A 56,317-nucleotide genomic window follows, 5' to 3' on the forward strand; every position below is an offset into this window, starting at 1 on the left:
TCGACGCAGCGGCCGCCGTCATCGTGGTCGGAAACTCGGCGACGCGGATGCCCTGCTCGACGGCTTCGCCGACATGGGCCTCGGTGGCGTCGTCGTGGCTGGCAAGCACGATGCCGCGGTCGCGGCAGGCGGCGGCGATCGCCTCGCGCTGACGGCGCGAATTGCGCTGCGACTGCTCCATGCGTTTTTCGCAGAATGCGCGGAACGCCTCGTCGGACAGGTTGAGCTTGCGTTTGTAATAATTGGCGTAGGTCTCCAGGTCGACGAACTGGCGCTGGCCCGGCGCGTGGTCCATCAGCGACACCAGCCGCACGCGGTCGTCGCCGTCGTAAAGGCCGAAACTGTCGACGCAATCGTCGGAGGAGACCTCGCAGCGCAGATGGATGAAATGGTCGGCGCGCAACCGGTCGCCGCGCACGCCGTCCTCGATCGCGTCGGCCAGCTTTCGCATGTCCTTGGCGGCGATGTCGGAATCCTCGTCGAGACCGATCCGCAACGCATCGAAGACCGTGGTGATGCCGGAGGTCGCAACCTGGGCGTCATGCGCCAGCACGGCGGCGAGCGGGTTCCAGCGCACCTTCGGCCGCGGCGCGTAGTGGCCCTCGAGATGGTCGGTGTGAAGCTCGACCAGCCCGGGGATGAGATAATCGCCGCCAAAATCCTCGCCATGCGTCGCGCCGCCGGCGCGGATGTCGGCGATCTTGCCGTCGCGGATCGCCACCGCGCCGTGGACGATCTCGTCGGCCAGAACGATGCGGGCATTGGACAGAATGGTTTCGGCACTCATCTCAGGCGGTCTTTCTTTGGTCGTGGCGGCCTATGGGGTGGAAGGCGCGCACGGTGAAGGGCGCGCCGGGCTCGGGCTCGACAAACAGCGCAATCGAGGCGATTTCGAGGGGCGCGGACAAAAACGGCGCAAAATGGTCGTCGATCGCCGATGCCAGGCGCTCGGCCTCGCGTCCCGTGGCCCGGCCGGTCAGCGTCATGTGGAAGCGAAATTCCTCGAACACATAGGGATATCCCCATTGGTGCAGGTTCTTGACCTGGGCCGGCGTCATGGCGGCCGGATTGCGCCTGGCGATATCCCCGTCGGCCAAGGGCGCGCGGAACGGCTCGAAGGCGCGCACGACGGCGCCGGCCAGCGCGTCGAGCGGCGGGTGACGTTCGGCCGGCACGAGGGCGAAGAACCCGTCGAGCTGGCGCGCGACCAGACGCGGCAACCGCACCGGCGCGCATTCGCCGGCAAAGGCGGCAGCGGCGTCGACAAGTTCGGCCTCGGTTTTGCCGGGAGCGAGCACGAACGGCGCCTTCAGCGTTGCATGGAAACCGTAACGCCGCGCCGAGGCGGTGTGAAAGGCGAGTTCGGCCGCCGACAGCGCGCCGGCACGCGCCGGGGCGACCGGCGCGCCGGAAAAGGCGTCACGTCCGAGCCAGGACGACGCCGCGCGGGTCAGCGCCGCGTCCTGCGGCGGCGTGAAATAAACAGCGTAACGCATGCATCAATCCTTGCCAGGCGCGATCCATTAGGTGATTTGCGTGACAGTTTGACGAAAATTCGCCCCCGGCGACAGCGGCCAGCGCGCCGGTCTCGATTGGCGCTGCGCGGCCCTGCCCCGATCATCGAATACTATCAGCCTGGCCCAGGCCCCGAAACAGGCCGTTTCGGCGCAGGGGCTCCGGAACCGGCCGGCGCGCATGTCAGCGGGCGCCCGCCGGCTGGATGAGGCGCTGGCGCAGGAAGCTCGAGATCGCGTCGAACACAAACACCACGATCAGGATCAGCAGCACCATATAGGCGACGTTTTCCCAGTCCTGATTGGTGCGCATCGCTTCCCACAGCTTCAGGCCGATGCCGCCGGCGCCGACCGCGCCGATGATGGTGGCCGAACGGGTGTTCGATTCCCAGAAATAGAGCGACTGGCTCAGAAACACCGGCAGGACCTGCGGCACCACGCCGAAACGCTGGACCAGCGCCGGGGCGGCCCCGACCGACCGCACGCCCTCGCGCTGCTTGTCGTCGATGTTCTCCAGCGCCTCGGAGTAGAGTTTGCCGAAGGTGCCGGTGTCGGTGAAGAAGATGGCCGACATGCCCGCCAGCGGCCCCGGTCCGAAGGCGCGGGTGAAAAACAGGGCCCAGATCAGCATATCGACCGAACGCAGGAAATCGAACAGGCGCTTGAGCAGCTGATTGACGAGCCGGTTCGAGGTGATGTTGCGGGCGGCCATGAAGGCAAGCGGAAAGGCAAGCAGCGACGCGAATACCGTGCCGACAAAGGCCATGACGATGGTCTGGAGCAGTTTCAGCCAGACGTCGCCATGCTGCCATTCGGCGTTATGCAAGAAATCGGTCCAGGCCCGCGCCGCGTTCGACATTTGTGGGTCGACGCGCTCGCCGGAAACCAGCAAGGCCGCCACCGCGCCGAAGGATTTGCCCCAGAAGGGCGAACGCGTGTCGAAAAAGAAGTTTTCCCATCCCCAGAAGCGATGCCTTATCTTGACCTCGTCGTTCTCGATCTCGACGCGGCCGGGAAAGCCAAGCGAAACCACGATCTTGTCGCCGGGGCCGCGCTGGCTGGCCCAGCCCGGCAGGGCGCCGCGAACGGTGACGGCCCGATCCGGCTCGATGTCGGCGATCAGCATGTCGGCGCCGCGCGCGACGACGACCTTTCCAGGCGCGATGTCGATGCGCGCGCCGCCGATCCTCACCAGCGCGCGCACCGCCGCTTCCTCGCGCACGATCTCGGCGGGGACGACGTCGCGCGCCGCGCCGCCGGTCACGGTATCGCCGGTCGGCGCCGGTTTGCCGCCGACCGTGCCGAGAAAGCTGCCGGACGAACTCTTCACACCGCCGCCTGACGCGCCGGTTGTGCCGGCGAGCCTTTTGTCCACCACGGCCTCTTCGATCTCGACCCAGTCGGGGTCCGGGTTCGCACCCAGCGGTGAAAACCGCGGATAGGAGATCTCGAGATGGTTTTGCGAAAACGCGATGTTCGGCCTGACCTCGTAGGAGACCCAGTCGGCGAGATAGCTGCCGGCGATCGACCAGTTGCCGTTGGCGACGACCGCGCCGATCGAAAACAGCCACCAGGCGAAGACGAGATAGGCCATTGTGCCGGCGGCGACCAGCCAGCCGGTCAGGCGCCCGGCAAGCGAGCGGGAGAAAACCGCCGGGTGGCGGGCGACAACGGCGTTGATCGCGGCGGTGTCGAGTACGCTCATCGATCTAGCCTCCCCGTCCGAATTCAAACGCCTGCGCGCCGACGAGCCGCTTGCGCAGCCAGGCGGAAAGCTGGTCGACGGCAACGATGGTGGTAAAAAGGAGAAGAATGATCGCCAGCGTCTTGGCCTCGTGCCCGCGGCTGATCGACAGCCGCAACGCCTCGCCGATGCCGCCGCCGCCGACCGCGCCGATAATGGTGGAGGCGCGCACATTGATCTCGAAGCGCAGCAGGGCGTAGCTCAGGAAGTTGGGCATGACCTGCGGCACGATCGCGAACCAGACCCGTTCGATCCAATTGCCGCCGGAGGCGCGCAAGCCTTCCTCGGGGCGCATGTCGGCGTTTTCGACGACTTCGAAGAACATCTTGCCGAGCGCGCCGATAGTGTGGATGGAAACGGCGATGATGGCAGGAACCACGCCGAGCGAAAAAATGGCCAGGAAGAAGCCGGCGATCACGATTTCGGGGAACGCGCGCAAAATCTCCATGAAGCGGCGCACGAAGAATCGCAGCCAGCGATTCGCCGTCAGATTGCGCGCGGCCAGAAAACACAGAACGAAACCGAGACCGAAGCCGATCAACGTCGCCACGAGCGCGATGTTCAGCGTCTCGATCATCTTGTAGACATATTCCGGCATGTAGAGCGTCTCGGTCAGATAGACGCGTCCCTCAGCATAGTTGAACTTCAGGCTGCCGTCGTCATAGGGCGAAGGCAGGTCGAACAGCGCGCGCCAGACTTCCCAGCCGTCGCGCGGAATCAGCATGCCGACGAAATCGAAGAAATGAGGCAGCCGGTCGAAGAACTTGCCGGCGTTGGTCTCGTTGGCGAACCAGAGCGAACCGGCCATGGCGGCAAGAAGCAGGCCCAGACCGAGGACGGTATGGAGGCGCCGCCGCGAGGCGAGCTCGCGCCAGTGGCGCTCGACGGAAAGCCCGCGTTCCGACAGCCGCGTATCCAGCTCGGTGGTACTCATCAAACCGCCCGTGAACAGAGGCAGCCATGCGGCGCGCAAATCGACGCGCCGCATGGCGGGACAAAAATGGCCTACGAGCCGATCTTGGCCCTGCGCGCCGCGATGATGGCTTCGTAGAAGGCCGGCGTCACTTCGGTGAAACTTTTGTATTCCCCGCCCTGGATGGCCGAGAAACATTCGGCGTCGGTTTCGGGCAGCGCCATCATGAAGTCCTTGAACTTGGTCTTCATGTCGGCGTCCATCGAGGACCGCACGACGATCGGACCGTTCGGGATCAGCGGCGATTTCCACAATTCGACCAGGTCGTCCATGTCGAGGATGCCCTTGTCGACCATCTTGCGCAGATTGCCGGAGCTGTAGCCGTCGGAGAAATCGCCGACGCCCGAGGCCCAGGTCGTGCCGGCGTCGAAGGTGCCCTTGACCACTTCGAGAACCAGGTTCTCGTGGCCGCCGCCGAAACCGGTTTCGGCGAAGAATTCGCCGACGGACATGCCGATATCGGCCGGCAGCGTCACGGAGGGCACCAGAAAACCGGACGTGGAATCGGGATCGGCGAAACCGAGCTTCTTGCCCTTCATCTCGTCCAGCTTGGTGATGCCGGAATCCTTGCGGGCGACCATCACCGCGTAATACCCCGTCGATCCGTCGGTCTGGACCGTGGTCAGGATCGGCTCGACCGCGTTCTCGTCTTCCAGAAACACCTTGGCATAACCCGAGGCGCCCAGCTCGGCATAGTCGAGCGTGCCGCCGAGCAGGCCCTGGATCACGCCGTCATAGTCGGCGGCGGGAAACAGCGACACTTTTTCCACGCCGAGCAACTCGGGAAGCGCGTCGGCCAGACACTGGAAATTGCGTAGGCGATCGGCCTCGTTCTCGCCTCCAATGATGCCGATGCGGAATTCCTTGAGGTCTTCGGCCTGGGCCTGGCCGCCCATCAGGGCGCCGAGCGCGACCGCGCCCAATAGAGCCTTCTTGAACATGAATGCCTCCTGTTCGTTGCAGTGTGGTTGGGTCTTGTTGACTGACTTGCGAGCGCCCGTGACGCCGGGCGCGACGATCCCGTCCATCAGCCCGCGAAGGCGGGTGCAATGGCGCTGGCGGATTCGGTGATCTTGACGCGGTGCGGCGTGAGGCTGGTCGAGGTGATGTCCTCGGAAAATTCGGCGTCGTCGCTTTCGGCGCCGTATATGGCGCGCACTGTCGAGGCCGTCAGCGCGTCAGCCGGGCCGTCGAACACGACCCGGCCGGCGGCCATTCCGATCACCCGCGCGCAATAGTTCCGGGCAGTATCGAGCGTGTGCAGATTGGTGATGACGGTAATGCCTTCGCGGGCGTTGATGTCGGCGAGCGCGTCCATGACGATCTTGGCGTTCAGCGGATCCAGCGAGGCGATCGGCTCGTCGGCCAGGATCACCCTGGGTTCCTGCATCAAGGCGCGTGCGATCGCGACGCGCTGCTGCTGGCCTCCCGACAGCGTCCCGGCGCGCTGCAGCGCCGTTTCCGCGATGCCGAGACGTTCGAGCGCCATGATGGCGCGCACGCGCTCCTGGCGCGAAAAGGAGCCGGCCAGGTTGAGCAGCGTGGACCGGTGATTGAGCCGGCCGAGCAGCACGTTGGTCAGCACGTCGAGCCTGGGCACGAGATTGAACTGCTGGAAGATCATCGCGCAGTCGCGCTGCCAGGTGCGCAAGGCGGCCCCGCGCAGGGCGGAGACCTGGCGATCGGCGAATGAGATCGTCCCCTCGGATGGGTCGATCAGCCGATTGATCATGCGCAGCAAGGTCGACTTTCCCGCCCCGGAGCGACCGATGATGCCGACCATCTGACCGTCGGCGATCTCCACGTCGACATTGTCGACTGCGGTCTTTTCGCCGAAGCGTCGCGTGACCTTCTGGATTTTCAGCATGCTCGTTTTCCCGCGGGGCGGCGTTCGCCTGTCCTGGGAACTGCGCTACCGAAGCCGCGTGAAAGTGGAATGTCAGGAGGATGACAGTTCTGTAACGCCGCACCGCGACATGACGGACCCGCCGCGCCAATCGCTTGGCGGCCGGTTGGCCATGCAGGGGCTGGCGGTCCGGCGTCGTCATCGTCGCAGCGTGAAGACATGCGCGCGCGATCGGCCGCCCTTGCGGTGAGGCGGCCTCGCGCGGCTGGCGGGTCGACGCGGAGAAATTCCGTCCGGCCCGCGCGCGCCGCGCGGGGGCAAACGGGCCCGGGCAGGCTTCGGATCAGGCCCCGTGTTTTTCGAGGAAGGCGGCGGCGTCGAGCGTGCGAAAATCGTCGAGCGCGCCGCGCAGGCGCCGGTGATCCCAGTCCCACCAGGCCAGATCCTGAAACCGCGCCGCGGTGGCGCGGTCGAAACGCTCGCGGATCGGTTTGGCCGGAACACCGCCGACGATCGTGTAGGGCGCGACATCCTTGGACACCACCGCGCCGGCCCCGATGACGGCGCCGTCGCCGATGCTGACCCCGGGCAGGACGGTCGAGCCGTGGCCGAACCAGGTGTCGTGACCGATGGTGACCTTGTTCTGGCGGCGCCAGTCGAAAAACGCCTCCTCGTGCTCGGCATCCTCCCAATAGTCGGACGCGCGATAGGTGAAATGGTGCAGCGTCGGCCGCCAGGTCGGATGGTTGGTGGCGTTGATGCGCACGGCGGCCGCGATATTGGCGAACTTGCCGATATCGGCGCACCACACGCCGCAATCCTGCATAACGTAGGAATAGTCGCCCAGGACCGAATCCTGGAAGCGGGTCCGCTCGGCGATTTCGGTATAGCGGCCGAGCGTCGAGCCACTGACCTCGGCGGTCGGGTGGACGAACGGGTTTTCTGAAAGTTTCGGCATCAGGCGGCCTTTGCGGGGGCGAAATCGGTCACGTCGACGATCTGGTCGGCGACGGCCTCGCGCACGTCCTGATCGTGAAAAATGCCGAGCAGGGCGACGCCGGCCGCCTTTTTCTCGGCGATCATGTCGATCACCACGGCGCGGTTGGTGGCGTCGAGCGAGGCGGTCGGCTCGTCGAGCAAGAGGATCGGATGGCGGGTGATGAAACCGCGCGCGATGTTGACGCGCTGCTGCTCGCCGCCGGAGAAGGTCGCCGGCGGCAGGTCCCACAATCTTTCCGGCAAATTGAGCCGGCTCAACAGATCGCGGCTGCGCGCCAGAGCCTCCGCCCTGTCGCGGCCGCGCGCCAGAAGCGGCTCGGCGACGATGTCGAGCGCCGACACGCGCGGCACCACGCGCAGGAACTGGCTGACATAACCGAGCGTGTCGCGACGGATCGCCAGCACGTCGCGGGGGCTGGCGGCGGCCATGTCGGTCAGCGTGCCGTGATGATCGATGATGATCTGGCCGGAATCGACGGCGTAGTTGCCGTAGAGCATTTTCAGGATCGAGCTCTTGCCGGCACCGGACGGCCCGCCGAGCACGGCGCATTCGCCGGCCTGGAGCGCAAAGCGCGCCTTGTCGACCACCGGCAGGCGGATACCGTCGCGCAGATGCATGGTGAAGCTTTTGCAGAGCTCGGAAACGACAAGCGGCGTTGCCATTCGGTTTTCTCCCTTTCGCACGGTCGTGCCCGGATCTTGGCCCGCTCGGTTCGCGTTCATGTCCTCACACCTGCAGGATCGAGGAGACGAGAAGCTGGGTGTAGGGCGCCTGCGGGTCGTCGAGCACCCGGTCGGTCAGGCCGTGCTCGACGACGTGGCCGTCCTTCATCACCATCATGCGATGCGACAGCAGCCGGGCGACGGCGAGGTCGTGCGTGACCACGATCGCGGCCAGGCCGAGCTCGCTGACCAGGCCGCGCACAAGGTCGAGCAGGCGCGCCTGCACCGACACGTCGAGCCCGCCGGTCGGTTCGTCCATGAAGATCAGCCGCGGATGGGTGACGAGGTTGCGGGCGATCTGCAGGCGCTGGCGCATGCCGCCGGAAAAGGCGCGCGGCTGGTCGTCGACGCGGTCCTCGGCGATTTCGACGCGGCCCAGCCAGTCGACGGCGGTGGCGCGGATATTGCCGTAGTGGCGGTCGCCGATCGCCATCAGGCGTTCTCCGACATTGGCGCCGGCCGAGACCGTCATCCTCAGCCCGTCGGCCGGGTTCTGGTGGACGAAACCCCAATCGGTGCGCATCAGGAAGCGGCGCTCGGCCTCGCCCATGCGATAGAGCTCGCGCCAGCTGTCGTCGCGCATGCGATAGCTGACCGCGCCGGAAGTCGGCAAAAGCCGGGTCGATACGCAGTTGAGCAACGTGGTCTTGCCCGAGCCCGATTCGCCGACCACGGCCAGAACCTCGCCCGGCCACAGATCGAACGAGACGTCGTCGCAGCCGACGCGCGCGCCATAGGATTTGGACAGGCCCGCGACACGCAGCAGGGGCTCGTCGGACACGCTCTGGCCGGTCATGGCTTCACCTTTCGCAACGGAATACGGGCGGGTCATTCGGCGGCCTCGGTCATTTCGCCGACATGGCCGGCCGCGCGCCGCTTTTCGCAAAAATCGGTGTCGGAGCAGACGAACATGTGGCCGCCGCGATCGTCCAGGATCACCTCGTCGAGATAGACGTTTTCGGCCGCGCACAGCGCACAGGGCTTGTCGAACTCCTGCACCTTGAAGGGATGATCCTCGAAATCGAGGCTGACCACGTCGCAATAGGGCGGAATGGCGTAGATGCGCTTCTCGCGCCCGGCGCCGAACAATTGCAGGGCCGGCGAGCGGTGCATCTTCGGATTGTCGAATTTCGGTGTCGGCGAGGGGTCCATCACGTAGCGTCCCTCGACCTTGACCGGATAGGCGTAGGTGGTGGCGATATGGCCGTGCCGGGCGATGTCCTCGTAGAGCTTGACATGCATGAGGCCGTATTCCTCGAGCGCGTGCATCTTGCGGGTCTCGGTCTCGCGCGGCTCGAGAAAGCGCAACGGCTCGGGGATCGGTACCTGGTAGACCAGCACCTGGCCCTCGGCCAGCGGATGCTCGGGAATGCGGTGGCGGGTCTGGATGATGGTCGCGCGTGCCGTTTCCGTCGTCACCGCGACGCGCGCCACCTTCTGGAAGAAGGCGCGGATCGACACCGCATTGGTGGTGTCGTCGGCACCCTGGTCGATGACCTTCAAAACGTCGTCGGGACCGATCACCGACGCCGTCACCTGCACGCCGCCCGTGCCCCAGCCATACGGCATCGGCATCTCGCGGCTGGCGAACGGCACCTGGTAGCCGGGAATGGCGATGCCCTTGAGGATCGCGCGCCGGATCATGCGCTTGGTCTGCTCGTCCAGATAGGCGAAATTGTAGGACGGCGCTTCGGCAAGCGACGCTGCAACATTATCGGACATGAGGCGTTTCCTTCGAAAGGAGACCGACATGGACCTTCTCATCCTGCCGATCATTCTGGCGCTGGTGCTGACCGCCTATCTGATTTATCGCGGCTACCGGGCGCGCGCGCTGGGCCGCAGGACGCCCGACCAGGACAACTAGCCGGCTCATTCGGCTGCCTTTCCCGTCGCCTCGTCGGTGACGGCCATTCGCGCCTCGGCTTCGGCGCGCATACGCCGAACCAGGTCGAGATCGGCCTGGAAGTCGACATAATGCGGCAACTTCAGATGCTCGACGAAACCGGTCGCCTGGACGTTGTCGGCATGGGCGAGCACGAATTCCTCGTCCTGGGCCGGGGCGGTAACGTCTTCGCCGAACTCGCCGGCGCGCAACGCCCGGTCGCACAGCGCCATCGCCATCGCCTTGCGCTCCGACTGGCCGTAGACCAGGCCGTAGCCGCGGGTGAATTGCGGCGGCACCTTGGCCGAGCCCTTGAACTGGTTGACCATCTGGCATTCGGTGATCTGGATGCGGCCGAGCGGCACCGGAAACGGAAGCTCGGGCACGTCGAGCTCGATGTCGAGCGCGCCGATCCTGATCTCGCCGACGAAGGGATGCGAGCGGGCATAACCGCGCTGGGTCGAATAGGCGAGCGCCAGCAGGAAACCCTCGTCGCCGCGCGCCAGCGACTGCAGGCGCAGATCGCGCTCCATCGGAAATTCCGGCGGCTCGCGGGTGATGTCGCCGGGCTCGCGGTCGTCGGCCAGCGCGCCGTCACCCTCGATCAATCCCTCGCGGGCAAGGATTTCCGACACGCGCGGCATGGCCTGCGAGTCCGCCTCGCGCGTCGCCGGCGCGGCGACCGGCGCGTCGCCGGCCAGTTCGGGATCGAGCAAGCGGTGGGTGTAATCGAAGGTCGGGCCGAGAAGCTGGCCGCCGGGCAGGTCCTTGTAGGTGGCCGACACCCGGCGCTCGATCAGCATCGCGCCGGTATCGGCCGGCCTTGCATAACCGAACCGCGGTAACGTGGTGCGGTAGGCGCGCACCAGAAAGATCGCCTCGATCATGTCGCCGCGCGCCTGACGGATGGCGAGCGCGGCGAGTTCCCGGTCGTAAAGCGAGCCTTCGGCCATCACCCGGTCGACGGCGAGCGCGAGCTGTTCGACGATCTGGTCGAGGCCGAGCGCCGGCACGTCGCGGTCGCCGCGGCGCCGGTCGGCGAGCAGGCGGTGCGCGTTGTCGATGGCGGCCTCGCCGCCCTTCACGGCAACATACATGGCTTCTAGCCCTCCGTTTCGACGATGCGGGTGGTGCGCGGCAGGCAGGCGAGCGCGCCGGGCGCGGTCAGGACGAGGTCGACGCCGCGCGGGAAACGCCCGTTGTTTTGCCGCCATTGCGTCGCCAGATGGCGCGGCAGCGGCGCCGGCGCCAGCCGCGCGCGGGTCTCGATGCCCGGCCCTTCCAGCATCAGCGGCGCGCCCGCCGCAAGCGTGTCGAGCTGCAGGATTATCGTCGCCGAGCGGTCCGGATAGTCCTGCGAGCCCTGGGTGAAATTTTCCAGCGCGATCAGCTCGCCGGGGCGTGAGACGAGGGCGAAATGGGCCTCCGCCGGCGTGAACGCGAACGGCGCGCCGGTGTGGAAGCCGATCCAGTCGCGGATTTCGGCCGAGCCCTGCAGTTCGGGGTCGAGCCAGACCGGCGTGTCGTGATCGCACAAGGTCAACGCGACGGCGCCGGCCGCGGCCGTCAGCGGCGCGGGCGGGGCGGCCAGCGGCGGCAGGGCGTGGACGGTGCCCGGCCGGGCCATGGCCTCCATCAGGGCGCGGAACACGCCTTGCGCGGCGATCACCGGCTCGGCGAAACCGCCATCAATCGAACGAGTGGAAAATTCCATCAATCCTCTCCGCGCACCATGGTGAAAAAGTCGACCTTGGTGGCCGCCGTCTCGCGCCGGCGCTCGTCGTCGGCGGCCGCGCCGGCCGCACGCAGCGGCGCGACAATCCTGTCTTCGACCCGGTCGCGGCTTTGCGGACGCTGCCACAGCGCGTCGACCGTGGCCGCGATCCGCACCTTGTCGCGATCGCGACCGAGCGCGTAGGCATGGCCGACCTCGCCGGTCGCCAGCCGCACGGTGGCGCGCGTCACCGTCGCCTCGCCGAGATTGAAGGCCGCGCCGCCGCCGCCCATGCGCCCGCGCAGCATCACCAGCCCGGTTTCGGGGCCACGCACCAGTTCGGCCAGCTCCTCGAAGCCGGCTTCGGCCCACAGCCGCCGCAGCGCATCGCCGTCGGCGCGCGCGATCACGGCCATGGCGTCGCGACGCGCTGGTTGGCTTGCCTCGTCCTGCCTGTCTTGCGTTTTCATCCGATCCGACCATTGCTGTGAATATTCGTCTATTGATATAGACAATCATACAAATTATACCGTGTTCTAGCGTGTGTCCATGACGTTGGCGTGACAGGGCGAAACGGCGATGAAAAACCCCGACAGGACGATGGAACGACGCAGCGGCATTTCGCTGTGGCGGCAGATCGCCGATCAGATCCGGCGCGACCTCGTCCAGGGCAGGCTCGGCGCAAACGGGCGACTGCCGCCGGAAACAGCCCTCTCTGCGCATTTCGGCGTCAACCGCCACACTGTGCGCGGCGCGATCGCCGCGCTGGTCGAAGAAGGCGTTTTGCGGGCCGAGCAGGGGCGTGGCACCTTCGTCGAGCAGCGCCGGCGCCTGACCTATCCGATCGGCGCCCGCACCCGGTTTTCCGAAGGGTTGCGCGACCAGGCCCGCGACAGGCGCGGCCACCTGCTCGACCATCGCGAGGAGGCCGCCGACCAGCGCACGGCCGAGGCGCTCGCTCTGGCGCCCGCCGCGCCGGTGGTTCGCATGGACACGGTTTCGGAAGCCGACGGCCGCCCGGTCTCGCGCGCGACGAGCTGGTTCGACGCCGACCGCTTCGCCGGGTTCGCGGAGACCTATCGCGAACTCGGCTCGGTCACGCTGGCGTTCCAGCGCTACGGCGTCGCCGACTATTTCCGCAGATCGACGCTGGTGTCGGCCCGCCACGCCGACGACGGCGACCTCGACGATCTGCGCCTGTCGCCGGGCGCGATCGTTCTGGTCGCGATCGCCGTCAATGTCGACACCGAGGGCCGGCCGATCCAGTTCGCCGAGACGCGTTTCGCCGCCGACAGGGTGGAATTGTCGGTGATGGCCTGAGGGGGCGGTCTTATTTGCCGGCAATGCCCGCCCACACCGGGTCGGGTGGCTACTCGCCTTCCCCGCGCCGCTCGCCCGAAGCGACAGGTTCCTCCGCCGGCGAAGTCCAGGCAATCAGCAGGCTCCAGGCCCCGTAGACGGTAGCCGCGGTGGCAAGCAGCGCCCACGCGGTCTGGCCGTTCATCCATTCCAGCACCGTCCAGCCGGCGCAAACGGCGATGATCGCCAGCCGCCGCCACAAGGGATCGAATACGGAGGCGGACTGCCCGCTCATGCCGCCCACTCCGGCTGGATGAAAACGTTCCGTGATATTCGAGCCATCGCCTGTCTCCCGTTTCGCGATCAAGATGCAGCATCCCGGCCGGGGATCAAGCCCGGCGCACGCCACTCGACGGTGCCGGGCTCAGCCCGCGCCGGTTCGCTCGCGCCGCATCAGATAGAGCGAGGCCGCAACGATCAGCGCCGCGCCCGGCCAGAAGCCCGGCGTCGGCGCGGCGCCGAACACCAGCCAGCCGGCGACGATGTTGAAAGGCAGCTTCAAATCGTCGAACGGTTGCAGATAGGCGGCATCGGCGCTGGCATAGGCCCAGGCCAATAGATATTGCGCGAGCCCGGTCAGGGCGCCGGCGGCAAGCAACGCGCCCCAGGCGGCCTGTGGCGGGATCTCGAAACCCGAGCCGAGCCAGATCGCGGCATTGATCGGCGTCAACAGCAAAAGCAGATAGACGGTGATGCCGGCGGTCGGCTCCAGCCGTGTCAGATATTTGGTGATCAGCGACGTGCCGGCCCAGCACGCCGCCGCCAGCACCGGCAGGACGGCGTGATAGCTAAAGCGCTCCGACCAGGGCGCGATGATGATCATGGCGCCGGCGAAGCCGGCCACCGTGGCGGCGATGCGGGCGAAATCGACCCGCTCGCGCAGAACCAGGCCCGCGCCCGCCATGACGAAGAACGGCGAGGTCATGGCAAGCGCGATCGCCTGCCAGATCGGCACGACGGACAGGCCGTAGACCCAGAGCTGGACGCCTGCCGCGGCCAGAAGCACCCGCGCCAGATGCAGGAGAACGTGGCGGGTGTGCAGGATATGCACGCCGCCGCGCCAGACCAGGGGCGCGGCGAGCGCAAGCGCGATGGCGTATTGCCAGAACGCGATCGCCGGCGCGGTGGCGCCGGCGGTGACGCTCGCCCATTGCACGGCGACATTGAGGCCGGCAAAGGCGAGGCCGGCCGCCACCATGATCGCGGCACCGCGCAGCGCGGCCGGGGTGGTTTCGATCGAGGCAGTCTGGCTCATTCGGTCCGATCCTTTCGCATTGACCCAGAAACCTCAGGGATGCGGGATCGGACACTGCGCGCGGCCTTGGGCGACGAGCCAAAGGACGCGTTCGGTTATCTGACCCGTTCTCTTCCATCCGGACTGTGACCGTCGGCTTCGGATTCGCACCGAATCTGCTGACCCGGACCGGCCTGTGACCGCTCCGGCGCTCGCGGGCTTGGGGGAGACCCCCTTACCGCCGGTGGGGACTTTCACCCCGCCCTGAGAACGTCGACGGCGTTTTTACGCCGCCGACGAAAAACTAGGCGTCCGCGGCGCCGGGATCAAGCCGGCTGATGACGCGCTGCCAGCCGCGCGCGCCCAGGCCGTCTCCTTTGCGCATTGCCAGCGCGATGCCGGCGCTGATATGCCGACCCGGCCCGGTCCAAACGTATCGGTTGAACCCGCCATGACCCTGCCCGACCTTCCCGTCACCCGGATCCTGCCCGACCTGCGCGCCGCGCTCGCGGGACCGGGACACGCCGTCCTGGTCGCGCCGCCGGGCGCCGGCAAGACCACGCTGGTGCCGCTCGCGCTTCTGGGCGAGGACTGGCGCGGCGACGGCACGATCCTGCTTTTGGAACCACGCCGGCTGGCCGCGCGCGCCGCCGCGCGGCGCATGGCCGCCCTCCTCAACGAGGCGGTCGGCGCCACGGTCGGCTACGCCATGCGCATGGACAGGCAGGTCTCGGCGGCCACCCGCATTCTCGTCGTCACCGAAGGCGTGCTGGCGCGCATGATCCTCGACGATCCGGAACTTGCCGGTATTGCGTGTGTCGTTTTCGACGAGTTCCACGAGCGCTCGCTCGACGGCGATTTCGGCCTGGCGCTGGCGCTCGACGTCAAGCAGGGGCTGCGGCCGGATCTGCGGCTGGTGGTGATGTCGGCAACCCTCGACGGCGCGCGGGTCGCCCGCCTGCTTGGCGACGCGCCGGTGATCGAAAGCCACGGCCGAAGCTTTCCGGTCGACATCCGCCACCGCGAGCGCCCCGGCGGCGAAACGCTCGAGGACGCCGTGGCGGCTGCCGTGCGCGCGGCGCTTGCCGAGGAGGACGGCGGCATCCTCGCCTTCCTGCCGGGCCAGCGCGAAATCGAGCGCACCGCCGAACGGCTTGCCGGCCGGCTGCCGGCGAATGCGGAGCTGATCGCGCTTTTCGGCGCCATGGACGGCAAGGCCCAGGACGCGGCGATCCGCCCGGCGCCCGATGGCCGCCGCAAGATCGTGCTGGCCACCGCGATCGCGGAAACCTCGATCACCATCGACGGCGTTCGGGTGGTGATCGATTCAGGCTATCAGCGCCTGCCGAAGTTCGAGCCGGCGACAGGGCTGACCCGGCTCGAAACCGTGCGCGTGTCGCGCGCCTCGGCCGAGCAGCGCGCCGGGCGCGCAGGACGCACGGCGCCGGGCGTCGCGGTCCGGCTGTGGCGCGCCGAACAGACCGCGTCGCTGCCCGCCTTCACGCCGCCGGAAATCGCGGCGGCGGACCTCGCCGGTCTGGTGCTCGACTGCGCCGCCTTCGGGGTCGTCGACCCGACACGCCTCGCCTTCCTCGATCCGCCGCCCGCCGCCGCGCTCGCCGCGGCGCGCGCGCTATTGCGCGACCTCGACGCCATCGACGAAACCGGCCGCCTGACCGCCGACGGTGTGGCGATGCGGCGTCTCGCCCTGCCGGCGCGCCTCGCCCACATGGTCGCCAGGGCGGCGCGGGACGGGGCGGCCGTCCAGGCCGCGGAACTGGCCGTGCTTTTGACCGAACGCGGCCTTGGCGGCCAGCAGATCGACCTCGACGCCCGGCTCGCGCGGTTTCGCCGCGATCGCGGCGCCCGGGCCGGCAACGCGCGAGCGCTGGCCAAGCGGCTCGCCACGGCGGCGGGCGCCGGTCTTCGCACGGGCGCGAACGCAGCAGCAACCGGCGCGGGCAGACTGCTGTTGCATGCCTGGCCCGACCGGGTGGCGATGGCGCGCGGCGGACCGGGCCGTTACGTCCTGGCCAATGGGCGGGGTGGCGAGATCGACCCGGCCGATCCGCTGGCCGGACATGATTTTCTGGTCGTCGCCGACCTGCAGGGAAAGGCGCGCAACGCCCGCATCGTCGCCGCCGCGGCGGTCGAGGAGGATGAACTGCGTGCCGTGCTTGCCGGCCGTATCGAAACCGGAACGGAAACCGGATTCGACAGCGACAGCGGCACCGTGCGGGCGCGCGAAAAAAGCCGCCTGGGGGCGATCACGCTGGCCGAGCGCCCGCTGCCGCCGCCAACCGGTGTCGACGCCGACCGTGCGATCCTCGACGCCGTCAGCGCCCACGGCGTCGCCATCCTGCGCTGGGGCAAAAAGGCCGCCGGCCTCAGGCGCAGGCTCGCCTGGCTGCGGCGCGGGCTCGGCGAGCCATGGCCGGCGATGGACGATGCGGCGCTGCGCGATACGGCCGGCGACTGGCTGGCGCCGTTTCTGACCGGCAGCGCGGCGATCGCAGACATATCCGACCACATGCTGGCCGAGGCCCTGCTGGCGCGGGTCGGCCATGACGACCAGAGGCGGGTGGCGGCGCTGGCGCCGACCCATTTCGACGCGCCGTCCGGCAACCATATCCCGATCGACTATCGCGACGACGCGCCGGTACTTGCGGTGCGCGTGCAGGAACTGTTCGGCCTCGACCGTCATCCCGCCATCGCGGCGGGCACCGTGTCGCTGACGCTCGAATTGCTGTCGCCGGCGCAGCGCCCGATCCAGACCACGCGCGATCTGCCCGGCTTCTGGCGCGGCTCGTGGGCCGAGGTGCGCGCGGCCATGCGCGGGCGCTATCCCAAACATCCCTGGCCGGAGGAGCCGCTGCGGGCCACGCCGACGGCGCGCGCCAAGCCGCGCGGCCGCTGAACCGGCATGGCCGCGCCGGATTGCGGCGGGCAGGAAAATGGCGTCCGGCCAGACGACAGATTCCCTTTGGCGCGCCCGGCCGTCCGGCCTATAGGAAGGCGATGCTGCAGGATCTTCGCGCGCCCGACCACCAGCAAAGCCGGCAATTGCGGCTCAACACGCTCATTCGCCTGCGCTGGCTCGCCATCATCGGCCAGAGCGCGGCCGTGCTGGTCGTGGCCTACTGGTTCATGTTTCCGCTGCCGGTCGGGCTTTGCTTCGCGCTGATCGCCTGTTCGGCCTGGGTGAATCTGTTTCTGGCCTTCCGGTACCCCGCCACCCACAGGCTGAAGCCGGCCGCCGCCTTCGGCGTGTTGTTCCTCGACGTCCTGCAACTCGCCGGATTGCTCTACCTGACCGGCGGCCTGACCAACCCGTTCGCGATCCTGATGGCGGTTCCGGTGATCGTGTCGGCGACCTCGCTGCCGCTGGTGCTGACCGCCGTGCTCGGCCTGGTGGTGGCGGCCGCCGCCTCGATTTTGGTGAGTTTCCACCTGCCGCTGCCCTGGTATGGCGGCAGCAATCTGGCGATGCCGTTCCTCTATGTGATCGGCATGTGGATGGCGATCCTGTCGACGACCGCCTTTACCGCGATCTATGCCTGGCGGGTGGCCGAGGAGGCGCGCCAGCTCGCCACCGCGCTCGCCGCCACCGAGCTGGTCTTGCAGCGCGAGCAGCATCTGTCGGCCCTCGACGGTCTGGCGGCAGCCGCCGCGCACGAGCTCGGCACACCGCTTGCCACCATCGCCCTGGTGGCGCGCGAAATGGAGCGGGCCCTGGAGAGCGACCCGCGCTTTCGCGAGGACGTCACGCTGCTCAGGTCGCAGAGCGAGCGGTGCAAGGAGATCCTGCGGCGATTGACCAGCCTGTCCTCGCAGGGCGAGGAACATATGGCGCGGATGACGCTGACGGCGATGGTCGAGGACGTGATCGCCCCGCATCGCGATTTCGGCATCGACATCCGCCTCGAACCGGGCACGCTCGAGGGCCGCGAGCCGGCGGGGCGGCGCAATCCCGGCGTCATTTACGGGCTCGGCAATCTGGTCGAAAACGCCGTCGACTTCGCGCGCGAAAGCGTCACCGTGCGCTGGAGCTGGGACACGGCCCAGGTCTCGATCGAGGTCACCGACGACGGGCCGGGATTTCCTCCCGAAGTGATCGACCGTATCGGCGAACCCTACATGACCACGCGCTCGGGCCGACAGGACGAGGGCGGCGGCGGATTAGGGCTTGGTCTGTTCATCGCCAAAACCCTGCTCGAGCGCTCCGGCGCCACGGTTTCCTTCGGCAATGCCACGGGCCCCGGGCAGGGCGCCATCGCCCGGGTGAGCTGGCCGCGCGAGCTGTTCCTGCGCGATCCGGTCAGCGAACATGCGATCGGCTGAGCCGACGAAATTGGACTTGGCGGCTTTTTTGAATAAATAGGGGCCAGACAGCGTTCGGAATCGAATTCATGACCACCGAAAATCAAGACACGCTCGGCGAGGATCGCTCGCTGCTCATCGTCGACGACGACCGCCCGTTCCTGACCCGCCTGGCGCGGGCCATGGAATTGCGGGGTTTCATCGTCGAGACGGCGGAAAGCGTCGAGGAAGCGCTGGCCAAGGCCAGGGCGGCGCCGCCTGCCTATGCGGTGGTCGACATGCGGCTCGGCGACGGCAACGGCCTCGACGTGGTATCGGCGATCCGTGAAAAACGCGCGGAGGCGCGCGCCGTCATTCTCACCGGCTATGGCAACATCGCCACCGCGGTGACGGCGGTCAAGCTTGGTGCCATCGACTATCTCGCCAAGCCGGCCGACGCAGACGACGTCTATGCGGCCCTGACGAGCACGACGGGTGAAAAAGTCGCCCCGCCGGAAAATCCGATGTCGGCCGACCGGGTGCGCTGGGAACATATCCAGCGGGTCTACGAGATGTGCGACCGCAATGTCTCCGAAACCGCGCGCCGGCTCAACATGCACCGCCGCACCTTGCAGCGCATTCTGGCCAAGCGCGCGCCGCGCTAGCGCCGCCCGCTTCCGCAGCCGTCCAACGCGGCAGACGCCGGGCCGCGCTAGCGGCGCCCGGCATGCCGGGTTCCGTGCGCGGCCGCGCCATGCGGCGGGCCGGTGGCGGGATCGCGCGCAATCTCCGACGAATAAGTCTTTGATCGTCCGCTTGCGGGAACAAGTGCGGACATGCCGCGTTTAATGCCTGTCGAGCGGCCGCGCCCCTGCCTCTCTGCCACGATCGGAAAGGGCGCGGCCGTGCATACGAATGATGCACAAGGAGGTTTTATCATGATCCGCAAGCTTATGGCGACATCCGCGCTTGCCTTGCTGGTATCGAGCGGCGCAATCGCCCAGACCAGCACCACCGTCCCCGCGGACCCGGCCGCGCAGACCGCCGAGGTTCCCATGGTCGTCAAGGCAGACGGCCAGCTCGCCAGCAACATTATCGGCGAGTCGGTCTATAACGGCGCCGGCGACGACGCCGAGAATATCGGCGACGTGAACGACATCGTCTTCGACGCAGACGGCAATATCCAGGCCGTGGTGATCGGCGTCGGCGGCTTTCTCGGCCTGGGCGAAAAGCACGTGGCGATCGAATACGACCTCGTGAAATGGGCCGAGCGCGATGGCGATCGCTGGCTGGTGGTCGACACGACCGCCGAGGCGCTGAAAGCGCAGCCCGAATTCGACCGGATGGCCTATCAGCCGGTTCCGGCCGATGCCGATGTGACGGAAACCAAGCCCGCCACCGCCGACGATCTGGCCACGGCCGAAACCGCCGAACCCGCCGAGGCGATGCCCGTCGAGGACAAGACGGCGGAGGCTCCGGCCGACCAGGACATGGCCATGGCGCCGAAGGACGGGACGGCCAAGACCGAGGATCGGGTCACCGAGAACCAGGACACGGCCGCTTCGCCGCTCGAGGATCCGGCCAAGGCGGCTGACCGCACAGAGACCGCGGCGATCGACCGTTCCGGCCTGCAGCCGCTTGCCAGCGACCAGATCAGGGCCGAGGAGCTGATCGGCACCACGGTCTACGGCATCGATGACGACCATATCGGCGAGATCGGCGACGTCGTGCTGTCGCAGGACGGCAATGTCGACGCGATCATCGTTGATGTCGGCGGGTTCCTCGGGATTGGCGAGAAGGAAGTCGCCATCGGCATGGACAATCTCGAGTTCCTGATCGACGGCGAGGGCAACCGCTATCTCTACACCGCCTTCACCCAGGAAGAGCTGGAAGCCCAGCCGGCCTATGAGGAGGCGGCCTATGCCGAGCGTCGCGACGACATGCGCATGATCGTGCCGCAGTAAACGGGCGCGACCATCGCAAACACGGGCCCGTGCCGCCATGCGACGCGGGCCCTTTTAATCTGCCGGGGCGGACGGGTCTCCGCCTGGCCAGGCCGGGGCCGGCCGGGAGCCGGCGCGCCAGATTACCCCTTGAGATAACTGGACTAAATCCTTCGCCGGCCGATACGCCGCTCACCGGCCCGAATCACGGCGCCGGATTTGGTTTTTCGGCCCGGAACCCCTATATCTCACCAGTCCAGCGGCGCGTGATTCGGGGTGGCGGAAGCGCGTCTTTCCAGCGGCAAAAGAACAGCGGTATTTCATGAGCGACTCGTCCGAAAATCAGCCCGGCGGCACGCCCGAATACGGCGCGGAATCGATCAAGGTCCTCAAAGGCCTCGACGCCGTGCGCAAGCGGCCCGGCATGTATATCGGCGACACCGATGACGGCTCCGGCCTGCACCACATGGTCTACGAAGTGGTCGACAACGCGATCGACGAGGCATTGGCCGGCCATGCCGATCTGGTGACGGTGACGCTCAATCCGGACGGCTCGTGCACCGTGACCGACAATGGCCGCGGCATCCCCACTGATATTCACCACGGCGAAGGCATTTCCGCCGCCGAAGTGATCATGACCCAGCTCCACGCCGGCGGCAAGTTCGACCAGAACTCCTACAAGGTGTCCGGCGGTCTGCACGGGGTCGGCGTTTCGGTCGTCAACGCACTGTCGACCTCGCTGAAGCTCAAGATCAGCCGTAACGGCAAGATCAACGAGATGAGCTTCACCCATGGCGTGGCCGACGCGCCGCTGGCGGTGACCGGCGATGCCGGCGCCGAAACGGGCACGGAGGTCACCTTCCTGCCCTCGCCCGAAACCTTCACCATGACCGAGTTCGACTACGCCACGCTCGAGCATCGGCTGCGCGAGCTTGCCTTCCTGAATTCGGGTGTGCGCATCGTCCTGACCGACCGGCGCCATGCCGACGTGGTCAGCAACGAACTGCTCTACGATGGCGGGCTCGAGGAATTCGTGCGTTATCTCGACCGGGCGCGCAAATCGCTCATTCCCGCTCCGATCTCGATCCGTGCCGAGCGCGACGACATCACCGTCGAAGTGGCGATGTGGTGGAACGACAGCTATCACGAGAACGTGCTGTGCTTCACCAACAACATCCCCCAGCGCGACGGCGGCACGCATATGGCCGGTTTTCGCGGCGCGCTGACGCGCCAGGTCACCAGCTACGCCGAAGCAACCGGGATCGCCAAGAAGGAGAAGGTCTCGCTTACCGGCGACGACAGCCGCGAGGGGCTGACCGCGGTCCTGTCGGTCAAGGTGCCCGATCCGAAATTTTCGTCCCAGACCAAGGACAAGCTGGTGTCCTCGGAAGTGCGGCCGGTGGTCGAGAGCCTCGTCAACGAGGCGCTGAGCACCTGGTTCGAGGAACATCCGGCGGAAGCCAAGATCCTGATCAGCAAGGTGGTCGAGGCTGCCGCCGCGCGCGAGGCCGCGCGCAGGGCGCGCGAGCTGACGCGCCGCAAGGGCGCGCTCGACATCACCTCGCTGCCTGGCAAGCTCGCCGACTGCCAGGAACGCGATCCGGCGAAGTCGGAACTGTTCATCGTCGAGGGCGATTCGGCCGGCGGCTCGGCCAAGGGCGGCCGGTCGCGCCAGAACCAGGCGATTCTGCCCCTGCGCGGCAAGATCCTCAACGTCGAGCGCGCGCGCTTCGACCGGATGCTGTCGTCGGACATGATCGGCACGCTGATCACCGCGCTCGGCACCGGGATCGGCAAGGACGAGTTCAATCCCGAGAAGCTGCGTTACCACAAGATCATCATCATGACGGACGCCGACGTCGACGGCGCCCATATCCGCACCCTGCTGTTGACCTTCTTCTTCCGCCAGATGCCGGAGCTGATCGAGCGCGGCCACCTCTATATCGCGCAGCCGCCGCTCTACAAGGTGACGCGCGGCAAGAGCGTGCAGTACCTCAAGGACGAGCAGGCCTTTGAGGAATATCTGATCGAGGGCGGCCTGGAGGATTGCGCGCTGGAGCTCGCCAGCGGCGAGGTCAGGGCCGGCCCCGATCTGCGCGCGGCGATCGACGACGCGCTGGCGGTGCGCACGCTGATCAACGGTCTGCATACGCGCTACGACCGCGCCGTGGTCGAGCAGGCGGCGATCGCCGGCGCGCTCAGTCCGGAAGTCATGATCGATCTCGGCCGCGCCAACGAAATGGCCGACCGCATCGCCGAGCGGCTCGACCTGATTTCGGAAGAAACCGAGCGCGGCTGGGAAGGGCGCATGGCGACCTCGAACGAGGGGCCGGGCGGCTTCATCTTCGAGCGCACCGTGCGCGGCGTCAAGGATGTCGTCCATCTCGACATGGCGCTGATCGGCTCGGCCGACGCGCGCGCGCTGCACCGCTATGCCGGCCGCCTCGAGGAGGTCTACGGCACCCAGCCGGTGCTGCGCCGCAAGGATGTGGGCGAAATCATCTCCGGCCCGCTCAAGCTGCTCGACGGCGTGTTCGCGGTCGGCCGCAAGGGTCTGACCATGCAGCGCTACAAGGGCCTGGGCGAAATGAACGCCGAACAATTGTGGGAAACGACGCTCGATCCCGAGGCGCGCTCGCTGCTGCAGGTCAAGGTCGCCGACGCCACCGACGCCGACGCGCTTTTCGCCCGGCTGATGGGCGACGAGGTCGAGCCGCGCCGCGAATTCATCCAGGACAACGCGCTCTCGGTCGCCAATCTCGATATTTGAGGGGCGCGCAGGCGCGCGGGCCGGAAAGCCGCGGCGCGTTGCTTGGATCCTGCCGTTGCTCGCATTTGACGACGCGTGGCGAAAGAAGCGGCGTCGTTGACCGGCTTTGGCCGGCGCTGGTATTCGGCAGTCAGCTTCGGGTCGAACGTAGCGCTGCGGTCGCGCGGGATGGAAAGATCCATTTTCGACGTGCCGGTCGGAACCGACTTCGTCGATGGGCCGTTGCGGCGAGTGGCGTCGTCACCGGCCCCTCGTTCGTCGTCGAGGTGCTCGTCCAATTCAGCGTTCACAATGCGTTCCGATAGCGCCTTCTTCCGGTCGGCGACGAGGCCGTCCTTGGCGAAGACCTCACTCGAAGGCGATCGGCCAGAAGCCGGTCCGGAAGTTCCTTGTCGATTGCCATGCGATGATCCTCCTTTCCATCATCGCCTCACGCACAGAATTCCTGACAGTCCCCTCCTGGCTGAATACTCTCCGCCCGCGGCGGGGGAATTGTGCCGGCGCTCGCACGCCGGTGCGCGTCCGTGCCGTCACAGCACCCCTTTGTTGGCGGCGCGCAGGGCGGACAACAGCGCCGGGTCCTGATATCGGCGCAGGGAAAAGCCGTCCGCATAGTCGGGGAGCGCGCTGCCGGCCATCCAGGCGGCGCAGAGCTCGCCGGCCGCGCAAGCCGCCATCGTCCCGTATCCCGACAAGGCGCAGTTCATGAACGCGCCGTCCGGCCCCATCGGGCCGATCAGCGGCCAGTTCTCGCCGGTCATGGTGTACCAGCCGCCATAATGATGCATGCTGCGCGGCAGGCGGCCATAATAGGCCTTGAGCGCCGGAGACAGGCGCGCCGCGCCACGCAGCACGATTTCGGGAAAATTGTCGTGCCGCTGCTGTTCCCAGGTGACCGGGGCCGGGGTCTCGTTATAGGCCCAGCCGAGCTTGATCCATGTGCCGCCATCGCCGCCGTCGGGGCGGCAATGGATCGCGCCCGGCATGGGCTGCGCCAGCCAGGCAAAGTCCGGATCCTCCAGCAGCATCGCCCGTTCTTCTTCGGACCAGTCGATCGTTTGGGGATCGAGATCGATCGAGAAGGGAAGCGTGCGCGGCACGGCGCCCAGATGGTCTTCGAACGCGATCTTTTGCTGGAACGTGCTGTGGACGGGCAGGTCCACGCCCAGCATGGCGGCGATCCTGTCGGCGAACGGACCGGCGGCGTTCACGATCCTGTCGGCCTCGATATGCCGGACACCGTCCGGCGTCGCGACCTCAACGCGGAACCCATGTCCAGCCGCGATGTCGCGCACTTCGCCGAGCAGGCGCTTGGCGCCGGCCTCGCGCAAATAGTCGAGCATATACATGCCGAGCTGCTGGCCGCTGATGTCGCCGCCGCGGCGGATGTGAATTACGGTCTCGACCTGCCGGTCGTAGCTCGGGAAGCGGTCGCGAATGAGCGCGCGGTTCTGCAGGATGTCGACGCCGTCGGGAACGCCTTGCCAGTCGGGCTTGTCGAACGATGCGTAGGTCGGGGCGGCGTCCTTGGTGTGATAGCGCAGCAGGCGGCCGGCTTCGTCGCCGAGCCCGTCGTTCAATTGCGCGACGATCGCGTCGATGTCGCTGCCGCGCGTGGCCAGGGCGTAGCCGCGCCTGTTCATGTTGATCCGGTTGTCGCTGTCGCGGGCGATGTCTTCCATCAGGTCGATGCTGCGATTGGTGAAGGCCACCATTGCGGGGTGCGGCCACCAATTGCGATAGTTCTCGCCCGATTGGGCCGATGTGAACGCCATCGGCTGATCCCGGTCCACCAGCACGATCTTCGGCTGGTTCCGGGACCGGGCGAGATAATAGGCCGTCGCAATGCCGATAATGCCGGTTCCGATCACGATCGTTGTGGGCGAGGACATGGCTGACGGCTCCTGCTGTGCAATTCGGGACGCGCGGGACGATCTTTGCGCCGGCGTTCGTATTCTCCATTGACAAAATAGTATACGATTTGCAAGGATCAAATCCGAAATGGCAGACGCAACCCACCCACAGGCCGGAACCAAGCGCGCGACCAGCGCCGCGGATCCGATTTACGCGGACATCAAGGCGCGGATCCTTTCCGGTCGGCTGCCTCCGGCCACGCCGCTGCGCCAGGACGAAATCGCGCGCAACCATGGCGTCAGCAAGATTCCCGTGCGCGAGGCCTTGCGCCGCCTGGAAGTCGAAAACCTGGTCGTGTTCGAGAAGAACAAGGGGGCCACCGTCCGCTTCTACACCGAAACGGAGATCCTCCAGCTTCTCGACATCCGCATCGCGCTTGAATGCCGGGCGCTGGAACTGGCGGTGCCCAACATGATCCCCTCTGACTTTCGCGAGACGCAGGCGCTGCTGCGGGACTACGCGCAGAAGGTCGAGGTGAGCGAGTGGAGCCGGCTCAACGTGCAGTTCCATCAAATGCTCTACGAGCCATGCGGCAACCGGCAATTGCTGGCGATGATCGACGATCTCCAGCAGAAGCTGGGCCAGTATTTGCGGCTGCTCGTCACCGAGGCCACCGGCCTCGAGCGGCCGATGCGCGAGCACCAGGACATACTCTGCGCCTGCATGGCGGGCGACGTGGACGCCGCCGTCGCGGCGCTGCGCGCGCATATCGAGGCGACCAAGAAAGAAGTCGCGGCCTTCTTGAGAAGAGGTGCCTGAAAAAATGCAAACCGGATCAAGCAATCGGCAAGAGGAAGCCAGATGAATATAGTTTTTAAGATCGCACTTGCTGCCGGCGTAGCAGCGCTCACGGCCTCTGCAGCGGCCGCGCAGGAACGCCAGTTCGTCAATATCGGCACGGCCGGTATCGGCGGCGGCTATTATCCCACCGGCGGTTTCATCTGCAACGTGCTCAACAAGAGCCGTGAGGCGCAGGGCCACAATATACGCTGCACGGTCGAATCCACGGGCGGGTCGGTGGCCAATCTGCGTTCGATGGCGGCAGGCGACCTGAATGTCGCCATCGTCCAGTCGGACTGGCAATACCATGCCTATAACGGCTCTTCCGTTTTCGACGCCAATGGCGCGAACGAGGATCTGCGCTTCTTGTTTTCTCTGCATATCGATACGTCCCATCTCGTCGGACGGGCGGATATGGAGTTGGAAAATTTCTCCGACCTGAAAGACAAGATCGTCAATATCGGCAATGCCGGCTCCGGTCAGGAGGCGAGCATGGTCGCGGCGCTGGCGCGCTACGGCACCGATCCGGATTCCTATTTCGGCCAGGCCACGCGGCTGACGTCGCGCGAACAGGCACAGGCGCTGTGCGACGGCAAGATCGACGCCTTTTTCTACACCACCGGCATAACGGCCTCGTCGATCACCGAGGCGACCAACACCTGCGACACCACGGTCATCAACTGGTACGACGATACGATCGCGGCGATGATCGAGGAACTGCCCTATTTCTCGAAATCCGTGATCCCGGCGGGCACCTATAAGGGCCAGGACAAGGAGGTGACGACCTGGGGGCTCACTGCGACCCTGATTGCGACGGCCGATACCGACGAGGAGGTCGTCTACAATCTGGTCAAGGCGGTGTTCGACAATTTCGAAGACTTCAAGGCCCAGTCGACGCTCTATGCCCATGTGAGCCGTGACGGCGCGGTCGCAAATGGCCGCGCGGTCCCCTACCACCCGGGCGCCGAACGATATTTCCGCGAAGTCGGCCTGCTGAAATAGCAAGAGCGGCAGACCAGGAAGAAGACGAACGGGTGCTCTCAGTGGCACCCGTTCTCGTCAGCGCGGGAGGCATCGGATGAGCTCGAAGACCCAGCAGGGCGACCTTGACGACCTGATTGCGGAAAACGATACCGGTGCGCGCGACCCGTCCGGAACCGCGCGCGCGATCCTGTTCGTGGTCGCGCTATTGTGGCCGCTCTATCAGCTTTACGTGGCCTCTCCACTGCCGTTCGTCACCGGGATCGGCCTGATCGACGACAGCCAGCAACGGGCGCTGCATCTGGCTTTCGCGCTTTTTCTGGGATTTCTGACCTTTCCCGCCTTTCGCTACTCGCCGCGGACCAGAATTCCCGCGCATGACTGGCTTCTGGCCGCGCTCGCGGCCGGATGCTGCCTCTACATTCTGCTCTTTTACCGCGACGTGGTCCAAAATGCCGGCGGTGTGCGCACCACCGCCGAAACGACCGTATCGATACTCGGCATTCTCCTGGTGCTGGAGGTTACCCGCCGCGTGCTCGGCCTGTCGCTGGTCATCGTGGCCGCGGTGTTTTCGGTCTATGTTTTCCTGGGGCCGCTGCTTCCCGACCTGATCTCGCATCGCGGGTTTTCCCTGAACCGCTATGTGGATCACATGTGGCTGACGACCGAGGGCGTCTTCGGTCTGCCGCTCGGGGTGTCGAACAGTTTCATCTTTCTGTTCGTCCTGTTCGGCGCCCTGCTCGACAAGGGCGGCGCCGGCAATTTCTTCATCAAGCTGGCCTTCTCGATGCTCGGCCATTTGCGCGGCGGGCCGGCGAAGGCGGCCATCGTCTCGTCCGGCCTCACCGGGCTGATCTCCGGCTCGGCCATCGCCAATGTCGTCACCACCGGCACCTTCACCATTCCCCTGATGAAACGGATCGGCTTTTCGCGCGAAAAGGCCGGCGCCATCGAGGTCTCGGCGTCGATCAACGGGCAGATCATGCCGCCGGTGATGGGGGCGGCAGCGTTTTTGATGACCGAGTTCGTCGGCATCACCTATTACGAGGTCGTCGTGCACGCGTTCGTGCCCGCGATCGTCAGCTATATCGGCCTGTTCTACATCGTGCATCTCGAGGCGGTGAAGGCCAACATGCCGGTGCTGGCCAGGGTCCGCGAAAGCTCGCTGCTGCGCCAGATCTGGAACTTCCTGTTCGGGTTCGGCCTGGTGGCGCTGGTCGCCGGGCTGGTTTACGTGACCGCCAACGGGATCGAACGTGTCGCCGGCGACTACGCCACGCCCGTCGCCGGCCTGGTGATGGCCGCGCTTTACCTCTGGCTGCTCAAGGTCGCGTCCGGATATCCGCAGTTGGAGATCGACGATCCGAACGCGCCGCTGGTGACGATCCCCGATCTGAAACCGACGCTGATGGCGGGGCTTCACTTCGTGCTGCCGATCGGAGTTTTGGTGTGGTGCTTGATGGTCGAGCGCCTGTCGCCGGGGCTCGCCGTCTCCTGGGCGATTGTCGTGATGGTGGCGATCATGCTGACGCAAAAGCCGATCACGGCCTATTTCCGCGGCCGGAAAAGCGGCGCGCTGGGCCCGTGCCTGCGGGAAAGCGGGGCCGACCTCGTCGAGGGTCTGATTTCGGGATCGCGCAACATGGTGGGCATCGCGGTGGCGATGGGCGCGGCCGGCATCATCGTCGGGGTCGTCTCGCTGACCGGCCTCGGCCTGTTGATGACGGAAATCATCAACGCGGTTTCCGGCGGCAACGTCATGATCATGCTGCTGTTCACGGCCATAATGTGCGTGGTTCTGGGCATGGGGCTGCCGACGACGGCAAACTATATCGTGGTCGCCAGCGTCATGGCCCAGCCCCTGGTCACGCTCGCCGCCCAGAACGGGGTGGTGATCCCGCTGTTTGCGGTGCATCTGTTCGTCTTCTATTTCGGCTTGATGTCCGGCACCACGCCGCCCGTGGCCGTCGACAGTTTCGCCGGCGCGGCCGTGGCCCGTTCGGACCCGATGAAGACCAGCGTGCAGGCCTTCTACTACAGTCTTCGCACCGCCATCCTGCCGTTCATCTTCGTCTTCAACCCGCAATTGCTGTTGATGAATATCACAAGCTGGTGGGGCGCCGTGCTGGTCATCGTCTCGTCGACGATCGCCATGTGCGCGTTCGGCGCGGCCACCCAGGGTTATTTTCTCGTCAAGAGCCGGCTTTGGGAGAGCGCCGTGCTGCTGGTGGTCGCCCTGTCGCTTCTGCGGCCGGGCTTCTGGCTGGACCTGGTGCAGCCGCCCTTCCAGCCGGCCGAGCCGGCCTCGATCCACGAGATCGTCGCCGACGCCGCAGACGACGCCCAGCTGCGTCTGCTGATGGAGGGTGAGAATTTCAGCGGCGACATGATCCAGCGCGTGATCGCGATTCCGCTCGGCCGGGCCGGGGCATCCGGCCGGGATCGCCTGCGTGAGGCGACAGGCATGGAGATGCGCATCGGCGATGACGGGGTCTATGTCGACAATGTCGACTTCAACAGTCCCGCGCAGCAATGGGGCGTCGATTTCGGCTGGAAGGTGCTTGAGGTGGAGCGCCCGTCCGCCCGCGTGGCGAAAGAATGGTTCTACGGCCCCGCCTATGCCGTGCTCGGGCTGATCGTGCTCCTACAAATGGTGCGGCGAAACAAACGCAAGGCGTTGCACCATGTTTGACAATATCCTCGTCCCGGTCGACCTCGACCATCCGCGCGTCAACGACAAGGCCATGAAATCGGCTCGGCGGATCGCTCTCGATTGCGACGCCGTGCTGCATGTGTTGAACGTCGTTGCTCCGCTGGACAGTTTTGCCTCGACCTTTTTTCCGAAGGATTTTTCGAAAAGGCTGACCGAGGCGGCGCGGGTGCGTTTGCACGACTATACCGGGCAGGCCGGCCTTGAAGGCCTGCAGGTGCACCACATCGTGGCCCATGGCGCGATCTACGATCAGATCCGGTCAATGGCCGAGACGGTGAACGCGGATCTGATCGTGATGGCCTCGCACCGCCCCGAGCTCGGCGACTATCTGCTCGGACCCAATGCGGCCAGGGTTGTGCGACACGCGACATGTTCGGTCATGGTCGTGCGCGAGTAGCCGGCCTGGCGCCGCGAAGGGAAGAAATCGAAACTGTCGAGACAAATGTGATGAAAACGGACGTTGCAATCATCGGCGGCGGAGCGATTGGCGCGGCTGCTTCCTATTTTTTGAAGACGCTCTCGCCGGCGCTCGACGTCACGGTGATCGAGCGCGACCCGGGTTATGGACAGGCATCGACGCCGCGTGCTTCGGGAGGTGTGCGGCGGCTGTTTTCCCTGCCTGAAAACATCGCGCTTTCGAACTACTCGATCCCGTTTTACGAAAACTTTCCCGAGACGATGGCGACCGGGAACGGCCCGGCCGAGATCGGCTTCAAGAAGCAGGGATATATCTTCATCGTGCCGCCGGCCGAAATCGACGTGCTCAAGGCCAATTACGATATCGAGCTCGGCCTCGGCTGCAATGTGGTCTGGCTGGAGCCCGATGAGATCAAGGCGCGCTTTCCGTCGATGTATGTCGGGGATCTGGGCGCGGCGGTGCTGTCGCCCGACGACGGCTGGCTCGATCCGTATGCGGTGCTCATGGGCTTGCGCAAGAAGGCGCAGGCGCTGGGCGCGGTTTTTCTGGCCGAGACGGTGACGGGAATGGAGCGCGGGGCGGCGACGGTGACGGCGGCGCTGACCGACAAGGGCACGCGCATCAAGGCCGACCATTTCGTCAATGCCGCGGGCGCGTGGGCCAAGGATATCTGCACCATGCTGGATTTTACGGTGCCGATCGAACCCCTGCGCCGGTTCGAGCACTATTTCGAATGCGAGGACGAGATCGAGGCGCTGCCCTATCTCAAGGACCCCGAACGGCTTGCCTTCCGGCCGGAGGGCAGGGGTTACTCCGGGGGCGTGCCGACGCTCGAGGAACCGCGCGGCTATAATTTCGAGGCCGACCACGGCTATTTCGAGCATGTCGTGTGGCCGGCTCTGGCGCACCGCTTTCCGAAATTCGAGCGGACGAAATGCAAGGCCACCCTGCCGGGGCTCTATGACCAGAACGATTTCGACGGCAATGCCATCATCGGCCCCGGCGCCGACGGTCTGGGCAATTTTCACATGGCGGCCGGCTTTTCCGGGCACGGGCTGATGCACGCGCCGGGCTGCGGGCGGGCGATCGCCGAACTGATCGTCAAAGGCGGCTACGAGACGATCGACCTGACGCGGTTCGGATGGCAGCGCCTCGCGGACGGAAAACCGTTGCCGGAGCGCGGCATCATCTAAAGCTGTCCGTCCATCGGACGGGTCGCACGGCGCGATGCGGACATGGGGTGTCGTGCAAAGGAACCGCGCATGTCGAAGAAGACCCGCAAGGGCAACCGGGAAGCCAGAGAACCCAAGCAACCGAAACGGGCCAGCGCGGCCGCGTCCTCGCAGACCGTGTGCGCCGGTGAGTCCGGTAGCATTTGCCGATCACCACCCCTGTTGCGATATCGAGCGCGGCAAAGAATGAGGTCGCGCCGTTGCGGATATAGGTGTGGGTTCTCCGCTCCGCGACGCTCGGCAGCACCGACTGCTCACGATCCAGCGTCTGAATTTGCGATTTCTCGTCGACACACGAGACAATAGCCCGGTTCGGCGGCGACAAATAAAGGCCGATACTGTCCTGCGCCTTGTCGATGAACAGGGGATCGGTCGACAGTTTGAAAGTCCCGCTGCGGTGCGGTTGCAGGCCGAGCGCCGTCCAGATCCGGCGGATGGTGGTATGCGATAAGCCTGTGCCGGCCGCCATGCTCCGGATCGACCAGCGGGTGGCATCCTTCGGTGTCGTGTTCAGCGTTCGCTCGATTACCGCGGCCACCTGCGCGCCCGAAACCGTTCACGGGCGGCCGGGGCGGTGCTCATCGGTGAGCCCCTCGACCCGGCTCGTCACGAAGCGCCAGCGTCCAGCCGGACGGTGCAGTCATGCACGCCGGGCCGTTCGGCGACTTCCTTGCTTTGGAACCCCTCTGCACAGGGTAAGGATCATCCGGCCATGATCCGAAAGCGGTCGCGCTGCCTTCCGGCGCCGGACCTGAGCCTCCGGAAAGGCCCGCTCCGCCGCGCTCAAAACAACAGAATACGCCACCCGACCTGCCAATCCCACTTCTCCCGCGACTCTTCGGGTCGAGGATACGGATTACACTTCAAGATGACTAACAAAGTGAGCCAGGTGAGCGGCTCGCATCGCCAAAGGCGATTTGCTAGGTGTTTCGCGTCGGGTTGGGATCGGCTCATGGCAAAACGAAAAACCGGCGATAAGCTGGGCGACATTCGACGGGCGACCATCGCAGAGGTGGTCGAGTGCGGTTCTTCTGCGGCATCGGTCAACACGATTGCCAAACGCGCGGGTTTGGCTGTCGGCACCGTCTATCGCTACTATGAGAACAAGGACCATCTCCTTCGCGCGGCCTATGTGGCGATCAAGGAAGAACTGCACAATGCCATGGTCGAGGCCGCCTCGCAGGTCGCCGGATCAAGGTCGAGAGTGCGGGCTTTGTGGTTTGCTGTTCTCGAGTACGCCCATCAGCACCCCCAGTCGTTCCTGTTCGCGGAAGTCGTCGTCAACGACATGATCCTGACCGATCAGGAAAAAGCGGTCGTGACCGAGATGGCGCGGCAGACGCGGGCCTTCATCGAAGAGGCCATTGCGGACGGAACCGTGCGTGATCTCGATACGCAAGCGATCGTGACCGTCTTGGCGGCCCCGGCCCTTCATCTGGGTCGCAGCGCTGCCATGAGCGGCAAGACACCCGATAGGGCGCATGCCGAAGAAATTTTCGAACTGTGCTGGCGTGCCATCGAAGCTTGATCTATAAATGAGCAATCATTCATTTTAGGCGAGCCAAGAGATCCAGTATGCGCCTTTCACGAACAATGCTGTCGCTGGGCCTTCTCTTTGGATCGGTGACACAGGGAATTGCACAGATGACGCAAGACGAGATCAGGCTGGGCTTCCGTGAGCATGCTGCGATGGCGCAATATTACCGCTGGTACCAATTCTACGAACGTCCCGCCGGCGGCGTTGCGAACGCGATCGATATCCTGACACACGACGTGACCGTTGCGTCGGGCCTTGGCACCGCAAACGGCCATGCCGAGTATGAGGCGCGCGTCGCGCAGCTGCCGGATACGTGGCAAAACGCCCATTCTGTCAAGTCGATCGAGATCACCCATGGTGACGGTGGAGCCATGACGCTCTCCGCTCAGATCACCTATCAGAACAAGGGCCTGCTGCCCGATGACGCAGTCAGACAGGCCGACCTGACCTATAGGGTCGACCTCGTGCCGGGCGAGACCGTGCTGCCGCTTCTGTCGACAGTGCTGATCCAGCAAAACAGCGAGACGACTGTCGAGACGTTTGAGGATGCCTATGCCAAGAACCGGATGCTTAGCCTCGTCCATTTCTGGCTGGCCCTGATCGAAGACCCGGCGCGCAATCCGGAACCGGTTCGCGAAATCCTGGCTGACGAATTCTCCCTGAACTTCTCCAGCGGCGTGATTGCCGATTTTGACGGGTTCAAGGCCTGGCTGGCCGGTTCAGGGTCGCAAGTGGCGGCCGGTACACACGTCATCAGCAATTTCGCGGTCGAGGAGAAAGAGGTCGACAAGACCTATCGCGTGTCCACGGACTTCGACTGGATCGGCATCGCTCCGGACGGGACCGAGCTTGTCGCAAAAACACGCCATAGCTGGACCGTCAAGAACGATGTCACCGAACGCTTTGCGCGCATCAAAACGGTGGATGTCGAGGTGCTGGAGCCATTCCGTCCGCGCCAGAACTGACTCTGCCGGATTGAACCGACATGCGCCGCATCTTCATCTGGGCCGGTGGCCGCATTGCCATTCCTCTGATCCTCGGTGTTCGCATGCTGTTCCTGGCGCCGGCGCGGTTGTCTCGCGGGCGCAATCTTAGGCCGCCTACTCCGCGGGTCTGACCTCAAAGGCCGTCGACCTCGGCCGCCATGATCAGCTGAGGACCGGTCTCGGCAAGGCTGTGGAGGGGTTCTCCTTGATCGTGCTTTTGCACAAGCTCGGACAGCTCCATATTGGTCTTGGTTATCGGGGTCGCCGTGGTCGGTGGTTGAAGTCGCCAAACTCCACCTCGACCATAGACCTCGATCGCCGCCAGGGATTACACCGAACGTGCCGGTAAAATTACACCACGTTCGCCGACCATAATTTCGCTCATTCCAAATGAACGCCTATTGTCTGCTCGACAATACTCCCGCGAGACCCTGAGCTGCCATGGCAATCCGGTCCTTGAGAGCGGCAGCTTGCGGAATGCCTTGTTCAAACTCTCCGTCACTCGCATAGACGGATGTTGCGACCGTTCGGGCGTTGAAGAAGCCCATCAGAGGGCGGAGTTGATGCTCCACGATCAATGCGTGGCGAAGCCCGCCGCCGGTCGCGCCAACGATTACAGGCTTATTCATCAGTGCCTCTGGCGCCAGCAGGTCAATGACATGCTTGAAGAGACCGGAATAGGAGCCCTTGTAGGTTGGCGATGCCAACACCAAACCGTCAGCCGTCTCGATGTCTTCGAGAGCCGCAACCGCCTGCTCGGACAGTTGTTCCCGGCTGAAGGCCGCCCCCAGGCTCTCTCCAAAATCGAGCACGTCATAATGCTGCGTTTGGATGGGGATGATCTCTGCGACAAATTGGAGAAGCGAACCCACCAATGCGTGCGTTTTGGAAGGGCGGTGCGTATTGCCGCTGAAGCCGACGATCCGCATCGGGTAGAGAGCATTCATAGGAGCAACCCCTTGTGCTGCAGACGATGACGCAATTTGGTGACTCATGACATTGGCTCCTGTGTCCTGCCCTTTGGCGAGGCGAGTGCGTGCGATTGTTTGGTCCCGAGTTTGGAGAGTTGCCGTCCGACGGTAGCTGGACGAGCTGGTACGCCCTGAATGGCAGCGGGGTCCGTGAATAACGGGGCGACGACGCGGAAGGCTGGAAAGAGATTGTCTCTGGTGATCGGTGTTTCGCGTGCGGCAAGATACGCGGAATAGGACGATTTGGCCTTAGGACGGACAGGGCAGGCGCAGCGCAAACCATTCTTCTGTCGGACGCGTCCGAAACGTCTCTTCCAAGGCTGTTGAACTTCTGACCGATGGTCGTTGGACCGACACAGCTCGCTGACCAGTCCAAGTTTGCGGGCGAACAGGAACCAGAACTGCGGTTCGGTGGCGCCGCGCGCGGCGTAGAATGCGCTGTCCCCGAAATCACCGACGACGTCGACAGGGGCGTTTGGCGAAGAGCCGGCGTAGCTAAGCCTTGTCGCTTTGGCGTACGGGGCATCCGGACCGCGGCCGGACCGTTCCGTCGCTCCAAGGCGAACACCCAGAAACAGGATCTCTGCGTGCGAAACCGATTCTATCGCGGGCTTCCGGTTTGCCTCGTCCTTGCGATCGAATACGCGGTACGATTTGCCACGCGCAAGGATATCCGACGGCGCGTCCGGGCGGCCGATGCAAAGCACGTCTGCGCCGAGGGGGGCAGGACGCTGTCCGCGAAACGGCACCGCCCCGCGCGTTGCAGGCGCGACAACACGGGTTTGGGAGCGAGGAGCCGGGGCGTTCATTGCGCCAGCATCGCGTGCATGAGCTGAAACTGCGAAATCCTGTGCCCGAACTGCTCGCGGGTCTCCGCGTAGTTCACGGCCATATTCAGGTTTCTGCGTGCCTGGCCGATGCATGCTGCGGCCACCGCAATACGGCCCCCGTCGAGGGCCTTCATTGCGGTGGCGAATCCACGTCCGGGCTGCCCGCCGATTATGTTTTTCGCGGGAACAAATGCCTCTTCAGAATAGATGTCGACCGTAGCCGACCGGAATGCCAGCGATGCCCAAGTCAATTCACAGACCAGCTCAATCTCTTTCGAGACAGTCCGACCGGGACCGCCATAGTCCTCTGGCACGGTCAGACCGAAAAGGCCCATTTCTCGCATCTCGGCGATAATGTCCTCTCTAACCACGTCCTGCTCGGCGACGACCGCTTCGAGAGGAGCAAGCCGCTCGCGAACGCATCGCCTCAATCCCTCGAGAAACTCCGGTTGGTTGGCCGTGTCCACCGTCACGTCACTATCCTAGAGTCTGTTGGTTCGATTGGCCGAGGAGCATTGACGCAAGACGCGTTCGCGGATTTTCCCGCTCTTGTCGCGTGGCACTGCCCGTCGTGTTTTCAGCAGTTCGGGCAGTTTGGAGCGGGTCAGTTGCGTATCCAGGCGCGCCCGCAGGCCGCCTACATCAAGCGTGTCGTGTAGCTGCAACGCGGCCAGGAGAAACAGCGCCCTACCGAATCCGGGATCGAGCCGGCCGAGCACTGCGCAATCGACCACCGCGCTACGGGTTATGGCGGCGTTCTCGATCTCGGCAAGATAGAAGTTGACGCCAGTCGGCGGTTCTCGACCCCCGGCATCCGCTTGCGCTGCCCGTAATGATTGGGCCATCAATTCCTCTGCCGACAAGGTGAGATGTTTGGCGAGCGGGGTCATGGCTGCGCCAATGACGTAGACTTGGGTCATTAGCTTTCCGTATTTAGTGGTCTTGGATCAGGGAGTCTGGCGCGGGAGTATCGCCTCCCATCGCTTGCTCGATCGCTTCGGCGATCGAACGAAGCCGGGAGCCGATTCCGTCGAGCCGCTCGATCGGGACGAGATAGGCCGGGCCACCCGCGTTGATCGCATAGACGCGCCCGTCAGGAAGGCGCAGCGGCGCCGCGACGGCATGAATTTCCTGGCGCCATTCACCGGCGCTGGAACAAAAGCCATGCGCCTCCAGGTCGCGAAAGGCACTCTCGATCCCAACGCGCGCCTGTTCCCACTCCCGGGGGCTTTGCGACTCCCGGAGCTGGTCGAGAACCTCAGCCCGCTTCTGAGGGCTGTATGCGAAAAGGATGGCGCGCCCCATGGACGTCTGCGCGAGTGGCAACCGTGTGCCGGAATATAGCCGGAGCCCGATAAGCGGATTACCCTCGAAGGCATCAATATACATGATCTGCGTCCGGTCCTGCATCCCAAGTCCGACATTCAGATGCATCTGATCGGCAAGCTCTTCCAGGTAGGGGCGCGCAATCTCCCTCACGCTCGTATTCGACAGCGCGATGCTTCCCACAGCAATGGCCGACGGCCCGAGGCTGTATCGACGGGTGACGGGGTCGAAGACCAGGAAGCCCGCGGCGGTCAGCGTATATGCCAGGCGCGAGACGGTCGCCTTGGGTAGCAGAACGCGCGAAGCAAGCTCCGCATTCCCAAGATGCTGGTCGCCCCTGCGAAAGGCCTGAAGCAGCATAAGGCCGCGCTCGAGCGCCTCGATTTTCTGGCTGTCTTTCGGGGGTTCAGCCGCCGCCGCGCGATTCGGCTGAAGGGGGCTGGCGCTTTTCACTGCCTTCTGTCTTGGCCGCATTGTCGTCAAACTCCTGGAATTGATTTTCATTTATGATGGAAATGATTTCCATTGACAAGCTCATTTTTCGCCTGCAGCATGAGCACGCTTTCACTTTACGGGCAGAAAAAGACAGCATGGAACACGGAACAGAAGGGAAGGCCGCTCCGGTGACGGGGGCTGCTCAAGGGCTCGCGCAGGCTGGCGCAACGGTTCTCGCTGCACCTGGTGTCGCAGGGGCCGCTGCCGACTTCCGTGTAGAGCAGGCAGAGTCGGTAGCGCTGGAGGTTCGCGTCGTCGGCATGGCGCCGGACGTTGGCTTGGTCTGCGCTGCGCTGGAGGGTGCCGCCGGCGCGCCGAAAACCCTGGCAAACAATGTCGGCTTCACATCGGACAGCCGCATCGCCAATACGCTTAAGCAGGATTGGAATGCGTTGAACGACCCCGCATTGAACTGGGCGTTTCCGTGCACAGGAGCTGCCTTAGCCCCAATATTCTCGCGCGGCAGGGGACGTATCGTCTCGATTTTTTCCACAGCGCGTCTCGGGAATCCGGGGCAGGCGAGCCAATCGGCGGCCAAAGTTGGCATTCTGGGCTTTTCGCAAGCGTTTGCACTGAAGCGTGGCGGGTCTGGCGTTACGGCCAACACTGTCGCGCCGGGCATTGTCGACACGACGGCCGCGCGCGGTACGGCTGCATCGCGAACGTATCGTCGAAAACGCCAAGGCTTCGCTCACAATCCGCCGCAGCGGCTGGTCAGAAGACCCTCCCGATGCGGTTCTATTCCTCGCATCGAAGCCGCCTCTTTCCGCACCGGAAAAGTCCTTCGCTCTACTGAATGACGGACCTGACTATGAGTGGCCGGTCCGGCCAGCGTCCGCCAGCTCGAATCCAATCCGAAGAAGCATGAGGAGCGATCGATTCTTCCGAGTCGATTGCGAAAAGGAAAGACCAGCAATGACATCGGCATATCTTGTTCTCGATTTGCAGAACGATCTCGTCCATGTAGCGGGCGCCAGCGGCAAAGGGCCATTGGGCGAGGCCGTGCGCAGCCGACAGATTCTGGAAAATACCAACAAGGTGATTGCCAGGGCGCGCGCCTCCGGCGCGCCGGTGATTTTTGTCCGGGTCGGCTTTTCCGATGACTATCGCGAATGTTCCCAGACCTCGCCGATGTTCTCCGGGCTTCGCAAGGCGGGTTTGATGAAGCTTGGAAGCTTCGGGACCGAAATTCACCCAGCCCTTGATCGCAGGCCGGAAGACATCCTCATCACCAAGCACCGCGTCAGTCCCTTCTACGGAACTGAACTGGAAGTGATTCTGCGTGCAAAGAAGATTGCACGAATCGTTGCGTCCGGGGTTTCCACCCCGGCTGTCGTGCAAGCCTGTATTCGCGAGGCTCATGACAGGGATTACGAATGTGTCGTCGTCGAAGACGCGTGCGCTGCGCCGGGCGCAGTCGAACACGATGAATCCATTGCGGTACTGAGGCGGTTCGCCGTCGTCGAGACTGCCGACGCCGTTCGCTTCGGCTGACCCTTCTGCAGAGAACTGGAGAATGTCGTGAATAGAGAGCAATTGCGCGACTATCGGGCGCAAACCGTCCCGCTGTTCAACAGCCAGAAACTGAAGCTTGGCGTTTTTGCGCTGAATTGCAGCGGCGGCAGCATCATCACCAACTTTCCGACCGACAGGCAGATGAGCTGGGACTACAACAAGTCCGTCATCCAATTGGCCGACCGGATAGGAATGGAGATCGCGCTGCCCATCGGCCGCTTCAAAGGGCAGGGAGGCTCGTCCAACCACAACGGAAGCAGCTACGAGGTATACACGTGGGCTGCTGCCATGGCCGCTGCTACCGAAAACATCATGTGTTTTGCCACATCGCATGTGGCCCTGACCCACCCTGTAGTGGCGGCGAAACAGGCGGCGACAATTGATCATGTATCCCGGGGGCGGTTCGGACTGAACGTCGTGATGGGCTGGTTCGCCGAGGAAATGGCAATGTTCAATGTCGCCTTGCGCAAGCACGACGACCGTTACCGGTACGGCGACGAGTGGCTGTCCGTGGTCAAGCGCCTGTGGAGCGAGGACGGTGGGTTCGACTTCGAAGGTGAATACCTGAAGCTTGTAGGGCTCGAATCCGAACCCAAACCCATCCAGCGTCCCGGACCGGTGCTCGTGAATGCGGGGACCTCTCCGGCCGGCGTCGATTTTTCGGCGCGGAATGTCGACATATGTTTCGGGTCGCCGGCAAAGCCCGAGGACATCGACCAGCTTCTCGCCGTCAAGACCATAGCCGACGAAAAGTATAACCGCGACGTCGCGCTGATGTGTTCGGCACTCGTGGTCTGTCGCGATACGGAGCAGGAAGCGCAGGCAGCCTTCCAGGACATTCTCGACAACGGCGATTGGGAGGCGGCGCGAAGCATGCTGAGCGCTCTTGGCGTGCAAAGCGGCTCGTTCAACGAGGGATACGATCAGCGTATGAGGCGTTTCGTTGCGGGCTACGGCACCCGTCCGCTTGTCGGCACGCCCGAGCAGATCGTCGACATGCTGATCGATTACTCAAACCGTGGCCTTCACGGCATCGTTTTCTACTTCAAGGATTACCTCTCGGAGCTGACGTATTTTTCGGAGAGAGTCATGCCTCTTCTCAAGCAGGCGGGGCTGCGACATTGAGCGGCTCGCCCACAAATTCGGGAAGACTTGCAGGCAAGATCGCATTGGTGACAGGCGCCGGCGGCGGCATAGGTTCGTCCATTTGCCGCCGCTATACGCAGGAAGGCGCAATCGTCATCGGCGCAGATCTCGTGACGCCGCAGGTTCTCGACCCGGCTCTGGCATTGGAGTGGGTTGAACTCGACGTCACCTGCGAGGAGTCAGTCAAAGCCTTGCGCGCGCATGTCGCCAGGCGGCATGGCCGGCTTGACGTGATCGTAAACAACGCCGGTGCGATGGTTGGCAAACCGCTGAAGGATACGAGCATTGAGGAGTTCGATCGTCTCTACGCGATCAACCTGCGGGGGCCGTTTCTGGTAATGCGCGAACTCGCGCCCCTGATGAACGGAAACGGCGCGATCGTGAACATGTCGTCCGCGGCGGCCATACGCATGACGAGCGGGATGAGCGCCTATTCGGGAACGAAGGCGGGGCTGGTGGTTCTCTCCAAGGTAGCCGCGCTCGAGTTCGCGCCGATCCGGGTCAACAGCATCCTTCCCGGGGCGATCGACACGCCCATGCCGAGAGCATTCGTGGCGAACCTACCGGCGGCGAGACAGGCGCAGGCGCTTGCGGCGCTCGGCGAGCAGCGGCTGGCAAAACGCCTTGGCCGGCCCGAGGAGGTAGCGGATCTCGCTGTCTACCTGGGTTCAGACGAATCGGGCTTTGCGACCGGTAGCGATTTCGTACTCGACGGTGGACTAGCCTGACTGGGTTCCAGGCCGGACTGAGTATTCATCTATCTAGCTTCAAACGGGAGGAAAAAATGAGACCGAGAACTCTTCTTGCGGCCGTAGTTTTGTCGACGGCGCTTGCCACCACGGCATCTGCAGACATCTCCGGCAACGTCGTGAAGATTGGTGTCCTGACGGATATGTCCGGGCCTTTCTCGCATCAGACAGGCCCCGGTTCGGTGACCGGTGCCGAACTTGCAATAACCGAATTTGGCGGCAAGATTGGCGACGTACCGGTCGAACTGGTTTATGCCGATCATCAGAACAAGCCAGACGTTGCGGTAAACCTCGCTCGACAGTGGATCGACGTCGACGGTGTCGATTTGATCGTTGATTTGGCCAGTTCCGCTGTCGCGCTGGCAGTGCAGGATATCGTCAAGGAAAAGAACCGCGTCGTTATCTTCTCCGGTCCCGGTACCGATCGCCTTACCAATGACGCATGTTCGCCTAACGGCATCCATTGGACCTATGATACCTACGCGACTGGGCACTCAATGGCTCAGGCGATCATCGAATCCGGCGGGAAGAAATGGTTCTTCATCGGAAACGACAGCGCGTTCGGGCGGTCGATAGTGGAGGTCATGAGCGGTGCGATCGCCAAGGCCTCGGGTGAGGTCGTCGGCGAAGTCTGGCACCCAACGGGAGCAAACGATTATTCGTCCTTCATCATGCAGGCTCAGGCCTCCGGTGCTGACGTGCTCGTTCTCGCCAATTCCGGAACGGACTTCGTTCGCGCCGTGAAACAGGCGCGGGAATTCGGGATTGAAGGTGACACGATGCGCCTTGTCGGGCCAGCGATCAGCATGGCCGACATCCTGGCGCTGGGACCGGAAGATGCGCAGGGCCTGCATTATATCGACGCGTTCTACTGGAATCTGAACGACAAGACGCGACAGCTGACTGAAGACTTTCGCGAAAAGCGAAACGTGGTGCCGGCGCAGGCGCAGGCGGGCGTCTATTCTGCGGTACGTTCCTACCTGTCGGCGGTTGACGAGCTGAGGGCCGATGATGCGCAGGCTGTCATGGAAAAGCTCCGCCACACGGATATCTCCGATGGTTTTACGCCGTCCGGCAAGGTCAGGGCGGACGGTCGCATGGTGCACGACATGTATCTGATGCGTGCGAAGGGGCCGGAGGCGACCAAGACTTCCGAGTGGGATGTCGTTGACCTCGTCGCAACGGTGTCTGGCGAGAACGCATATCGCCCATTGGCGGAAAGCGGCTGCGCCCTCGTCAAGTAGTCCTGGAAACAGTGCCCACAGGGGGGCGGGCGACCACTCGCCTCCCCGCGGCTGTGATCACGAGAGATCAAAAGGGCGAATATGTCTGTTCAAGTGCTTGCCGGCCAGTTGTTGATTGGCCTGATCAACGGATCGTTCTATGCACTTCTCAGCCTTGGGCTGGCTATCATTTTCGGTCTTCTCAACATCGTGAATTTCGCGCACGGCGCCTTATACATGCTGGGCGGAATGTTCGCGTGGATGCTGCTTGAATACGCAGGCATCGGCTACTGGTGGGCATTGATCCTTGCGCCTTTGATCGTGGGCGCGCTCGGCGTCGTGTTGGAGCGAGGGCTATTGGCGCGCCTGCAGCAGGTCGATCACATCTACGGTCTGCTGTTGACCTTCGGCGTTGCCCTGATGCTGCAATCCTTTTTCCAGGGCATATACGGGTCCGCCGGAATGACCTACGCTATTCCGAGCGAGCTGAGGGGAGGCTGGAACCTCGGCTTCGTGTTTCTGCCCAAATATCGCGCCTGGATCATTGTCCTTTCTCTCGCGATCTGTATTGGCGTCTGGTACGCGATCGAGAAGTCGCGGCTGGGTTCATATCTGCGCGCCACGACCGAAAATCCCCAATTGGTCGAATCCTTCGGCATTAACGTCCAGGCCCTGATCGCCCTGACCTTCGGAGCCGGCGCCGGGCTGGCCGCACTTGCGGGCGTCTTGGCCGCCCCAGTCTATTCCGTCAGCCCGCAGATGGGTGTCGAACTTCTGACCGTCGTATTCGCAGTCGTGGTCATAGGGGGCATGGGGTCGGTTCTCGGCGCCATTCTGGGCGGTTTCTCCCTCGGCATCATCGAGGGGCTGACGAAGGTTCTTTATCCGGAGGCCTCGTCGGTCGTCATTTTTCTCGTGATGATCCTGGTGATCATGATGCGCCCCGCCGGCCTTTTTGGAAAGTTCTGATCGTGTCGAATACCACTCAAATCGGCGATTCCACAAACGTGTCGACGGTCGGGTCAACTAGGCCGGAGACGAACGAATCCAGGTCGCATTTTGTCTGGATATTTCTGGCGCTGGCTGCCTTGGTAGCCGTTCTCCCGGCGTTCGCCTATCCGCTGTTTTTGATGAAGGTGATGTGTTTCGCGATATTTGCGATCGGCTTCAACCTTTTGCTGGGGTATTGCGGACTGCTGTCTCTCGGCCATGCGGCATTTTTCGGTGCGGGCGGGTATACTGCCGCGTTCGTAGCGGTGAAGTGGGGGTTCCCACCCGAACTCGTTGTCTTGTGTGGCGTTATCGCGAGTACGGTTGTGGGGGCCGCTTTCGGGCTACTGGCCATCCGCAGGCACGGCATCTACCTGACGATGATCACGCTCGGCTTGGCGCAGATGGTCTATTTTATCGTCTTCCAGTCGCCCTATAGTGGTGCCGAGGACGGCATACAGGGGGTGCCGCGCGGAGTCCTGTTCGGCCATGCGGACCTTCGCAACGACATGACGTTGTACATTGTCGTGTCGGTCGTGTTCATGGTGGTTCTGCTGGCGTCCTACCGCCTGACCTATTCCCCTTTCGGCCAGGTATTGCGAGCCGTGCGTGACAGCGAAAGCCGGGCAACCTCCCTTGGCTTGAACGTCAGAGCGATCAAGCTCACGGTCTTTACGATCTCGGCTGCGGTATCCGGTCTCGCCGGAGCGATGAAGGCCGTCATTTTCCAGATCGCGACGCTGGTGGATGTCCACCTGACAACCTCCGGCGAGGTCTTGCTCATGACGTTGATAGGCGGCGTAGGAACGGTGTTGGGCCCTGTCGTTGGCGCCGCCGTTTTGGTGACGAGCCAGAATTATCTGGCCGGTTTTGGCCAATGGGTCACTTTCATTCAGGGTTTCATCTTTGTGGTCTCGGTTCTGGCCTTCAGGGAAGGGATCGTCGGACTGCTCGCCAGATTGTGGAGGCGGCCGCTGTGAGCGCGCAAGTCGTAGTCGATTTTCCACGGAACGACGCCAAGGATTGCGTGATTGAAACGCGTGACCTGACCATGGAGTTCCGCGGCTTCAGAGCGGTTGACGGTGTCAATCTGAATGTCCAGCGTGGCGATATTCATGCGCTGATCGGTCCGAATGGGGCGGGCAAAACTACCTGCTTCAACCTGATTACCAAATTTCTGAGCCCAACCCGGGGGCAGGTGTTCCTCGAGGGACGCGACGTGACGCGTACGCGGCCGGCCGACATTGCCCGCGCCGGTCTTGTACGCTCATTCCAGATATCGGCGGTTTTCGAGGATCTAACGGTGCGCCAGAACGTCTGCGTCGCACTGCAAAGCAAGATGAGGCGTGTCTATTCCATGCTGCGCTCTGACGCTGGCATGCATGACTTGATGGTTCGGGCGGACGAACTGCTGGAACTGGTTGGGCTGTCCGACTATCGGCATGAGAAGGCACGCTTCCTGTCATATGGCCGCAAGCGGGCGCTGGAGCTCGCGACGACCCTGGCCATGGATCCCAGCGTGATGCTGCTCGACGAACCGATGGCGGGCATGTCTCCACAGGACGTTCGCCGAGTGACCGAATTGATCACGCGATTGCGTGCCGGCCGAACCATTTTGATGGTGGAGCACAATCTCTCGGTCGTGGCAGAAATCTCCGACAGCATCACCGTGCTGGCACGTGGGCAAGTTCTCGCGGAGGGAAGTTACGAGGACGTATCGGCCAATAAGGACGTGCAAACTGCCTATATCGGAGCAGGCTATGACTGAGACCGCTGGAGATCGGGGTTTCGCTCTTCAACTTAGACGGGTCGTCGCAGGTTATGGCGATAGCCAGGTCCTGCACGGCATCGACCTTCATATCCAGCCCGGAGAGATCGTCAGCCTGCTCGGTCGCAACGGTGCGGGCAAGTCGACCACGCTCAAGGCGATCGCCGGACTATTACCCAACCGTTCGGGATCGATCACGATAAACGGCAAGGAGGCGATCGGGCTTTCGCCGCGTCATACGGCCCGCCTCGGTTTAGCTTACTGCCCCGAGGATCGCGGAATATTCTCATCGCTATCGGTACACGAAAATCTTCTTCTACCGCCGGTGCTGGCGCCGGGCGGGCTTTCAGTCGACGAGCTCTACACCACATTTCCCAATTTGCGCGCGCGGCGTGACAGTGGCGGCACGACACTATCTGGCGGCGAACAGCAGATGCTGGCGATTGCACGCATTCTGCGTAGCGGCGCCAAGACCCTGCTGCTCGACGAGCCTACCGAGGGCCTCGCTCCTGTCATCGTTAACGAGATCGGGTCGATCATCCGAACCTTGCGCGACCGCTCCTATACGATCTTGCTTGTCGAGCAGAACTACCGTTTCGCGCGTGCTTTCGCCGACCGCCACTACATCATGGAGAACGGCCGGGTCGTCGACGAGATCGCGACGGCTGCCATGGCCTCCAGAGAACAGGATATCCGCGCCTACCTAGGGCTCTGACGTGTGAGGAAGGGTTGGTATGACTTCACTGAAGCGAATGATAGCGAACGAGGAGTTCGTACTTGCGCCGGGGGCCTATGATTGTTTGACGGCAGGGGCCGTCCAGAGAGCCGGGTTCAACGCGGTATACATGACCGGAGCGGGCGTTTCAGCCTCTCATGGATATCCGGACTTTGGTCTCCTCACAATGACGGAAATGGTGACTGTAGCAGGTCGCATGGCGGCGTCGGTTGACGTGCCGCTGATAGCGGATGCGGATTCGGGCTTTGGCAGCGAACTCAATACCGCCCGAGCGGTCCGCGCCTATGAGCGAGCCGGCGTGGCGGCGATCCAGATTGAGGATCAGACGTTTCCCAAGAAATGCGGCCACTTCGAGAACAAGTCCATCGTTCCAGCGGACGATTACATCGCCAAGATTCGGGCAGCCTGCAAGGCACGAGAAAGTGCCGACCTGCTGATCATCGCGCGGACCGATGCGCGCGCGGTCGAAGGCTTCGAGGTCGCGATCGAGCGAGGCAAGCGCGCCGCGGATGCCGGTGCGGACATCGTCTTCGTGGAAGCTCCCCAAACCCTCGGCGAAATGGCCGCGATCCCCGAACGCATCGACGTGCCCTGTCTCCTCAACGTGGTGTGGCGCGGCAAGACGCCCGATATCGGTTTCAAGGACGCGGCCGAGATGGGGTACAAAATCGTGATCCTGCCCAGCATTCTGTTGAAGTCGGTGATGGGCGTATCGATTGAGGTCCTGAACCTCGCGAAGGCCAACGGCCGCCACCCCGTGCCGCCGGGCGATCTCAGTATAAGGGAGGGCGTGGCCCTCGCCGCCGGTGCCGAGTGGCGCAGCATCAACGGGGCGCTCGATACGCCCCTCGCATGACAGCTACCCTTCCGCCTTTTCCCATTGATGCATCACAAGGCAAGATCACGATGCAGGCAACGACGCTTTTCGACAAGCTCTGGTCACGTCATGCGGTGATGGAGCATCCACTTGCCGGGACGCTGCTTTTCATCGACCGCCATCTGCTCCACGAAGGTTCACGCAATGCGTTTTCCTTGCTGCGCCGTCGTGGCCTAAAGGTGCGCAGGCCCGAACTGGCGACCGCGATCACTGACCACTATGCTCCTACCACCTCCCGAGACCTTGCCCGCGTCGATGTGGCTTCGCGGCGCCAGATCATCGCCGATCTTTCCGCAAATGCGAGGGAAGCAGGGATTGATCTGCTCGATCTGTCGCATCCCTCGCAGGGCATCGTCCATGTCATCGGCCCTGAACTCGGCCTCACCCGCCCCGGAATGTCCATTGTCTGCGGCGACAGTCATACGGCTACGCACGGTGCCATTGGAGCGCTGGCGTTTGGCATAGGCGCATCGCAGGTCGCACACGTTCTGGCAACTCAAGCGTTATGGCAGAAGAAGCCCAGGCAGATGCGAGTCGTGGTGAACGGACGTCTCAAGCCGTGCGTTACGGCAAAGGATCTCACGCTGGCCGTCATTGCGCGGCTAGGTGCTGCTGGCGGAACGGGCCACGCGATCGAATATGCCGGTCCGGCTATCGAGGCACTGAGTGTCGAAGGTAGACTGACGCTATGCAACATGACGATCGAGGCCGGTGCCCGCTTTGGCCTGGTTGCGCCGGACCAGCTTACATTCGACTATCTGCGCGATCGCATTTTCGACGGCGACGAGGCGGGTTGGCAGGCGCAGCTTGACGAGTGGAAGGCGCTGCGCACTGGCGACACGGCAGTGTTCGATAGGGAAGTCGAGATCGACGCGGCTTCGCTGAAGCCGATGATTACATGGGGAACGAGCCCTGAGGACGGCGTCAGCGTAGGCGGCGTTATCCCCGATCCTGCGTCGATCGCCGAGATGTCTCGACGCAAGAGCAAGATTGCGGCGCTGGACTATATGGGGCTTGAGCCGGGTACGCCGGTCACGGACATCAGGTTCGATCGCGTCTTCATAGGTTCTTGCACCAACGGTCGCATCGAGGACCTGCGCGCGGCGGCGGGTGCCGTGGGCGGGCGGAAAGTCGTCATGCCATCTATCGTCGTTCCCGGGTCGATGAGGGTCAAAGCACAGGCAGAACGCGAAGGTTTGCATCGGATATTCCTGGAAGCTGGATTCGAATGGCGCCTGTCTGGGTGTTCGATGTGTTCGGGAATGAACGGCGATCTGGGTCGCCCGGGTGAACGCTGCGCTTCGACGTCGAACCGAAACTTCGTCGGACGTCAGGGCGCTGGCGTTCGCACCCACCTGGTGAGTCCTGCCATGGCGGCAACGATAGCGGTCACTGGCCATCCGGTGGACATATCGGAGACCGCGCAATGACGCCCTTCACCAACCTCAAGGCAAAAGGCCTCCCGCTTGGCCTCGAGAACGTTGATACTGACCAGATTCTTCCGGCGCGCTTCCTCGCGTTGAAACCCGAAGACGGGTATGCCGATTATTGCTTCCGAGATCTGCGGTTCGACGCCGATGGTTCGCCGCTCAGCGTCACACCTCTCAATTCAAAAGACTACGCCGGCGCGATGATCCTGATCGCTGGTTCGAACTTTGGATGCGGATCGTCGCGGGAAGGCGCGGTATATGCTTTGCAGCATCTTGGCTTCCGTGCGGTGATCGCGGAAAGTTTCGGGGACATCTTTTATCAGAACGCACTCGTGAACGGTCTCCTGCCAGTCCAGACGGGCGGCGAGACGGTCGGGCAGATCCTCGCTCACCTGAGGGCCAGCCCCGATACCTGCATTCATGTCGATCTGGAGGCCCAGACGGTCCACGTGGACGGCGGCGTCAGGTTTGGCTTCCAGATAGACCCCTTCAAGAAGCATTGCTTGCTCAACGGGGTTGACGAGATTGGCTTCACATTAGGCTTTCTGGAGACAATTCGAAGGTATGAAATGACCCGTGACGTGTCGGGGGGCGGGCGGGTTGGATGAAAGGCGGTTCGGCCTGAAGATGGCGGGATGTTCGGTTTTGGCTGTCGGAAGGGTGTCAGCAGCCGGTTGAGAAGCTCGCGATCGGGGCCGCCGTCAAATCTTGCATCGATCCCATGTGAATGCCCCGTCTTTCCGCCGTAAAGACGAACCCGATCCACCTTAGCCAAGCCGCCAGACTGTCTCACCAAGCGGGACCACCTATATCCGCAACGGCGCGACCTCATTCTTTGCCGCGCTCGATATCGCAACGGGGGCGGTGATCGGCAAATGCTACCGGCCTCACCGGCGCCCGCGGTCCGCGCGGCGTTCTCGCGGACCGCGGCGGAGGCGGCTACTTGCCGGCCTGCCTCCTGCCGGGCTGGTGCACCCTGCCCAATTCGGCCACCGAGGACGCGGCCTCGCTGGCCTGTTTCGGTTGCTTGGGTTTTCTGGCTTCCCGGTTGCCCTTGCGGTTCTTCTTCGACATGTGCGGTTCCTTTGCACGGCATGCCGTATCCGCCTGGCGCGGCGCGCAGCGCACGCCGCGTCCCGACGGACGGACAGGTCTGATTCGAGGTCGAGCGCCCGAGGCGCCGCCGCTGCGGTCTGGCCTGAGGGGCGCGAAGATCACCCTGGTTCGGTCGCGAATGCTCCTGGCGAGCCTTGGACGCGTGGCAGACCAGGGCTAGCGGCGTGAGAGCCGGTAGGCGGTGGTGAAGACCCCGGCTGGAAGGACGATGCCAATCATGATGGAGCCAGCATCGGCCGCGCCGCCGGGAAAGTCAAACCGGACCGACCGGCTGTGCGCGTCCTTGTATTTGCCCCAATTGGTGGCCATCTAGAGCCCATGTGCACGCGAATCCGCCAACTCCAGCCCGGGCCACTCCGCAAGACGCCTGTCTTTGCCCGGAGCGGGTTCGCGACAGCCTGACCAAGATCGCGATCGCGCCCGTTCCGGGTCCTCCACGCCAAGCTACATGACCATCTGGGCGCGCGCAGGACGCGCGCATAGGAGTTCGACCGTGACCATGCGTTTCGGGACGTTGTTCTGCGATCATTGCAATCGCGCCGCGCCGCGCGCCGCCGTTCGCTGCACCTGGTGTTTCAGACCCCTTCATGCCCCTGCAAGCTCCGAGCGGGCGGGCGGACAGGCCGCGTCTCTCCACGTCGGCGGCGTGGCCGCGCCCATGCGCCGCAATAGCCGCCGCGCGGATCCGAGCTGAGCGCGGCCGGCGGCGTGCGGCGTACGCTCCGGCCGGCCTTCGCCCTGACCGTCAGCATTGCCGCTTATCTCGCGCATCGGCCGCTGATCGAGACCGCGCGGCTGCAGATCGACGCCACGGCGCTCGGCCTGATTGCCGGGGCCGCCAGCCATTTCGCCGCGCCCGCGCCGCACTGACCGACCGGTCTTGCGCGCCCGCCGGCTCCCGTGGTCAAGTTGGCGCAAATGGCGCCGATGCCGGCGCGTTTGCGGAGGGCTCATGAAAACCGTCTTTTCGCCGCGTCATGCCGGCCATGCGGGCCAAACCGAGCTCGTCGGCGGCGCGATCGTGCCCGGCTTCGAAAACCCGATGCGCGCCAGGCACATTCGCGAGCGCATCGAGGCGGTGGCGCTCGGGCCGGTGCTCGAACCCGTCGCGCACGACATCAAGGCCGCCAAGCGCGTGCACGATGCCGACTATATCGATTTTTTGCCGCGGGCCTGGCCGATGTGGCGCGATGCCGGGCACGAGACCCCGGCGATGCCGTTCGTGTGGCCGGTGCGCGGCCTGCGCGCCGACGTGCCGCCGAAGACGGTCGAGGCGCTGCTCGGGTATTATTCCTTCGACGGCGGCGCGACCTTCGTGGAAGGAAGCTGGGACGCGATCAAGTCCTCGTTCGACACCGCGCTGACGGCGGCCGGGATTGTCGAGGCGGGCGAGCGGGCCGCCTTCGCGCTTTGCCGACCGCCCGGCCATCACGCCGGAACCGCCACGATGGGCGGTTACTGCTACATCAACAATGCCGCCGTCGCCGCGCAATGGTTCCGCGACCGCGGCGCGGGGCGCGTCACCATCCTTGACATCGACTATCATCACGGCAACGGCACGCAGGAGATCTTCTATGCCCGCGACGACGTGCAAATGGTCAATCTGCATGGTGATCCGCTGACCGAATATCCGCATTTCCTCGGCCATCGCGACGAGCGCGGCGCGGGACCGGGCGAGGGCTTCAATATCAATTACCCGCTACCGGCCGGGACCGGCTGGGAGGGCTGGAGTGCCGCGCTCGACGACGCGCTCGTTCAGGTCGCCGCCTACGCGCCCGACATTCTGGTCGTCTCGCTCGGCGTCGACACGTTCGAAAGCGACCCGATCAGCGCTTTCAGGCTGATCTCCGGCGATTATCCCCAAATCGGCGCGCGCATCGCCGGGCTCGGCCTGCCGACCTTGTTCGTGATGGAGGGCGGCTACGCGGTCGCCGAGATCGGCGTCAACGCCGTCGGCGTTCTGACCGGCTTCGAGGGCGCATAGGCGCAACGCGCTCCCCGGCGAGCGCCTCTACGCGCTGCCGAGCGCCTGTTGCAGCACGCGCGCCAGCCGCTCGGAGAAGCCACGCGCGTCGCCGACCCGTTCGCCGTCGAGGATCAGCGCTTCGTCGTAAAGCAACCGGACGGCGTCCTCGCGCAGCGCCGTGTCGGCTGACACAGCCGCGAGAACCTTCACCAGCGCGTGACGCGGATTGATCTCCAGCACCGGTTTGGCCGCCTCGCCGGCCTGGCCGGCGCCCTTGAGGATACGCTCGAGCTGGCGGTCGGGCCCGCCTTCCGGAGCGACCAGACAGACCGCGCTTTCGGTCAGGCGCTCGGAGGCGCGCACGTCGCAGACCGCGTCCTCCAGCACCGTCTTGGCAAAAGCGATCAGCGTCGCGGTGGCGGCGTCCGCCTCCGGCGCCGCGTCCTGGTCCTTGTCGGCGTCGAGACGCGGGATGTCGGCCAAGTCCGCCGCGCCCTGGGTTACGGAGCGGAACGGCTTGCCCTGAAAACCTTGCGCGGTGGCCGCCCAGAAACTGTCGACCGGATCCGAAAGCAACAGCACCTCCAGCCCGCGGGCGAGGAACCCCTCGAGCTGCGGCGAGGTCCTGAGCCGGTCCAGATCGTCGCCGGCGAGGAAATAGATCGCCTGCTGGGTATCCTTCATGGCCGCGACATAGTCCTTCAGCGAGCGCCACTCGGCGCCTGCTTCGGTGGTGCGGAACCGCGCAAGGCCGAGCAATTGCTCCTGGCGTTCGAAATCTTCGTAGATGCCTTCCTTCAAGACGCCGCCGAAATCGCGCCACACGGCGGCGAATGTGTCCGGCTCGCTTTCGGACAGCTTTTCAAGCCCGGTCAGGACCCTGTTGGTAAGGCCCTTGCGGATCGCGGCCAGGATCGGGCTTTCCTGGATCATTTCGCGCGAAACGTTGAGCGGCAGGTCGGCCGTGTCGACCAGCCCGCGCACGAAACGCAGATAGCGCGGCAGGAGCTCGGCATCGTCGGTGATGAAGACACGCTTGACGTAGAGCTTGACGCGGCCCTTGCGGTCGGGATCGAACAGGTCGAACGGCCGCGCGCCCGGCACGAAGGCGAGCGCCGAATATTCGTGCCGGCCCTCGGCGCGGAAATGCACCGTCATTGCGGGCTCGTCATACTGGCCCGACAGGCCGCGATAGAAATCGGCATAGTCCTCCGGCGTGATCTCGGCCTTCGGCTTCGCCCACAGCGCCGAGCCGTCGGTCATGGCTTCCGGCTCCGCGCCGGGCTTTTCCGCGATCAGGATCGGCACCGGCACGTGGCCGGACTGGGCCTTGACGATCCGCTCCAGCTTGGCGCGTTCGGCAAAGCTTTTGGCATCGTCCTTGAGTGTCAGCACGACCCGCGTGCCGCGGGCGGGTGCGTCCTCGAGCGCGGCCGGCGCGATCTCGTAACTGCCGCTGCCGTCCGACGACCAGCGCCAGGCCTCGTCGGAGCCGGCGCGGCGCGAGAACACGTCGACCCTGTCGGCGACCATGAAGGCCGAGTAGAAGCCGATGCCGAACTGGCCGATCAGACGGTCGCCGTCGAGGCCTTTGTCGCCGCCTTGCGCCGTGACGCGTTCCAGGAACGCCTTGGTGCCGGAGCGGGCGATGGTGCCCAGCGATTCGGCCAAATCGTCCCGGCTCATGCCGATGCCGTTGTCGGCAACGCTGAGCGTGCCGCCTTCGTGGTCGGCCGCCAGCGTGATGCGGGCCTGCGGGTCGTCGCCGAGCAGGGCCGGTTCCGCAATCGCCTCGTAGCGCAGCTTCTCGCAGGCATCGGCGGCGTTGGAGATCAGCTCGCGCAGGAACACATCGCGCTCGGAATAGACCGAATGCACCATCAGCGTGAGCAGACGCGCGACATCGGCCTCAAAGGCGTGGTGTTCGACGGGTGCGGAAGAAGTATCGGTCATGGTCCTGTCCATCGGATGGTTTCTCGTGGCGGTCGCCGGCAAGCCGCGACGCCGCATGACTATCGCGCCCGGTCTGCCCGAGCCTGGATATTGGTGAATTGCCGCTTTCCTGCAAGCCTTTAGCACTCTGAGGGAAAGAGCGCCAAATTTTTCCCCGCGGGCTCTTGAAAGCGGAAAATCAGACAACCAAATCGTCGCCGGCGATGCCGAAATCCGGGTCGCTCCCACGGCGATGCGAGAGAATCGCCGCTGAGGAACCTCTCGAAATCTGTTTGTCCCATGGAGGAAAACACATGACGTTCCGTCCCCTGCATGATCGTATCCTGGTCCGCCGCGTGGAGGCCGATGAAAAGACCAAAGGCGGCATCATCATCCCCGACACCGCCAGGGAAAAACCGCAGGAAGGCGAGGTGATCGCCGTCGGTCCCGGCGCGCGCGACGACAGCGGAAAACTGGTTCCGCTCGACGTTGGGGCCGGCGACCGCATCCTGTTCGGAAAGTGGTCCGGCACGGAGATCAAGCTCGATGGCGAGGATCTCCTGATCATGAAGGAAAGCGACGTGATGGGCGTGCTGGAGGCCGGTCAGGCCGCCCGCAAGGCCGCCTGAACCGGTTGCGTCGAAGATCAGACTATTGAAGGAGTCGTGAAATGGCTGCCAAGGATGTGAAGTTTTCCCGCGACGCGCGCGAACGCATGCTGCGCGGCGTCGATATTCTGGCCGATGCCGTCAAGGTGACGCTCGGCCCCAAGGGCCGCAACGTCGTCATCGACAAGTCGTTCGGCGCGCCGCGCATCACCAAGGACGGCGTCACCGTCGCCAAGGAAATCGAACTTGAAGACAAGTTCGAGAACATGGGCGCGCAGATGGTGCGCGAAGTCGCCTCCAAGACCAACGACATCGCCGGCGACGGCACCACGACCGCGACGGTTCTCGCCCAGTCGATCGTGCGCGAGGGCGCCAAGGCGGTGGCCGCCGGCATGAACCCGATGGACCTCAAGCGCGGCATCGACAAGGCCGTCGACGCCTTGGTCGCCGGGTTGAAGACCAAGGCCCGCAAGATCGGCAACAATGACGAGATCGCCCAGGTCGGCACCATCTCGGCCAATGGCGACGGCGAGATCGGCAGGTTCCTGGCCGAGGCGATGCAGAAGGTCGGCAACGAGGGCGTGATCACGGTCGAGGAAGCCAAGACCGCCGAGACCGAGCTCGAAGTCGTCGAAGGCATGCAGTTCGACCGTGGTTATCTCTCGCCCTACTTCGTCACCAACCAGGACAAGATGCGCGTCGAGCTCGAAGAGCCCTACATCCTCCTGCACGAAAAGAAGCTTGGCAATCTGCAGGCCATGCTTCCGGTGCTGGAATCGGTGGTGCAGTCGTCCAAGCCGCTGCTGATCATCGCCGAGGACGTGGAAGGCGAGGCGCTGGCGACCCTGGTGGTCAACAAGCTGCGCGGCGGCCTGAAGGTCGCAGCCGTCAAGGCGCCGGGCTTCGGCGATCGCCGCAAGGCGATGCTCGAGGATATCGCCATCCTCACCGGCGGCCAGGTGATCTCCGAAGATCTCGGCATCAAGCTCGAGAACGTGACCCTCGACATGCTCGGCCGCGCCAAGAAGGTGGTGGTGGAAAAGGAAAACACCACAGTTGTCGACGGTTCCGGCAGGAAGGACGACATTCAGGGCCGCGTCGCCCAGATCAAGCAGCAGATCGAGGAGACGTCTTCGGACTACGACCGTGAGAAGCTGCAGGAGCGTCTGGCCAAGCTCGCCGGCGGCGTTGCCGTCATTCGCGTCGGCGGTGCGACCGAGGTTGAGGTCAAGGAGAAGAAGGACCGCGTCGACGACGCCATGCACGCGACCCGCGCGGCCGTCGAGGAAGGTGTGCTGCCCGGCGGCGGGGTCGCGCTGCTGCGGGTGGTATCGGCGCTCGACGCGCTTTCCGGCGACAATGCCGACCAGAATTTCGGCATCGACATCGTCCGTCGGGCGATCGAGACGCCGGTGCGCCAGATCGCCGAAAATGCCGGCGCGGAAGGCTCGATCATCGTTGGCAAGCTGCGCGAGAAGTCGGACTTTTCCTATGGCTGGAACGCCCAGACCGGCGAATATGGCGACATGTTCAAGATGGGCGTGATCGACCCGGTCAAGGTGGTGCGCACCGCGTTGCAGGATGCGGCCTCCGTCGCCGGCCTGCTGGTCACCACCGAGGCGATGGTGGCCGATAGGCCGAAAAAGGAGCCTGCCGCGCCGGCCATGCCCGGCGGCATGGATTTCTGATCCGGCGTTCTCGCTATGACAGGGCCCGCCTCCGCGTGCGAGGCGGGCTCTTTTGTAGCCACGCCGCGGTTCGGCGGCTGCAAAAGGCTGTCCGGCACGGTGCCGAAAGGTGACGGCGGTGGCGCCATCTTGGCTGGCTGACGGCCCGCGGCCTATCAGGCGATGCTCGCCGCGATCGCCGGGGTCAGCGCCCGCACCGCAGCCAGCGTTTCGTCGAGATCGACGCGGGTCAGCCGTTTGTCGGCCACGACCTGCTCGCCGGCCAGAAAGACGTGGCGCACATCCGCCTTGCCGGCCGAATAGACCAGATGGGTGACGGGGTCGAACATCGGCACGGCGTGGGCGCGGCTGGCGTCGACCAGCACCATGTCGGCGAGCTTGCCCGTTTCCAGACTTCCGATCGCCGCGCCCGCGCCGAGCGCGTCGGCGGCGTCGCGCGTCAGCATGTCGAGCGCCTGGTGCGTGGCGACGGCATCGGCCTTTTCGTTGGCGCCCTTGTGCAGCATGGCCGCTAGCCGCAACGCCAGCCACATGTCGAGATCGTTGCCGCTGATCGCGCCGTCGGTGCCCAGCGTCACCCGCACGCCGGCGGCCAGCATGTCGGGAATGCGGGCAATGCCGGAGCCGAGCTTCAGGTTGGAGACCGGATTGTGGGAGACGACGGCGCGGGTGCGCGCCAGAATGGCGATCTCCTCGTCGTCGAGATGGACGCAATGGGCGAGCACCGTGCGCGCGTCGAGCAGCCCGTGCGCGTCGAGGTGGCGGATGACGGAGCGCCCGTAACGCGCCTGAATGTCGGCCTGCTCGGCCCGGGTCTCGGCGGCATGGATGGAATAGAGCCCGCCATGGCTGTCGGTAATGCGGCGCGCGTGTTTGAGCGTATCGGGCGAAACCGTGTAGGCGCCGTGCGGCATCACCGCCGCAAATACGTCGTCGGCCCCGGAAAAATCGGCGAAGAACCGCTCGGCTTCGGCAATCCGTCGCTCCGGCGTGTGGCCGTTGACGCCGGGCGGGTCGAAGAAGATGCCGCCGGTCGACACCCGCATGCCGAGCGCGCGTGCCGCGCGCACCGTCTCGTGCGGATACCAGAACATGTCCATCACCGTGGTGACCCCGGTCAGGAGCTGTTCGGCAAAGCCGAGCACCGTGCCCAGATAGGATGTTTCGGCATTGAGGATCGCGCCCTCGGCCTTCCACACCGTTTGCAGCCAGGCTTCCAGCGGCAGATCCTCGACCAGGCCGCGAAACAGGCTGTCGCCGGCATGGCAATGGGTGTTGATCAGGCCGGGCATCAGGATCATGCCGGAGGCGTCGAGCACCCGCGCCGCGCCGGCCTCCCATGGCGCCAGCTCGGCCGCCGTGCCCACGGCGACGATGCGGCCTTGCGACA

General features: G+C 64.5%; 53 protein-coding genes, 2 pseudogenes and 1 riboswitch (2 of these 56 running past the window's edge). Of the genes and pseudogenes, 29 read left to right on the forward strand and 26 right to left on the reverse strand.

What is annotated here, in order from left to right; all coding sequences use genetic code 11:
• From ACT2B0_RS19655 to phnG, 13 genes are all read right to left on the reverse strand, one after another.
• A protein-coding gene (locus tag ACT2B0_RS19655) for an alpha-D-ribose 1-methylphosphonate 5-triphosphate diphosphatase (protein ID WP_473459959.1) crosses the window boundary here: on the reverse strand, window positions 1-787 show its 5' portion. Its footprint begins 353 nt before the window's first position; the window shows 787 of its 1,140 coding nt (coding positions 1-787); its start codon is at window positions 785-787; its stop codon lies off the left edge, out of view.
• 1 nt (window position 788) lies between these two features.
• The gene (locus ACT2B0_RS19660; protein WP_473459960.1) at window positions 789-1,496 is read right to left on the reverse strand and encodes a DUF1045 domain-containing protein; all 708 of its coding nucleotides are present in this window, start codon (window positions 1,494-1,496) and stop codon (window positions 789-791) included.
• Between the two features lie 202 nt (window positions 1,497-1,698).
• Window positions 1,699-3,219, reverse strand: coding sequence for a phosphonate ABC transporter, permease protein PhnE (gene phnE, locus ACT2B0_RS19665; protein WP_473466114.1), 1,521 nt, complete (start codon window positions 3,217-3,219; stop codon window positions 1,699-1,701).
• A gap of 4 nt (window positions 3,220-3,223) precedes the next feature.
• The gene (gene phnE, locus ACT2B0_RS19670; RefSeq protein WP_473459961.1) at window positions 3,224-4,192 is read right to left on the reverse strand and encodes a phosphonate ABC transporter, permease protein PhnE; all 969 of its coding nucleotides are present in this window, start codon (window positions 4,190-4,192) and stop codon (window positions 3,224-3,226) included.
• Window positions 4,193-4,263: 71 nt separating this feature from the next.
• Window positions 4,264-5,172 carry a phosphonate ABC transporter substrate-binding protein gene (phnD, locus tag ACT2B0_RS19675; protein WP_473459962.1) on the reverse strand — a complete coding sequence of 303 codons (909 nt, stop codon included), beginning with the start codon at window positions 5,170-5,172 and terminating at the stop codon, window positions 4,264-4,266.
• Between the two features lie 86 nt (window positions 5,173-5,258).
• Entirely contained in the window at window positions 5,259-6,098 is an 840-nt protein-coding gene (gene phnC / locus ACT2B0_RS19680; RefSeq protein ID WP_473459963.1) for a phosphonate ABC transporter ATP-binding protein, read from the reverse strand.
• 322 nt (window positions 6,099-6,420) lie between these two features.
• Entirely contained in the window at window positions 6,421-7,038 is a 618-nt protein-coding gene (locus tag ACT2B0_RS19685; RefSeq protein ID WP_473466117.1) for a DapH/DapD/GlmU-related protein, read from the reverse strand.
• Window positions 7,035-7,739 (reverse strand): phosphonate C-P lyase system protein PhnL, encoded by a 705-nt coding sequence (gene phnL, locus ACT2B0_RS19690; protein WP_473459964.1) that lies wholly within the window; start codon window positions 7,737-7,739, stop codon window positions 7,035-7,037. Before phnL ends, ACT2B0_RS19685 begins: the two co-directional genes overlap by 4 nt.
• A gap of 64 nt (window positions 7,740-7,803) precedes the next feature.
• Window positions 7,804-8,580, reverse strand: coding sequence for a phosphonate C-P lyase system protein PhnK (gene phnK, locus ACT2B0_RS19695; RefSeq protein WP_473466119.1), 777 nt, complete (start codon window positions 8,578-8,580; stop codon window positions 7,804-7,806).
• Window positions 8,581-8,627: 47 nt separating this feature from the next.
• Window positions 8,628-9,521 carry an alpha-D-ribose 1-methylphosphonate 5-phosphate C-P-lyase PhnJ gene (locus tag ACT2B0_RS19700; RefSeq protein ID WP_473459965.1) on the reverse strand — a complete coding sequence of 298 codons (894 nt, stop codon included), beginning with the start codon at window positions 9,519-9,521 and terminating at the stop codon, window positions 8,628-8,630.
• 147 nt (window positions 9,522-9,668) lie between these two features.
• Window positions 9,669-10,778: a carbon-phosphorus lyase complex subunit gene (locus tag ACT2B0_RS19705; protein ID WP_473459966.1), complete on the reverse strand. Its 1,110-nt coding sequence runs from the start codon at window positions 10,776-10,778 to the stop codon at window positions 9,669-9,671.
• Between the two features lie 5 nt (window positions 10,779-10,783).
• Complete coding sequence (gene phnH, locus ACT2B0_RS19710; RefSeq protein WP_473459967.1) at window positions 10,784-11,395, reverse strand: phosphonate C-P lyase system protein PhnH; 612 nt, start codon at window positions 11,393-11,395, stop codon at window positions 10,784-10,786.
• The gene (gene phnG / locus ACT2B0_RS19715; protein ID WP_473459968.1) at window positions 11,395-11,865 is read right to left on the reverse strand and encodes a phosphonate C-P lyase system protein PhnG; all 471 of its coding nucleotides are present in this window, start codon (window positions 11,863-11,865) and stop codon (window positions 11,395-11,397) included. Before phnG ends, phnH begins: the two co-directional genes overlap by 1 nt.
• Before the next feature lie 109 nt (window positions 11,866-11,974).
• Here phnG and phnF point away from each other — a divergent pair, with 109 nt between their 5' ends.
• Window positions 11,975-12,715, forward strand: a complete 741-nt coding sequence (phnF, locus tag ACT2B0_RS19720) for a phosphonate metabolism transcriptional regulator PhnF (protein WP_473459969.1) — start codon at window positions 11,975-11,977, stop codon at window positions 12,713-12,715.
• 49 nt (window positions 12,716-12,764) lie between these two features.
• On the opposite strand, the gene ACT2B0_RS19725 is transcribed toward phnF, so the two are convergent.
• Both ACT2B0_RS19725 and ACT2B0_RS19730 read right to left on the reverse strand, forming a co-directional pair.
• A complete protein-coding gene (locus ACT2B0_RS19725) occupies window positions 12,765-12,989 on the reverse strand; it encodes a DUF3329 domain-containing protein (RefSeq protein WP_473459970.1) in 225 nt (74 codons plus the stop codon).
• A 129-nt stretch (window positions 12,990-13,118) separates the two neighbouring features.
• A complete protein-coding gene (locus ACT2B0_RS19730) occupies window positions 13,119-14,009 on the reverse strand; it encodes a DMT family transporter (protein WP_473459971.1) in 891 nt (296 codons plus the stop codon).
• Window positions 14,010-14,111: 102 nt separating this feature from the next.
• A riboswitch (FMN riboswitch) is annotated at window positions 14,112-14,264 on the reverse strand.
• A 175-nt stretch (window positions 14,265-14,439) separates the two neighbouring features.
• On the opposite strand from ACT2B0_RS19730, the gene hrpB reads away from it, so the two are divergent.
• From hrpB to ACT2B0_RS19755, 5 genes are all read left to right on the forward strand, one after another.
• Window positions 14,440-16,905: an ATP-dependent helicase HrpB gene (gene hrpB / locus ACT2B0_RS19735; RefSeq protein WP_473459972.1), complete on the forward strand. Its 2,466-nt coding sequence runs from the start codon at window positions 14,440-14,442 to the stop codon at window positions 16,903-16,905.
• Between the two features lie 101 nt (window positions 16,906-17,006).
• Complete coding sequence (locus tag ACT2B0_RS19740) at window positions 17,007-18,329, forward strand: ActS/PrrB/RegB family redox-sensitive histidine kinase (protein WP_473459973.1); 1,323 nt, start codon at window positions 17,007-17,009, stop codon at window positions 18,327-18,329.
• A gap of 68 nt (window positions 18,330-18,397) precedes the next feature.
• Window positions 18,398-18,952, forward strand: coding sequence for an ActR/PrrA/RegA family redox response regulator transcription factor (locus ACT2B0_RS19745; protein WP_473459974.1), 555 nt, complete (start codon window positions 18,398-18,400; stop codon window positions 18,950-18,952).
• 273 nt (window positions 18,953-19,225) lie between these two features.
• Complete coding sequence (locus tag ACT2B0_RS19750) at window positions 19,226-20,251, forward strand: PRC-barrel domain-containing protein (RefSeq protein WP_473459975.1); 1,026 nt, start codon at window positions 19,226-19,228, stop codon at window positions 20,249-20,251.
• A 301-nt stretch (window positions 20,252-20,552) separates the two neighbouring features.
• Window positions 20,553-23,000: a DNA gyrase subunit B gene (locus tag ACT2B0_RS19755; RefSeq protein ID WP_348488350.1), complete on the forward strand. Its 2,448-nt coding sequence runs from the start codon at window positions 20,553-20,555 to the stop codon at window positions 22,998-23,000.
• A gap of 110 nt (window positions 23,001-23,110) precedes the next feature.
• On the opposite strand, the pseudogene ACT2B0_RS19760 reads toward ACT2B0_RS19755, so the two are convergent.
• Both ACT2B0_RS19760 and ACT2B0_RS19765 read right to left on the reverse strand, forming a co-directional pair.
• A pseudogene (locus tag ACT2B0_RS19760) lies at window positions 23,111-23,403 on the reverse strand (transposase); the annotation flags it as partial.
• A gap of 127 nt (window positions 23,404-23,530) precedes the next feature.
• A complete protein-coding gene (locus ACT2B0_RS19765; RefSeq protein WP_348393871.1) occupies window positions 23,531-24,892 on the reverse strand; it encodes an NAD(P)/FAD-dependent oxidoreductase in 1,362 nt (453 codons plus the stop codon).
• A 109-nt stretch (window positions 24,893-25,001) separates the two neighbouring features.
• Here ACT2B0_RS19765 and ACT2B0_RS19770 point away from each other — a divergent pair, with 109 nt between their 5' ends.
• From ACT2B0_RS19770 to ACT2B0_RS19790, 5 genes are all read left to right on the forward strand, one after another.
• Window positions 25,002-25,673 (forward strand): GntR family transcriptional regulator, encoded by a 672-nt coding sequence (locus ACT2B0_RS19770; RefSeq protein WP_348393870.1) that lies wholly within the window; start codon window positions 25,002-25,004, stop codon window positions 25,671-25,673.
• 42 nt (window positions 25,674-25,715) lie between these two features.
• On the forward strand, window positions 25,716-26,696 hold the full coding sequence (locus ACT2B0_RS19775; RefSeq protein ID WP_473459976.1) for a TAXI family TRAP transporter solute-binding subunit: 981 nt from the start codon (window positions 25,716-25,718) through the stop codon (window positions 26,694-26,696).
• 76 nt (window positions 26,697-26,772) lie between these two features.
• Window positions 26,773-29,367: a TRAP transporter permease gene (locus ACT2B0_RS19780; RefSeq protein ID WP_473459977.1), complete on the forward strand. Its 2,595-nt coding sequence runs from the start codon at window positions 26,773-26,775 to the stop codon at window positions 29,365-29,367.
• Window positions 29,360-29,785, forward strand: a complete 426-nt coding sequence (locus tag ACT2B0_RS19785; protein WP_473459978.1) for a universal stress protein — start codon at window positions 29,360-29,362, stop codon at window positions 29,783-29,785. The genes ACT2B0_RS19780 and ACT2B0_RS19785 overlap by 8 nt, the downstream gene beginning before the upstream one ends.
• Before the next feature lie 50 nt (window positions 29,786-29,835).
• Entirely contained in the window at window positions 29,836-30,999 is a 1,164-nt protein-coding gene (locus ACT2B0_RS19790) for an NAD(P)/FAD-dependent oxidoreductase (protein ID WP_473459979.1), read from the forward strand.
• A 163-nt stretch (window positions 31,000-31,162) separates the two neighbouring features.
• Here the strand turns inward: ACT2B0_RS19790 and ACT2B0_RS19795 are convergent.
• Window positions 31,163-31,861, reverse strand: a pseudogene (locus tag ACT2B0_RS19795) (IS630 family transposase); the annotation flags it as partial.
• 129 nt (window positions 31,862-31,990) lie between these two features.
• Between ACT2B0_RS19795 and ACT2B0_RS19800 the strand changes: the two are divergent.
• Together ACT2B0_RS19800 and ACT2B0_RS19805 are read left to right on the forward strand one after the other, a co-directional pair.
• Window positions 31,991-32,566 (forward strand): TetR/AcrR family transcriptional regulator, encoded by a 576-nt coding sequence (locus ACT2B0_RS19800; RefSeq protein ID WP_348294750.1) that lies wholly within the window; start codon window positions 31,991-31,993, stop codon window positions 32,564-32,566.
• Window positions 32,567-32,682: 116 nt separating this feature from the next.
• Window positions 32,683-33,540, forward strand: coding sequence for a hypothetical protein (locus ACT2B0_RS19805; protein ID WP_348294752.1), 858 nt, complete (start codon window positions 32,683-32,685; stop codon window positions 33,538-33,540).
• A gap of 419 nt (window positions 33,541-33,959) precedes the next feature.
• Here ACT2B0_RS19805 and ACT2B0_RS19810 read toward each other — a convergent pair whose 3' ends face one another.
• From ACT2B0_RS19810 to ACT2B0_RS19825, 4 genes are all read right to left on the reverse strand, one after another.
• Window positions 33,960-34,556, reverse strand: a complete 597-nt coding sequence (locus ACT2B0_RS19810) for an NAD(P)H-dependent oxidoreductase (protein WP_473459980.1) — start codon at window positions 34,554-34,556, stop codon at window positions 33,960-33,962.
• A 781-nt stretch (window positions 34,557-35,337) separates the two neighbouring features.
• Window positions 35,338-35,835, reverse strand: coding sequence for an acyl-CoA dehydrogenase family protein (locus ACT2B0_RS19815; protein ID WP_473459981.1), 498 nt, complete (start codon window positions 35,833-35,835; stop codon window positions 35,338-35,340).
• Window positions 35,836-35,844: 9 nt separating this feature from the next.
• The gene (locus ACT2B0_RS19820; protein WP_473459982.1) at window positions 35,845-36,282 is read right to left on the reverse strand and encodes a hypothetical protein; all 438 of its coding nucleotides are present in this window, start codon (window positions 36,280-36,282) and stop codon (window positions 35,845-35,847) included.
• 13 nt (window positions 36,283-36,295) lie between these two features.
• Entirely contained in the window at window positions 36,296-37,141 is an 846-nt protein-coding gene (locus ACT2B0_RS19825; RefSeq protein WP_473459983.1) for an IclR family transcriptional regulator, read from the reverse strand.
• A gap of 53 nt (window positions 37,142-37,194) precedes the next feature.
• Between ACT2B0_RS19825 and ACT2B0_RS19830 the strand changes: the two genes are divergently transcribed.
• From ACT2B0_RS19830 to leuD, 12 genes are all read left to right on the forward strand, one after another.
• Window positions 37,195-37,983 carry an SDR family NAD(P)-dependent oxidoreductase gene (locus ACT2B0_RS19830; protein WP_473459984.1) on the forward strand — a complete coding sequence of 263 codons (789 nt, stop codon included), beginning with the start codon at window positions 37,195-37,197 and terminating at the stop codon, window positions 37,981-37,983.
• A gap of 115 nt (window positions 37,984-38,098) precedes the next feature.
• Window positions 38,099-38,677: a cysteine hydrolase family protein gene (locus ACT2B0_RS19835; RefSeq protein WP_473459985.1), complete on the forward strand. Its 579-nt coding sequence runs from the start codon at window positions 38,099-38,101 to the stop codon at window positions 38,675-38,677.
• A 27-nt stretch (window positions 38,678-38,704) separates the two neighbouring features.
• Window positions 38,705-39,823, forward strand: coding sequence for an LLM class flavin-dependent oxidoreductase (locus ACT2B0_RS19840; RefSeq protein WP_348393860.1), 1,119 nt, complete (start codon window positions 38,705-38,707; stop codon window positions 39,821-39,823).
• 47 nt (window positions 39,824-39,870) lie between these two features.
• Window positions 39,871-40,572, forward strand: a complete 702-nt coding sequence (locus ACT2B0_RS19845) for an SDR family NAD(P)-dependent oxidoreductase (RefSeq protein WP_348393859.1) — start codon at window positions 39,871-39,873, stop codon at window positions 40,570-40,572.
• A gap of 56 nt (window positions 40,573-40,628) precedes the next feature.
• Complete coding sequence (locus tag ACT2B0_RS19850) at window positions 40,629-41,837, forward strand: ABC transporter substrate-binding protein (protein ID WP_348393858.1); 1,209 nt, start codon at window positions 40,629-40,631, stop codon at window positions 41,835-41,837.
• A gap of 81 nt (window positions 41,838-41,918) precedes the next feature.
• Window positions 41,919-42,785: a branched-chain amino acid ABC transporter permease gene (locus ACT2B0_RS19855; RefSeq protein ID WP_473459986.1), complete on the forward strand. Its 867-nt coding sequence runs from the start codon at window positions 41,919-41,921 to the stop codon at window positions 42,783-42,785.
• Between the two features lie 2 nt (window positions 42,786-42,787).
• A complete protein-coding gene (locus tag ACT2B0_RS19860) occupies window positions 42,788-43,786 on the forward strand; it encodes a branched-chain amino acid ABC transporter permease (protein ID WP_473459987.1) in 999 nt (332 codons plus the stop codon).
• A 71-nt stretch (window positions 43,787-43,857) separates the two neighbouring features.
• Entirely contained in the window at window positions 43,858-44,574 is a 717-nt protein-coding gene (locus tag ACT2B0_RS19865) for an ABC transporter ATP-binding protein (protein ID WP_473466122.1), read from the forward strand.
• On the forward strand, window positions 44,567-45,289 hold the full coding sequence (locus ACT2B0_RS19870; protein ID WP_473459988.1) for an ABC transporter ATP-binding protein: 723 nt from the start codon (window positions 44,567-44,569) through the stop codon (window positions 45,287-45,289). Before ACT2B0_RS19865 ends, ACT2B0_RS19870 begins: the two co-directional genes overlap by 8 nt.
• Window positions 45,290-45,308: 19 nt before the next feature.
• On the forward strand, window positions 45,309-46,166 hold the full coding sequence (locus ACT2B0_RS19875) for an isocitrate lyase/PEP mutase family protein (protein WP_473459989.1): 858 nt from the start codon (window positions 45,309-45,311) through the stop codon (window positions 46,164-46,166).
• Between the two features lie 50 nt (window positions 46,167-46,216).
• Window positions 46,217-47,617 carry a 3-isopropylmalate dehydratase large subunit gene (gene leuC / locus ACT2B0_RS19880; protein ID WP_348393852.1) on the forward strand — a complete coding sequence of 467 codons (1,401 nt, stop codon included), beginning with the start codon at window positions 46,217-46,219 and terminating at the stop codon, window positions 47,615-47,617.
• Entirely contained in the window at window positions 47,614-48,225 is a 612-nt protein-coding gene (gene leuD / locus ACT2B0_RS19885) for a 3-isopropylmalate dehydratase small subunit (protein WP_473459990.1), read from the forward strand. Before leuC ends, leuD begins: the two co-directional genes overlap by 4 nt.
• Before the next feature lie 331 nt (window positions 48,226-48,556).
• Here the strand turns inward: leuD and ACT2B0_RS19890 are convergent, their stop codons facing one another.
• A complete protein-coding gene (locus ACT2B0_RS19890) occupies window positions 48,557-48,691 on the reverse strand; it encodes a hypothetical protein (RefSeq protein ID WP_473459991.1) in 135 nt (44 codons plus the stop codon).
• Window positions 48,692-48,889: 198 nt separating this feature from the next.
• Window positions 48,890-49,042, reverse strand: a complete 153-nt coding sequence (locus ACT2B0_RS19895; RefSeq protein WP_348393849.1) for a hypothetical protein — start codon at window positions 49,040-49,042, stop codon at window positions 48,890-48,892.
• A 399-nt stretch (window positions 49,043-49,441) separates the two neighbouring features.
• Here ACT2B0_RS19895 and ACT2B0_RS19900 point away from each other — a divergent pair, with 399 nt between their 5' ends.
• Both ACT2B0_RS19900 and ACT2B0_RS19905 read left to right on the forward strand, forming a co-directional pair.
• On the forward strand, window positions 49,442-49,603 hold the full coding sequence (locus tag ACT2B0_RS19900; protein ID WP_473459992.1) for a hypothetical protein: 162 nt from the start codon (window positions 49,442-49,444) through the stop codon (window positions 49,601-49,603).
• 82 nt (window positions 49,604-49,685) lie between these two features.
• Window positions 49,686-50,717 (forward strand): histone deacetylase family protein, encoded by a 1,032-nt coding sequence (locus tag ACT2B0_RS19905; RefSeq protein WP_473459993.1) that lies wholly within the window; start codon window positions 49,686-49,688, stop codon window positions 50,715-50,717.
• A gap of 27 nt (window positions 50,718-50,744) precedes the next feature.
• Here the strand turns inward: ACT2B0_RS19905 and htpG are convergent, their stop codons facing one another.
• On the reverse strand, window positions 50,745-52,652 hold the full coding sequence (gene htpG / locus ACT2B0_RS19910; RefSeq protein ID WP_473459994.1) for a molecular chaperone HtpG: 1,908 nt from the start codon (window positions 52,650-52,652) through the stop codon (window positions 50,745-50,747).
• Window positions 52,653-52,945: 293 nt separating this feature from the next.
• Between htpG and ACT2B0_RS19915 the strand changes: the two genes are divergently transcribed.
• Window positions 52,946-53,260, forward strand: coding sequence for a co-chaperone GroES (locus ACT2B0_RS19915; protein ID WP_473459995.1), 315 nt, complete (start codon window positions 52,946-52,948; stop codon window positions 53,258-53,260).
• Between the two features lie 41 nt (window positions 53,261-53,301).
• Window positions 53,302-54,927: a chaperonin GroEL gene (groL, locus tag ACT2B0_RS19920; RefSeq protein WP_473459996.1), complete on the forward strand. Its 1,626-nt coding sequence runs from the start codon at window positions 53,302-53,304 to the stop codon at window positions 54,925-54,927.
• Between the two features lie 155 nt (window positions 54,928-55,082).
• On the opposite strand, the gene ACT2B0_RS19925 is transcribed toward groL, so the two are convergent.
• A protein-coding gene (locus ACT2B0_RS19925; RefSeq protein WP_473459997.1) for an amidohydrolase family protein crosses the window boundary here: on the reverse strand, window positions 55,083-56,317 show its 3' portion. 94 nt of this gene lie beyond the right edge of the window; only the last 1,235 of its 1,329 coding nucleotides appear in the window; its start codon lies off the right edge, out of view — the gene reads right to left on this strand; the stop codon is at window positions 55,083-55,085.

The sequence above is a fragment of the Nitratireductor sp. J20-h4 genome, from assembly GCF_056780505.1.

Bases quoted from the DNA above. Each gene is read 5' to 3' on its own strand.
- ACT2B0_RS19870 (WP_473459988.1), top strand. From the start codon at position 44,567: ATGACTGAGACCGCTGGAGATCGGGGTTTCGCTCTTCAACTTAGACGG.
- ACT2B0_RS19895 (WP_348393849.1), bottom strand. From the start codon at position 49,042: ATGGCCACCAATTGGGGCAAATACAAGGACGCGCACAGCCGGTCGGTC.
- phnH (WP_473459967.1), bottom strand. From the start codon at position 11,395: ATGGAATTTTCCACTCGTTCGATTGATGGCGGTTTCGCCGAGCCGGTG.
- ACT2B0_RS19705 (WP_473459966.1), bottom strand. From the start codon at position 10,778: ATGTATGTTGCCGTGAAGGGCGGCGAGGCCGCCATCGACAACGCGCAC.
- ACT2B0_RS19780 (WP_473459977.1), top strand. From the start codon at position 26,773: ATGAGCTCGAAGACCCAGCAGGGCGACCTTGACGACCTGATTGCGGAA.
- ACT2B0_RS19915 (WP_473459995.1), top strand. From the start codon at position 52,946: ATGACGTTCCGTCCCCTGCATGATCGTATCCTGGTCCGCCGCGTGGAG.
- ACT2B0_RS19855 (WP_473459986.1), top strand. From the start codon at position 41,919: ATGTCTGTTCAAGTGCTTGCCGGCCAGTTGTTGATTGGCCTGATCAAC.
- phnG (WP_473459968.1), bottom strand. From the start codon at position 11,865: ATGAAAACGCAAGACAGGCAGGACGAGGCAAGCCAACCAGCGCGTCGC.
- leuD (WP_473459990.1), top strand. From the start codon at position 47,614: ATGACGCCCTTCACCAACCTCAAGGCAAAAGGCCTCCCGCTTGGCCTC.
- ACT2B0_RS19755 (WP_348488350.1), top strand. From the start codon at position 20,553: ATGAGCGACTCGTCCGAAAATCAGCCCGGCGGCACGCCCGAATACGGC.
- ACT2B0_RS19745 (WP_473459974.1), top strand. From the start codon at position 18,398: ATGACCACCGAAAATCAAGACACGCTCGGCGAGGATCGCTCGCTGCTC.
- ACT2B0_RS19805 (WP_348294752.1), top strand. From the start codon at position 32,683: ATGACGCAAGACGAGATCAGGCTGGGCTTCCGTGAGCATGCTGCGATG.
- ACT2B0_RS19730 (WP_473459971.1), bottom strand. From the start codon at position 14,009: ATGAGCCAGACTGCCTCGATCGAAACCACCCCGGCCGCGCTGCGCGGT.
- ACT2B0_RS19830 (WP_473459984.1), top strand. From the start codon at position 37,195: ATGATGGAAATGATTTCCATTGACAAGCTCATTTTTCGCCTGCAGCAT.
- ACT2B0_RS19740 (WP_473459973.1), top strand. From the start codon at position 17,007: ATGCTGCAGGATCTTCGCGCGCCCGACCACCAGCAAAGCCGGCAATTG.
- ACT2B0_RS19835 (WP_473459985.1), top strand. From the start codon at position 38,099: ATGACATCGGCATATCTTGTTCTCGATTTGCAGAACGATCTCGTCCAT.
- leuC (WP_348393852.1), top strand. From the start codon at position 46,217: ATGCAGGCAACGACGCTTTTCGACAAGCTCTGGTCACGTCATGCGGTG.
- ACT2B0_RS19785 (WP_473459978.1), top strand. From the start codon at position 29,360: ATGTTTGACAATATCCTCGTCCCGGTCGACCTCGACCATCCGCGCGTC.
- phnL (WP_473459964.1), bottom strand. From the start codon at position 7,739: ATGGCAACGCCGCTTGTCGTTTCCGAGCTCTGCAAAAGCTTCACCATG.
- phnC (WP_473459963.1), bottom strand. From the start codon at position 6,098: ATGCTGAAAATCCAGAAGGTCACGCGACGCTTCGGCGAAAAGACCGCA.
- ACT2B0_RS19750 (WP_473459975.1), top strand. From the start codon at position 19,226: ATGATCCGCAAGCTTATGGCGACATCCGCGCTTGCCTTGCTGGTATCG.
- ACT2B0_RS19660 (WP_473459960.1), bottom strand. From the start codon at position 1,496: ATGCGTTACGCTGTTTATTTCACGCCGCCGCAGGACGCGGCGCTGACC.
- ACT2B0_RS19810 (WP_473459980.1), bottom strand. From the start codon at position 34,556: ATGAGTCACCAAATTGCGTCATCGTCTGCAGCACAAGGGGTTGCTCCT.
- ACT2B0_RS19765 (WP_348393871.1), bottom strand. From the start codon at position 24,892: ATGTCCTCGCCCACAACGATCGTGATCGGAACCGGCATTATCGGCATT.
- ACT2B0_RS19875 (WP_473459989.1), top strand. From the start codon at position 45,309: ATGACTTCACTGAAGCGAATGATAGCGAACGAGGAGTTCGTACTTGCG.
- ACT2B0_RS19850 (WP_348393858.1), top strand. From the start codon at position 40,629: ATGAGACCGAGAACTCTTCTTGCGGCCGTAGTTTTGTCGACGGCGCTT.
- ACT2B0_RS19890 (WP_473459991.1), bottom strand. From the start codon at position 48,691: ATGTCGAAGAAGAACCGCAAGGGCAACCGGGAAGCCAGAAAACCCAAG.
- phnE (WP_473459961.1), bottom strand. From the start codon at position 4,192: ATGAGTACCACCGAGCTGGATACGCGGCTGTCGGAACGCGGGCTTTCC.
- ACT2B0_RS19790 (WP_473459979.1), top strand. From the start codon at position 29,836: ATGAAAACGGACGTTGCAATCATCGGCGGCGGAGCGATTGGCGCGGCT.
- phnD (WP_473459962.1), bottom strand. From the start codon at position 5,172: ATGTTCAAGAAGGCTCTATTGGGCGCGGTCGCGCTCGGCGCCCTGATG.
- phnF (WP_473459969.1), top strand. From the start codon at position 11,975: ATGAAAAACCCCGACAGGACGATGGAACGACGCAGCGGCATTTCGCTG.
- ACT2B0_RS19865 (WP_473466122.1), top strand. From the start codon at position 43,858: ATGGAGTTCCGCGGCTTCAGAGCGGTTGACGGTGTCAATCTGAATGTC.
- ACT2B0_RS19770 (WP_348393870.1), top strand. From the start codon at position 25,002: ATGGCAGACGCAACCCACCCACAGGCCGGAACCAAGCGCGCGACCAGC.
- ACT2B0_RS19725 (WP_473459970.1), bottom strand. From the start codon at position 12,989: ATGAGCGGGCAGTCCGCCTCCGTATTCGATCCCTTGTGGCGGCGGCTG.
- phnE (WP_473466114.1), bottom strand. From the start codon at position 3,219: ATGAGCGTACTCGACACCGCCGCGATCAACGCCGTTGTCGCCCGCCAC.
- ACT2B0_RS19820 (WP_473459982.1), bottom strand. From the start codon at position 36,282: ATGACCCAAGTCTACGTCATTGGCGCAGCCATGACCCCGCTCGCCAAA.
- htpG (WP_473459994.1), bottom strand. From the start codon at position 52,652: ATGACCGATACTTCTTCCGCACCCGTCGAACACCACGCCTTTGAGGCC.
- hrpB (WP_473459972.1), top strand. From the start codon at position 14,440: ATGACCCTGCCCGACCTTCCCGTCACCCGGATCCTGCCCGACCTGCGC.
- ACT2B0_RS19800 (WP_348294750.1), top strand. From the start codon at position 31,991: ATGGCAAAACGAAAAACCGGCGATAAGCTGGGCGACATTCGACGGGCG.
- ACT2B0_RS19905 (WP_473459993.1), top strand. From the start codon at position 49,686: ATGAAAACCGTCTTTTCGCCGCGTCATGCCGGCCATGCGGGCCAAACC.
- ACT2B0_RS19775 (WP_473459976.1), top strand. From the start codon at position 25,716: ATGAATATAGTTTTTAAGATCGCACTTGCTGCCGGCGTAGCAGCGCTC.
- groL (WP_473459996.1), top strand. From the start codon at position 53,302: ATGGCTGCCAAGGATGTGAAGTTTTCCCGCGACGCGCGCGAACGCATG.
- ACT2B0_RS19700 (WP_473459965.1), bottom strand. From the start codon at position 9,521: ATGTCCGATAATGTTGCAGCGTCGCTTGCCGAAGCGCCGTCCTACAAT.